Below are 57671 nucleotides of genomic sequence, written 5' to 3' on the forward strand. Positions count from 1 at the left end.
TGGGTGCCAGGACCACGGCAGCCATTGCCACCTGCACGGCCGTTGCGGTGATCGCGGGGAGGGCAAGCCGCCTGGCGATGATCGTGTAGAAACCCCAGACGGTGATGGCTGCCACGATCAGCAGCTCTCCGGTGTTGATGGAAAAGGTCAGCAGGCGGGACAGGTCGCCGCCTGTCAAAACCATCAGCACGCCGGCCAGGCCCAGTGCGATGCCCAGCCAGCTCACCGGGCGCGGCCGGTCCTTGAGCAGGACCACGGCAAGCACCATGATCAGGGCCGGATTGGCGGCCGTCACCAGGGAAGCGTTCAGGGCCGACGTGTGCTGCAGTGCGCTGTACAGCAGCAGGGTGTAGCCGCTCATGCCCAGGGCGCTCAGCAGCAGCAGTACCGGCCACCGGCGCAGCACGGCGCGCCAGTCCGGCCGGTCAACGGCCTGCGCCAGCAGGAGCAGCGGCACCGCGGCCAGGGCCCAACGCCAGAAGGTCAGCTGCAACGGCTCCATGGTCTGCATCGCGGCTTGGCCCACCACGAAGTTTCCGGCCCAGAACAGGTTCGCAAGGATCAGGTATACGGCGGCTCGCACCGCTTCAATGTACACGCCGCCGTGTACGCGGATGACGAAACGCTGGCACTCGCCTTGACCGAGTGCTAACCCGCACATAGAGTCTTCATTAGCACTCTCCCTAGGAGGGTGCTAACACATGAAGAGCTGCCAGCCAGGCTGCTGCCGGCACCGCGACGACGGTTTGCCAGCCAGGGCGGAAAGCTTTCCAGTCCACGAATTTGCTGACGAAAAGGAGAGGTCCGAGTGTCGGTCTCTATTAAGCCTCTTGAGGATCGTATTGTTGTCCGCCCGCTCGAAGCCGAGCAGACCACGGCTTCCGGCCTGGTCATCCCGGACTCCGCACAGGAGAAGCCGCAGGAAGGCGAAGTTGTTGCAGTTGGCCCCGGCCGCTTTGAGGATGGCAACCGCGTTCCTGTCGACGTAGCCGTTGGCGACGTCGTCATCTACTCCAAGTACGGCGGAACCGAAGTCAAGACCGGCGGCACCGAGTACCTCGTGCTGTCCGCCCGCGACGTCCTGGCGATCGTCGTAAAGTAACTCTCCGGATCCCCGTGCCGCTGGTCATGCTTACTGCTGGTCAGCTGCGCGGGGTTCTGTCTTGAAAGGACAAAACCATGGCAAAGCAGCTTGCGTTTAACGACGCTGCCCGCCGGTCTCTTGAAGCCGGCATCGACAAGCTCGCCAACACCGTCAAGGTGACGCTCGGCCCCCGCGGCCGCAACGTTGTCCTGGACAAGAAGTGGGGCGCGCCCACCATCACGAACGACGGCGTCACCATCGCCCGCGAAGTCGAGCTGGACGACCCGTACGAAAACCTTGGCGCACAGCTGGCCAAGGAAGTAGCCACCAAGACCAACGATGTTGCCGGCGACGGCACCACCACCGCCACGGTCCTGGCCCAGGCACTGGTCAAGGAAGGCCTGCGCAACGTAGCTGCCGGCGCTGCTCCCGGCCAGATCAAGCGCGGCATCGAGGTTTCCGTTGAAGCCGTCGCTGCACGCCTGCTGGAGAACGCCCGTCCCGTTGAAGGCACCCAGGTTGCCAGCGTGGCGGCCATCTCCGCGCAGAGCGAAGAGATCGGCGAGCTTCTGGCCGAGGCCTTCGGCAAGGTGGGCAAGGATGGTGTGATCACCATCGAGGAATCCTCCACCACGCAGACCGAACTGGTCCTCACCGAGGGCATGCAGTTCGACAAGGGCTACCTGTCCCCGTACTTCGTCACCGACGCGGAACGCCAGGAAGCAGTCCTCGAGGACGCCCTCATCCTGATCAACCAGGGCAAGATCTCCTCGGTGCAGGAATTCCTGCCGCTGCTGGAGAAGGCGCTGCAGAGCTCCAAGCCACTGTTCATCATCGCCGAGGACGTCGACGGCGAGGCCCTGTCCACGCTGATCGTCAACCGCATCCGCGGCACCCTCAACGTGGTGGCCGTCAAGGCTCCGGGCTTCGGCGACCGCCGCAAGGCCATGCTGCAGGACATCGCCACCCTCACCGGTGCGCAGGTTGTCTCTCCGGAACTGGGCCTGAGCCTGGACTCCGTTGGCCTTGAGGTGCTGGGTACCGCCCGCCGCATCACGGTCACCAAGGACAACACCACCATCGTGGACGGCGCCGGCGCTGCCGAGGACGTTGCTGCACGCGTTGCCCAGCTCCGTGCCGAGCTGACCCGCACCGACTCCGACTGGGACCGCGAAAAGCTCCAGGAGCGCCTGGCCAAGCTGGCCGGCGGCATCGGCGTCATCAAGGTGGGTGCCGCAACTGAGGTTGAGCTGAAGGAAAAGAAGCACCGCATCGAAGATGCTGTTTCCTCCACCCGCGCCGCCCTCGAAGAAGGCATCGTGGCCGGTGGCGGTTCCGCCCTGATCCACGCGCTGAAGGCCCTCGACGAGGACCCGGCCGTCAAGGCACTCGAAGGCGACGCCGCCGCTGCTGTGGGCATCGTCCGCCGCGCGCTGGTCCAGCCGCTGCGCTGGATTGCCCAGAACGCAGGCTTCGACGGCTACGTCATCACCGCCAAGGTTGCCGAACTCGAAACCAACAACGGCTTCAACGCCAAGTCGGGCGAGTACGAGGACCTGATCGCTGCCGGCGTCATCGACCCCGTCAAGGTCACCCGTGCAGCCCTCCGCAATGCAGCCTCCATCGCTGCCCTGGTTCTCACCACCGAGACCCTGGTTGTGGAAAAGCCCGCTGAGGAAGACGAGCACGCAGGCCACAGCCACTAGCCTTCACCGGCTGCCAAGGCACAAAAGACCGGTCCGGCATCTGCCGGGCCGGTTTTTTGTGCCCCTTTACTTCTTGACCGCGTAGCGCACGTGCGTGGCGAACGTCGAGCTCACCGTCTTGATGATGCCGAGGTTGATGTCCTGGCCGAAGCCGTCAAAAAGGCGCTTACCGGCACCGAGGATCACCGGCGCCGTCGAGAGCACAAGTTCGTCCACCCTCCCGGCGGCAAGGGCCTGCCGGATCACGTCCGCACCGCCGCCGATCGATACGTCTTTGTCCCCTGCCGCCTCAATCGCCCGCGCGAGGGCTTCATCGAGCCCGGACACGAAAGTGAACCCGGACGCCGCCGCCGGCTGGTCCTGTACCCGGTGGGTGAGCACAAACAGCGGCCCGCCGAACGGGTTGGTTCCTCCCCATGCCCCTGCAGCGTCATACATGCCCCGGCCGACGATGCCGGCACCCAGGCCGGCTTCCAGCTCGTCATAGAAATCCTTGTCGGGGCCCTGCATCGCGAAGTCATGTCCGCCGTCGTAGGTCCAGGGGCCGCCCATCACCCAGTAGTGCAGGCGTTCCCCGCCCTTGCCCAGGCCGTACCTGGGACCGTCGTCGGGGCCGGTGATGTAACCGTCAACCGACGTACTGATGGCTGCGATGACCTTGGCCATTACGCGCCCTGGGTGGCCGGCATGTCCTGCGTCCTGACGTCGCCCGCCCGCTCGTAGACCAGCGACACCGATCCCTTGGGGAAGGTGCGCGCCGGCTCGGCGAGGCGGAAGGAGGCGGGGATGGTCCCGCCGTCGAAGAGGCGCTTGCCCTGCCCCAAGGTGACCGGATAGAGCCAAAGGTGGAGGCGGTCGATCACGTTTTCTTTGAGCAGTGAACGGATGAGGACGCCGCTGCCGAACATGTGCACCTCGCCGTAATCCTCACGAAGCCGGCCCGCGGCCGCGGCATCAGCCAGCACAGTGGTGCCGGCCCACCCCGGAGCGGTCAGGCTGCTGGAAACGACGAACTTGGGCACCCGGTTGAACGTGGTGCCGACCATGTCGGACTGCTGCGGCCAATACCCCGCGAAAATGTCGTAGGTCTTCCGGCCCAGAAGCAGGGCGTCGATGCGGCCGATCTCCGCTCCGATGGCTGCGTCGGCCTCGTCATCGGACACCGGGGCCTGCCAGCCGCCGAAGCCAAAACCGCCTTCAGTGTCCTCTTCGCGGCCACCGGGCGCCTGGTAGACGCCGTCGAGCGTGATGAACAGGTTCGCGACGATGATTCCCATGCGTCCAGTCTGGAACTGCCTTCCGGAGCTGTCCATAGTGGACGGGATGGGCGTGGCAGACTGGTGCCATGCTGCTCGACGAGCTCGTGACAACCACGGACGCCGTCGCGTCCACCCGCTCCCGGCTCGCGAAGGTGGACCTCCTGGCCGGCCTCCTGCGCCGCCTCGAGCCCGCTGAAATCCCGGCTGCCGTGGGACTGCTCATCGCCAGGCCGCGGCAGGGCCGGGTAGGGATTGGCTGGCGCGGAATGACCGCGGCCATGGGGGAGCCGGCCGACGAGCCGGGTCTTACCGTCGCCGACGTGGATGCTGCATTGGACCGGCTGCTCGCCGCCGTAGGCGCCGGATCTGCGGCCGAGCGCGCCGCGACACTCCGCGAGCTGACCGCGGCAGCCACCAAACGCGAGCAGTCATTCATCGCCGAAGTGCTGCTCGGTGAACTGCGCACCGGTGCACTCGAGGGTGTGCTGACGGATGCCATCGCCCGCGCCGCCGACCGGCCGGTGGACTCCGTGCGCCGCGCGGCAATGCTCTCCGGCGACCTGGGCGCGACCGCCCTGCTGGCGCTCACGGGTACGGCAGCGGAACTCGAGGAGGTAGGCCTCGTCGTCGGACGTCCCGTACAGCCCATGCTCGCCGCCACCGCGGCCAGCGCCAGTGCGGCGCTGGAGGTCACCGGGGAAGCCTCCGTGGAATACAAGCTCGACGGCGCACGCATCCAGGTGCACCGCACCGGCGGCGAGGTACGCATCTTCACCCGTACCCTGGCCGACGTGACCCACCGGCTGCCCGAGGTGGTGGACGTGGTGCGCGGCCTGCCGGTGAGCGATGTCATCCTCGACGGCGAGACCCTCGCGCTCGATGAGGACGGCGGACCCCGGCCCTTCCAGGAGACCATGTCCCGGTTCGGGGCGGATGCGGTGCGCACCACATTGCTGCATCCGTGGTTCTTCGACGTACTGCACATCGACGGGCGGGACCTGCTGGAGGAACCGCTGTCCGAGCGCATCGGCGTGCTGGAGCGCATTGCCCCCGGGCACCGGATCCCGGGGGAGGTCACAGCGGATCCCGCCATTGCCGAAAGAGTGGCACGCGAGGCGCTCGCCGCGGGCCACGAGGGTGTGATGGTGAAGGCGGTCGGATCGGCCTACGCAGCCGGGCGGCGCGGTTCCAACTGGATCAAAGTGAAGCCGGTGCTCACCTACGATCTGGTGGTGCTCGCCTGTGAGTGGGGTTCGGGACGGCGCACGGGTCTGCTGTCGAACCTGCACCTCGGCGCCCTCGACCCTTCCGGCGAGTTCGGCGAGCCCGGCGGCTACGTCATGGTGGGCAAGACGTTCAAGGGGCTCACCGACGAGCTGCTGCGCTGGCAGACGGAGAGGTTCCAGGAGATCGAGGTGCGGCGAACGTCGAACACCGTATGGGTGGAGCCTGTCAGCGTGGTGGAAATCGCGATCGACGGCGTCCAGCGTTCCACGCGCTATCCGGGCGGCATCGCCCTCCGGTTCGCGCGCGTCAAACGCTACCGCGATGACAAGACGGTGGCGGAGGCTGACACCATCCAGACGTTGCGCGGGCTGCTGCGTTCGTAGCCCCTGAGGGCCGCTTGTGCCGGTTCCCCAGCGGGCGTAGCGTGGCGCTTAACCGGCTGGGCGGGCGTATCCAAAAGGAGGCCAGGTGTCAGCGGAAACGGGCATTGACAGGGGCCGGTCAGCGTTCCAGGAGCACCGCTGGACCGAGGCCTTCCAAAACTTCCGTGACGCGGACCAGCAGGGCGGACTGCCGGCGGCGGACCTTGAACGGCTGGCAACGGCGGAGATCCTGACAGGCAACACAAGCACCGGCCTGGACACCCTCACCCGTGCCCACGAGGAATACCTGATGGTTGGCGATGTGGTGGGTGCGGCACGGTGCGCCGCCTGGATGGTGCTGCACCTGGCGAACGCCGGAGAGGCTGCGCGTGCCGGGGGATGGCTGGCCCGTGGCCAGAAACTGTTGAGCGAACTCCCCGAACCCGACGCGGTGCAGGGCTTTATGCTCGTGCCCGTTGCACTGGGCAAACTCTACGGCGGGGATCCTCAGGCCGCCCTCGAGCTGTTCTCCCAGGCTGCGGACTTCGGCCGGCAATTCCGGAACAAGGACCTGTCAGCGCTTGCTTTGCTTGGATCAGGCCAGGCGACGCTGGCACTGGGCCGTGCCGAAGAAGGCCTTGGGATGTTCGACGAGGTCATGGTGGCCGTCACTGCCGGCGAACTGTCCGCGGTGCCGTCGGGCATTATCTACTGCGCAGTCATCGGCAACTGCCAGATCGCCTTCGACCTTGAGCGGGCCCTCGAATGGACCGCGGAGCTGGACCGCTGGTGCCGTGCCCGCCCCGACACCGTGGCCTTCAGCGGCCAATGCCAGGCACACCGCGCTGAGCTCTTCCGGCTGCACGGGGCGTGGACCGAAGCTTTGCAGGCCGCCGCCGTCGCCCAGGAGCGCTCCACCAGGGGTGATCCGTGGGCGCTCTACGGCGGCTATTACCAGCAGGCTGAAGTGCAGAGGCTGAGCGGCGACCTGGATGCCGCCGAAGCTTCCTACAGCCATGCTGCCCGCAGCGGTTACGAACCCCAGCCGGGCCTGGCACTCCTGCAGTTGGCACGCGGGGACGCGCAGCAGGCGCAGTCGATGATCCGGCGGGCGGCCGGGGTGGCGGACGCCGCCACCCGACGGCACCTGCTGCCGGCGCTCGTGCAGATCGAACTGGCAGTGCCTGACCTGCCCGCGGCCCGGCAGGGGGCCGACGATCTGATCACCTTTGCCCGGGAATGCCCTCGGCGCATGATCCGCGCGGTAGCGAAACAGGCCGACGGCGCCGTCCGGCTTGAGGAGGGGGACTTAACGGGGGCATCGCAGGCGCTGCGCCAGGCATGGCACCTGTGGGTGGGACTCGGTGTCCCCTTTGAGGCTGCCTGCTGCCGGGTCCTCATCGGGCGGGCCTGCCGGGGGCTCGGCGACGAGGCGTCTGCCCTGATGGAATTCGAGGCGGCGCACGTGGAATTGCTGGAGTTGGGGGCGGCTCCGGCCGCTGCGTGGGCTGCCACGCTCATGCGGAAGGACGACGGCGGGACTCCAGGGCCGCTGACGCCCAGGGAGGCGGAGGTGCTTCGGCACGTGGCGTCCGGCCAGGGTAACCGGGCCATCGCGGCAGACCTCTTCCTCAGCGAGAAAACCGTGGCCAGGCACATCAGCAACATCTTCCTGAAGCTTGGCCTCTCCTCAAGGGCCGCGGCCACGAGATACGCCTTTGAGCACGGACTCGCAGGCTGACGGGTTCTGCACATAATTACCCATCCGAACCAGGCCGGACACTTGCATAATCCGGCCGACGCGGACTGGAAGGCCCCGGCCATAGCCTCAAAACATGAACCTTCCAGTCCTTGCCGGCACCCTCTCCACGGTGCTGTTCGCCTTGGGAATGCTGCCCATGCTGGTGAAGGCCGCCCGCACCCGGGACCTCGCCTCCTACAGCCTCGGCAACCTGGTCCTGAGCAACGTTGCCAACGCCGTGCATTCCATCTACGTCTTCAACCTTCCGGCCGGTCCCATCTGGGTCCTCCACCTTGCCTACATCGTGGCATCCGCGCTGATGCTCGCGTGGTGGCTGCGGTACCGGGAGGCCGGGCATGAAGGACCAGGTGCGGACGCCGGACAGCTTGACGGTTCAGCTGCAGATATCCCCGCAATCCACGAAGGAGCACAGTCATGAACACCAACCAGACAGGAACGCTGGACACCATGATCATCGGCGGCGGCCAGGCCGGCCTCGCCATGGGCCACTACCTGAAGGAACAGAACCGGACATTCCTCATCCTGGACGCCAATCCGCGCACCGGCGACGCATGGCGGCAACGGTGGGATTCACTCCGGGTGTTCACCCCCGCCAAGTACGACGGCCTGCCAGGGGTCCCCTTCCCGGCGGATCCGTTGTCCTTTCCCACCAAGGACGAAGTGGCAGGGTACCTGGAAGGCTATGCGGAACGGTTCGCGCTGCCTGTCATCCGGGGCGTCCGCGTCGAGCGGCTGTGGCGGGAGGCGGACTGTTTCGTCGCCGCCTCCAACGGCCACCGCTGGGAGGCCCACAACGTGGTCGTAGCCACCGGCTGCAGCCAGGCGCCCAAGGTCCCCGGCTTTGCCGCTGACCTGGACGCTTCCATCGTGCAGCTGCACTCGAGCCAGTACCGGAATGCCGGGCAACTGCAGGCGGGCCCGGTGCTGGTGGTGGGACTGGGGAACTCCGGGGCAGAAATCGCCCTCGAGGTAAGCCGCACCCATCCGACGCGGGTGGCCGGCAAGCCCGGGGGAGAGCTCCCGGTAAAGCACGGCCCGACGGCGGCACGCTACTTCCTGCCGATGGTGCGGTTCCTGGGGCTCCACGTCCTGACCCTCAGCACACCCCTCGGCCGCAAGGCTGCGCCCGCCTTCAAGGCGCACGCCACGCCGCTGATCAGGACCAAGTCCAAGGACCTGGCCGCGGCCGGCGTCCAGTTCGTGCCGCGGGTGGCCGGAGTGCAGGACGGGATGCCCGTCCTGGCGGACGGGACCCGCGTGGAAGTGTCCAACGTGGTGTGGTGCACCGGTTACCGGGAGGACTTCAGCTGGATCGATCCGGGAATGCTCGACGGCGGCGCGCTGCCCCCGCAGCACCGCGGCGTCGCCCTGCGGACGCCGGGCCTGTTCTTCCTCGGACAGGAATTCCAGTACGCGGCGGCGTCCGCCACCCTTCCCGGCACAGCCCGTGACGCGCGCCACCTGGCGCGCAGAATCCCGCGGCCCCCGATGGCAGCCCGCGAAAGTGCCCGCGCAGGAGAAAAGGCAGCGTGACGGGTCTCTCATGATTGGCCATCCGGCGTCGCAGGCCCGTAGGCTTGATGTTTTTGCCAGCCGGTTTTGAGGGGTCATTTGTGTTGATTGCGCGAACAGAGGCTGCACCGGGCCGTCCGGCGGACACTGCCGGCTCCCGCCGGAAACCCACGTTCCGTCCCGAAGTCCAGGGCCTCCGCGCGCTCGCAGTACTGATGGTGGTGGCCTACCACGTGTGGCTTGGCCGGGTGTCGGGCGGAGTGGACATCTTCCTCCTGATCTCGGCCTTCCTGCTCACGCTGTCCTTCGTCCGGAAGGTCGAAGCCGGCACCCCGCTCAACCTCCTGCGGCACTGGCTGCACCTGTTCAAGCGGCTGCTGCCGGCCGCCGTCGTTGTCATCCTCGGCGTCCTGGCCGGGACGTGGCTCATCATTCCGCAAAGCCGCTGGCCGCAGGTGCTGGACCAGGCATGGGCCTCGCTGCTGTACAGCCAGAACTGGCTGCTCGCCAACACCGCTGTGGACTACTACGCGCAGGACCATGCCGGCGCCAGCCCGCTGCAGCACTTCTGGTCCCTGTCCATCCAGGGCCAGGTCTTCATCCTGTGGCCGCTGGTCTTCGCCGGCGCCGCGGTCCTGCTGGCGCTGCTGCACCGCATGCCTGCCTTCAGCGTACTGACCTACCGGGGATTGCTGGCGCTCGCCTTCGGCGCGGTCTTCGCGGTCTCGCTGGCATACTCCGTGGAACAGACGGCCACCAACCAGGCATACGCCTACTTCGATACCCGGGCCAGGCTCTGGGAATTCGCCCTGGGATCCCTGCTCGCCCTTGCACTGCCGTACCTCAAACCCGGCCGGGCCCTGCGCGTGGCCCTGGGCTGGGCGGGCCTGGCGGCCATGGTCTCCTGCGGCCTGCTGCTGACGGTGGACCGGTCTTTCCCCGGCTTCGTGGCGCTGTGGCCAACCCTGGCGGCGGCCGCCATCATCGTGGCGGGACAGACCGGCAGCCGGTTTGGCGTGGACCGCTTCCTGGGCAGCAAGCCGGCCGTGGCCCTGGGCGACAACTCCTATGCGCTGTACCTCTGGCACTGGCCGGTCCTGGTGCTGGCGCTCGCCGCCACCGGGGTCGAGGCGCCTAACCTTGTCCAGGGCCTGGCCATCGTCGGGGCCTCCATCGTGCTTGCCGTCCTCACCACGCGCTTCGTGGAAAAGCCGCTGCGCGACTGGCACTGGCCCAAACTGCGGGCGTGGCGCACCGCCGTCGTCATTGTTGCCTGCGGTGCCGTCCTTGCCGGACCCGTGGCCGTATGGCAGACGACGCTCACGGCAGAGGAAGCAGCGACGGCGGCGCAGCCGCGCGAGCTCACGCCCGGGGCCGCGGCACTCAGCCCGGAAAACGCCGCCCTGCCCGCGCCCGGCGCGAAGATCATTCCGGGCCCGTCCGCGCTGGACAACGACTGGGCCGGCATCCACGCCCCCTGCGCGGGCGCAAACGCCACCGCCGACCCCATCCTGGAAGGGTGCCGGCAGGCGGTCCCTGATGAAGGTGCCACCAAGCGGATTGTGGTGCTCGGTGATTCCCATTCCCAGCAGTACCTGGGCGCGCTGGCACCCATCGCGGAAGCCCGGGGCTGGGAACTGGTCACCCTGCTGATGCCGGCCTGCCGGTTCGGGGCCGAGTCGGAGACCAGGAATGCCGAATGCAACGCCTACAACCGCGCCAGCGCCGCCTACGTGCTGGAACACCGGCCGGATGCGGTCTTCACCGTGGCCTCGCTGACCCACGAAGAGGCGCCGTTCGAAACCGAAGTTCCCGGCTACCTGGACGGCGTCCGCCCGTTCACCGAGGCAGGCATCGAGGTGGTGGGCATCCGGGACAACCCGCGCTTCACGTTCAACATGCCCGAGTGCGTCCAGCGGAACGGTGCCGACGCGCCCGAATGCAACCCGGCCCTGAGCGAGTCGCTCGTGGAGCCTTCGCCCCTGGAAAGCTACCGGGGCAAACTCGACGGCCTGCACCTCATGGACCTCAGCGACTTCATCTGCGCCCGTGGAGTCTGCCCGGCCGTGGTGGGAAACGTCTACGTCTATAAGGACGACAACCACCTGACCCGGACCTACGTGGAGAGCATGATCCCCATGTTCGAGCAGCGGCTGCTGGCCGCCACGGGCTGGAGCTGAGCCGCCGCCAGCCGGGCCTGCACACCTCGGGGCCGTGCGGTTGCTCACATTGCAGCCGTGGAATAGGGGGATCGGCGCGGAGGTTCTAATATTTACTCAACACTTTCTGCCCCGGAATGCCGTTCATCGCGGTGTCCCCATCTTCTGCACAGGCCAGTTCCGTAATGACGGGCTGGTCATCGGCTGCAACCCCTGCCCGCCCCAGCAACCAAGGTAAGAGGCGCACTCATGACCGAGCCCGAACACAACCCCTTTGGCTTCATCGGCCTGACCTACGATGACGTCCTGCTCCTGCCGGGCCACACGGACGTCATCCCGTCCGAGGCCGACACCTCCTCGCGGATTTCCAAGCGGATCACCGTGCAGACCCCGCTGCTGTCCGCCGCCATGGACACCGTGACCGAGTCGCGGATGGCCATCGCCATGGCACGCCAGGGCGGCCTGGGCGTGGTGCACCGCAACCTGTCCATCGCCGACCAGGCGGATCAGGTGGACCGCGTCAAGCGCAGCGAGTCGGGCATGATCACCAACCCGCTGACCATCCGTCCCGAAGCAACGCTGCTGGAGCTGGACAACCTGTGCGCCCAGTACCGGGTATCCGGCCTGCCCGTGGTGGACGAGGAAAACCGCCTCCTCGGCATCGTCACCAACCGCGACACCCGCTTTGTCCCGGAGTCCGATTTCCCGCTGCGGCTGGTCAGCGACGTAATGACCAAAATGCCGCTGGTCACCGGGCACGTGGGCATCAGCCGCGAGGAAGCCTCGCACAAGCTGGCCACGAACAAGATTGAGAAGCTTCCCCTCGTTGATGAGCAGGGCCGGCTCAAGGGCCTGATCACCACCAAGGACTTCACCAAGGCCGAGCAGTACCCGCTGGCCACCAAGGATGACGAGGGCCGGCTCCGTGTGGGTGCCGCCATCGGCTTCTTCGGGGACGGCTGGGAGCGCGCCATGGCACTTGTTGATGCTGGCGTCGACGCCCTCTTTGTTGACACTGCAAACGGCCACTCCCAGGGCGTGCTGGACATGATCCGCCGCCTCAAGTCCGATCCCGTTGCGGCCCATGTGGACATCATCGGTGGACAGGCAGCCACCCGTGAAGGCGCCCAGGCCCTGATCGACGCCGGCGCCGACGGCATCAAGGTGGGCGTGGGCCCGGGCTCCATCTGCACCACCCGCGTGGTGGCCGGCGTGGGCGTCCCGCAGATCACCGCCATCTACGAATCCGCCAAGGCAGCCATCCCTGCCGGGGTTCCCCTGATCGCCGACGGCGGCCTGCAGTACTCGGGCGACATCGGCAAGGCGCTGGTTGCCGGCGCCGACACCGTGATGCTTGGTTCACTCCTGGCCGGCTGCGACGAGTCGCCGGGCGAGCTGATCTTCGTCAACGGCAAGCAGTTCAAGTCCTACCGCGGCATGGGCTCCCTCGGTGCCATGCAGTCCCGCGGCAAGAACACCTCCTACTCCAAGGACCGCTACTTCCAGGCGGACGTGTCCGGTGACGACAAACTGATCCCGGAAGGCATCGAAGGGCGCGTGGCGTACCGCGGTCCGCTGGCGTCGGTGGCCTACCAGCTGGTGGGCGGTCTCCGCCAGACCATGTTCTATACCGGCGCTCCCACCATCAGCGAGCTCAAGGCCCGGGGCAAGTTCGTCCGGATCACCCCGGCCGGGCTCAAGGAATCGCACCCGCACGATATCCAGATGACGGTCGAGGCGCCGAACTACGGTTCGCGCTAATCCCCGGCGCCTCCCTGACCTTGCTTCGCTGCGGCCAGGGAACCCGGGCGCCGTGGGCCCGGCCGGTGGTTGAGCTTGTCGAAACCCATTTCGGCAAGCTCAACCGCAGGCGTCTGCCGCAACTAGGCTGAAGCCATGCCCCCATCACGCCATCCGGCGGAACTGACCCCCAAGCGGGAACCCTCACGCCGCCTTGCCCTGCGGCCCTATGCCCGCGCGGTCGCACAGGTCCTCCGGGTCAGCTTCCGCGCGTCACCGGGCGCGGTGGTCATGAAGGTGCTCGGCTCGCTGATCTCGGCCGTGCTTCCGCTGGTCACCACCTACTTTGCGGCCCTCACCACCACGGCACTCGCGGCCGCCTACTCAGGGGACGCCGGTGCAGGGCAGCTGGCCATCGTGTACGTCATCATCACCGCCGCGCTTGGCCTCTTCTGGGGTGCCTTCACCAGCGTTGACCGCTACATACAGCAACTGATGAGCTTCAAGGTGGGCGCCATCGTCGGGGACCAGATGTACGAACGGTTCCTCGCCCTGGAGTTCTGGCGGTACGACGACAAAGAAACCGTGGACCTCTACGACCGCGCCAAGCGGTTCTCCGACTCCTACGCGCGGGTCCTGGACCGGATCGCGGCGATCTTCACCCAACTCGTTTCGGTGATCCTGGCCGTCGGCGCCCTGCTCCTGGTCAGCTGGTGGATCGCGGTGATTGTGCTGGTGGCCATCGTGCCCAGCGTGTACCTGCAGTTCAAGCTGTCACGGGAGCAAATAGCGCACTGGAACACGCAGGTGGACTCCCGGCGGCAGCGGCGGATGATCGAACAAAACCTCCTCCGGCCGCAGCACATTGCCGAGATGCGGCTCTACGGCATCGTCGGCTTCCTGATGGACCTCCGCTCGCGGCTGCGGGACGCGGACGAGCGCCGCCGTCTTGATTTCCAGCGGCGGTACATCCCCAAACAGCTGGCCGCCGACGCCCTGCAGTACGGCGCCGAGGTGGTTTCGCTGATCTGGGTGGTGGGGCAGATCATTGCCCGTGCCCAGCCCGTGGGGCAGTTCCTCTACGTGCAGCAGATCGTCAGCCGGGCCCTGTCCACCGCCAACAACCTGGTGTCCTCGCTCAGTTCGATCGACGAGGATCTGGCGAACCTCAAGGACTACGAGCTGTTCATGGCCCTGCCGGTCCATTCCGAGCACGCACCTCCGCTGCTGGGACCGCCGAAAGAGGTGGAGCTGAAGGACATCCGCTTCACCTACACGGGCAGTGACATCGAGGTGATCCGCGGGATCAGCATGACCATCCGCGAAGGCCAGCACATCGCCATCGTGGGGGAGAACGGTGCCGGAAAATCCACCCTGATCCGCATCCTCGCCGGCCTCTACCGGCCGGACTCAGGGCAGGTCATGCTCGACGGCGTGGACCTCGCCGCCGTCGACGTCACCTCCTGGCACCGCCACCTGGCGGTGCTGAGCCAAGAGTTCCTCAAGTACGAGTTCGCCACGGCCGCGGAGAACATCTACTTTGGCGACGTCGACGCACCCAGGGACGACGCACGGATCCGAAAGGCAGCCGGTGACGCCGAAGCACTGGACTTCATCAACAAGCTGCCGAACGGGCTGGAGAACCACGTCAGCAACTGGATGGAGGACCCGCGGGGCCGGAAGGGCAGCGGACTGTCCGGCGGCCAGTGGCAGCGCCTGGCCATGGCCCGCAACTTCTACCGGGATGCCTCGTTCATGGTGATGGACGAACCAACATCGGCCATCGACGCCCTGGCCGAACACCGCATCTTCACCCGGCTCTTCGCGGACCGCGGCAGCACCATCATTGCCATCAGCCACCGCCTGGCTACCATCGAGAAAGCGGACATCGTCTACATGCTCGAAGACGGCAGGATCGTGGAGCAGGGCACGCACCGGGAGCTGGTGGCGCTCCGCGGCCGCTACTTCCGGATGTTCGAATCCCAGCTCAGCGTAGAGGAAGCCGAAGGCGTCTGATCCAGCAGCCCAGTGTTCTAGCCTCGACTCAGCCAGTCGGCACAGAGTTGGCCGCTGTTGACCATGAGCCACCGCGTATAGTCGGTGGGGACTTGTCCCCTCAGGGCCGCCCGTCGAGAACGGTGGTGCGCACCCGCGCCAGGCTGGGACGCGGCGGGACACTGCTGAACCCAAACGTCACCGCCGGCCGGATGGGCGCCAGGGTCCCGGCGTCGGCCCCTTCCCAGGTCACGACGGCGGAGGTGACGTGGTGCAGGTCGCTTACCCCGTAATACTCGCGCCTGCCATTGCCGGCGGTGCCGAACGTGCGGGCACCCGGGGCGGCTAAAGCCGCCAGCGGGCTGACGCTGCTCAGCCACCGCGGATGCACAGCGAGGCGCCGCGGGACTGCCCGCAGCGCGGTTCCCAGCAATGTTCTGCCTCCTACTTCCGCGCGGATCGCCAGGGGACCTGCGTCCACAGTGAGCCGATGACGGTCCAGCTCGGCTGACACGTCCAGAACCTGGACTTCGTCGAAGCTATAGGTGGTCGAAATGAAGTCAGCCGTTTCCCCGGTGGGCGCCAACAGCAGCCGGTGCCCGGAAGGCTGCTGGAGCATGACGTCCGCGAAGGCTCCGAAAGGGGAGTGCTGCCAGATCCCTGCTACGGCCCGGAGACCGGAGGCGGTGCCGATGCCGGCAATGTGCCCGTCAAAAATCCAGCGGTTAACCATGTTTCAGAGCGGACCGTAGCCGGCATTGCCGTAGGGATCGCGCCACACGGCCAGGTCCTGTTCCACAGCGCTGCGCAGTTCCGGGTTCGATTGGACCCGCTGCCGGAAGGACTGCCGTGCCCGCCCCAACACCACGGAGGGGACGAGGATGCAGGCCACCAGGAGGCCCACGATCAGCAGGAAGGTGCCGGCCAGTACCAGCACAGTGCCGTCTCCCCTGTCAGCGGCCGCCGGCAGGGGCGTCAAGAGGATCCCGCCAATGATGGCCGACAGTACTGACACCATGACGATGCTGCCCCGGGCTGATCCAGGTCCGCGGGTAATGAGGCTCTTATCGGTATTGGGCAGCGTTGTGCGTACCCGCTTCCAGAAGAACAGGCCGAGCGCCGCCAGGGCTGCACCCACGGGGCCGAGGACAGCAAGGGCGGCAGGATTACCTGACGTAGCTGAGTAGAACGCGCCGGCCAAGGCAAGGACAGGTCCGCCGGCGATCGCGCTGCTCCACGCTGCCGCCAGCGTGCCCTGGGCGTCGGCCAGTTGCCGTAAACGCGACGGGGCGTTAGGTGGGCTCACCCGGGCCAGGTCGGGGGAGAGCCAGTACTCGAGGGGATGGGCGGGCCGGGCGTGGTAAAGGGGTTGACTTGTCATGGCGGCTGAAGGCCAGCTCCTTGCTATAGGCGTTGACCTCAGGTTACTGAGTCCTGCGGACAGCTGCCATGGTCCCGGAACAGCAGGACGGCTGGGATAACCTAGAGCAGTGACTTACGAGATCGAGATCGGCCGTGGCAAGCGTGGGCGTCGTGCCTACTCCCTGGATGACATTGCAATCGTCCCTAACCGTCGTACCCGCGACCCCAAGGACGTCTCCGTCTCCTGGCAGATCGATGCCTACCAGTTCAGCATGCCCGTCATCGCAGCGCCGATGGATTCCGCCATGTCCCCGGCCACTGCAATTGCCCTGGGCAAGCTGGGCGGCCTGGGCGTCCTGGACCTCGAAGGCCTCTGGACCCGCTACGAGGACCCGCAGCCCATTTTGGACGAGATCGGCGCGCTGCAGGACGAGACCAATAGCCCTGCCGTCACCGGACGGATGCAGGAACTGTACAAGGCACCCATCCAGCCTGAACTGATCACTTCACGCCTCGCCGAGATGCGCGAAGCCGGCGTCACCGTTGCCGGCTCCCTCACCCCGCAGCGCACCCAGGAGCACTACAAGACGGTCCTCGCCGCCGGCGTCGACATCTTTGTCATCCGCGGCACCACCGTGTCCGCCGAGCACGTGTCCAAGGACCACGCGCCCCTGAACCTCAAGCAGTTCATCTACGAGCTGGATGTTCCGGTGATCGTGGGCGGCGCCGCCGGCTACACGCCCGCGCTCCACCTCATGCGCACCGGTGCAGCCGGCGTGCTGGTCGGCTTCGGCGGCGGCGCCACCACCACCACTCGCCGCGCGCTGGGCATCCACTCGCCGATGGCGTCCGCCATTTCCGACGTTGCAGCCGCCCGCCGCGACTACATGGACGAATCCGGCGGCCGGTACGTGCACGTCATCGCCGACGGCGGCATGGGCACCTCCGGCGACATCGTCAAGGCGATCGCGATGGGCGCCGACGCCGTCATGCTGGGCAGCGCGCTGGCGCGCGCCGAAGAGGCCCCCGGCAAGGGCTGGCACTGGGGCCAGGAAGCCCACCACCTGGAACTTCCCCGCGGCGACCGCGCCAACGTCGGGACCGTCGGACCGCTGGAGGAAGTCCTCTTCGGCCCGGGCCACCACACCAACGGAACGTCCAACCTCATCGGCGCGCTCCGCCGCTCCATGGCGACCACCGGCTACTCGGACCTGAAGGAATTCCAGCGGGTCGACGTTGTCGTTTCCCCTTACTCAGGGAACTGATGCCTGCGGCTGGCCAGGGGCTGCACATGCCCCTGGCCAGCCTGCCCAAGCGTGCTGCAAGCAAGTACTGTGGTTTTACGACCGGCACAAGTGGCACTGGAGGCGTTCAATGAAGACTGTTCCTGCAAACGGAGGAGCCCTCGGCCCGGCAGCCCGGGAAGCATCCATCCAGCGGCTCCGGGACACCTCCCAGCCTGGCCAGGAACTGGACATCCTCATTGTCGGCGGCGGCATCGTCGGCACGGGAGTGGCCCTCGACGCCGTGACCCGCGGGTTGAGCGTCGGCATTGTTGAAGCGAGCGACTGGGCAGCCGGCACGTCCTCGCGGTCTTCCAAACTCATCCACGGCGGGCTGCGCTACCTCGAAATGCTCGACTTCGGGCTGGTCAAGGAAGCCCTGCAGGAACGCGGGCTGCTGCTCTCCGAGCTTGCGCCCCACCTCGCCCGCCCGGTGCCCTTCCTATACCCGCTGACCAAGCCCTTCATCGAGCGGCCCTACGTGGGCGCGGGCATCGCGCTGTACGACGCCATGTCGATTTCCAGCGGCCACAGCCGCGGCGTTCCCTTCCACAAACACCTCACGCGGCGCGGCACCCTGCGGGCCGCCCCGAGCCTGAAAAACGATGCCTTCGTGGGGTCCATCCGGTACTACGACGGCCAGGTGGATGACGCCAAGTACGTTGCCAACCTCATCCGGACTGCTGCCTACTACGGTGCACACGCCGTGAACCAGATGGCCGTGGTGGACTTCCTGCGCGAGGGCGAACGGGTGGTGGGGGCCAAGGTGGTCAACCGCGAGGACGGAACGGAGTTCAACATCCGCGCCAAGCAGGTCATCAACGCCACCGGGGTCTGGACGGATGAGACCCAGGCGATGGTGACGGATCGCGGCCAGCTGAAGGTCCGGGCATCCAAGGGCATCCACCTGGTGGTGCCGCGGGACCGGTTCCAGTCCACCGTGGGGCTGATCCTGCGGACCGAGAAGTCCGTGCTGTTCGTCATCCCCTGGGGCCGGCACTGGATCATCGGAACAACCGACACCGACTGGAACCTGGACAAAGCCCACCCCGCGGCGTCCAGCAAGGACATCGACTACATCCTTGAGCACGTCAACCAGGTCCTCAAGAGGCCGCTCACCCGGGAGGACGTGGAGGGCGTGTATGCCGGGCTGCGGCCCCTGCTCGCCGGCGAAAACGACTCCACCGCCAAGCTTTCCCGCGAACACGTGGTGGCCCACCCCGTCCCCGGCCTCGTGGTGGTGGCCGGCGGAAAGTGGACCACCTACCGGGTCATGGCCAAGGACGCCGTGGACGAGGCAACCCGCACCATGGACGAACGGGTTCCGCCCAGCTGCACGGAAACCATCCCGCTGCTCGGTGCCGAGGGCTTCAGGGCCGCCTGGAACCGGCGCAACCGCACCGCCGAGGAATCCGGTGTGCACGTGGCCCGGATCGAACACCTGCTCAACCGGTACGGGTCCATGACGCCCGAGGTGCTGGCCATCATCGAACAGGACCCGTCCCTGGCAGAACCGATCCCGGGCGCGGACGACTATCTCCAGGCCGAGGCCGTCTACGCCGCCACCCATGAGGGTGCCCGCCACGTCCATGACGTCCTGACCAGGAGGACCAGGATCTCCATCGAGGCCTGGGACCGGGGTGTGTCCGCCGTTCCGGTTGTCGCTAAACTGATGGGTGACGTCCTTGGCTGGAGCGACGCACAGCGTGAAAATGAGGTCCGGCACTACATTGCGCGTGTAGAGGCCGAACGCCTCAGCCAGCAACAGCCGGACGACGAATCCGCAGACGCCGCCCGCCTGGGCGTGGAAGACATCGTGCCCTTGCGCTGAGGGGCTGATAGCCCAGCACTGCTGACCGAAGGGATACGCCTTGGCGGAACCACTTGACCCGTATGATGCCGACCTCACCACCCCCGAGATGGTGATCCTGGAACTGGAGGCATCCGATAAGGCCGACGCCGCCACGCAGCTGGCAGAGCGGCTGTTCGCCGCCGGGCGCGTCTCGGACCTGGAGGGGTTCCTCAAACACGTCAACGCCCGGGAACACCAGCTGGCCACCGGACTGCCGGGCGGCATAGGGCTGCCGCATGCCCGCAGCGAGTTCGTCTCCCGCACGTCAATCGCCGTAGGAATCGCCAAGTACGGCCACGCGCTGGACTTCGGGGCGGCGGACGGGCCTGCCACCGTGATCCTGCTCATCGCCACCCCGGCCAGTTCGTTCTCCGACCATCTTGAGGTCCTGGCCACCCTTGCCCGGTCGCTGTCCAAGGAATCGTTCCGCGAGTCACTGCGCCGCGCCTACGACGCCGAGGTCATCGCCGAACTCATCAATTCCAGCCTGGTGTTCTTCGACCACTGAGCCGGTACCGGGCCGGCCAAGGGTACCTTCCAGGGCCGGCGTTTAGTTGTTCTACAGAAGTACGAAGTACGGTTAAGACGTGTGGAAAACTGCCCTTAAGCCCCGATGGATCGCAGGCTTCGTCTTCGCGATCGCCATTTCCGGGGTCTTCGTGCTGCTCAGCCAGTGGCAGTTCGGGCGCTCCACATCGCCCGAGGTGCCGGTCAACCCTGCCACCGAGCAGGTCCAGCCGCTGACGGACACCCTGCAGCCGGGCGAATTCTTCCACGGAACCGACGCCGACCAGATGGTCAGCGCCCAGGGCACCTATGACCCGGACAAGCAGGTCCTGGTCCCGGGACGGCTGCACGGCGGAAAAACCGGCTACTGGGTGGTCTCCGCCTTCGCCGTCGACGGAGCCCCGCCACTGAGCGGCGCCGCCGCCTCGCCCCGGACGTGGATCCCCGTGGCCCGCGGCTGGGTGGCGGAACCCGGTGACGCGGCAGCACCGCCGTCGGGCCTTATCGAACTGACCGGACGGCTCCTGCCATCCGAAGCCCCGCTCCCAGGGGAGGCACCCGCACCCGGAGAGGCCACCGCCGTCTCGGTGGCGGAACTGATCAACTACTGGGAAGTCAGCAGCTACCCGGGCTTCGTAGCCGCCACCGCCGAGGTGGCCGGGGGAGCGGACGTCAGCCCCGCCGCTGTGCCGGGCGACCTGCTGCCACTGAACATCGGCCCCCAGCCCCCAGCACAGCAGATCAACTGGCTCAACCTCTTCTACTCCCTGGAGTGGGTAGTGTTCGCCGGCTTCGCCCTCTTCATCTGGTGGCGGCTGGTCAAGGACGACTACCACCGGGACCTCGAGGACATCCTCGACGAAGAGCACGACGCCATCTCCCCAGAGCAGCCCCAGCACCCTGAACAGAACCAGCAAAAGGTACAGCCATGATCGATCCAAAACCGGCCACCCCCACGCAGGCCACCGGAAAAACGGCCGGCAAGAAGCGCCGCTTCGGCGGTACCGAGGCCCAGATCCGCTCAGCCCTGAAGTTCTACAAGGTCCTGGCCTACCTCACCGGTGCCATGCTGCTGCTGCTCTGCGCCGAGCTGATCGCCCGCTACGGGTTCGGGCAGTACCTGTTCGCGGGCGGCACCAACGCGGTCACCGGCCAGCCCTTCGGCTTCGGTTTTGCAGACGCTGAACCCCACGGCGTGCTGGGCGGGGTCAACCTGTCCGTCGCAGTCCTCATCGTGCACGGCTGGATGTACGTGGTGTACCTGATCTCCAACTTCCGGCTCTGGGCCCTCATGCGCTGGCCGTTCCTGAAGCTGATCCTGCTGGCGCTGGGCGGCGTGGTACCGTTCCTGTCCTTCATCGTGGAGAAGAAGTTCCATGCCGAGGTGGAGGCCGAGCTCGCGGCCAACCCGCAGGCGCCGCAACGCTACTGAGCCGCGGTCCCGCCTCCGGGCGCCTTTCCGGCGTCGCCAACGTTTGGTGCGTCACAGCGCGGCCTCTCGAGGTGCGCCGGTGCAACGGCGCAAAGTAGGCTATTACGGTGACTACTCCCACTGCATCCCAGACTTCCCAGAAGCCGGTGCTGGTTGTTGACTACGGTGCCCAGTACGCGCAGCTGATTGCCCGCCGCGTCCGGGAAGCAAATGTGTATTCGGAAGTGGTTCCGCATACCTATTCCACCGAGCAGCTCCTCGCCAAGAACCCCGCCGCCATCATCCTGTCCGGCGGCCCGTCCAGCGTTTACGCCGACGGCGCTCCGAGCGTGGGTGCCGACCTTTTTGAAGCCGGCGTTCCCGTCTTCGGCATCTGCTACGGCTTCCAGGCCATGGCCAACGCCCTCGGCGGCAAGGTGGACAAGACCGGGCTGCGGGAGTACGGCTCCACGGAAACCACCATCCTGGGCGAGGGACGTTCCGTCCTTGAGGGCATGCCCCAGCACCAGAACACATGGATGAGCCACGGCGACTCCGTCCACGAGGCGCCGGACGGCTTTGAGGTCCTGGCGACGACGGCGGGCGCCGAAGTGGCCGCCTTCGCCAACGAGGAAAAGGGCCTGTTCGGCGTGCAGTGGCACCCGGAGGTCAAGCACTCCGCCTATGGCCAGCAGGTCCTTGAGAACTTCCTTTTCAAGGGCGCCAAAATTGAACCCAACTGGACCACCGGCAACATCCTCGAGGAGCAGGTGGAGCGGATCCGGAAGCAGATTGGCGACGCCCGCGTCATCTGCGGCCTTTCCGGCGGCGTGGATTCCGCCGTCGCAGCAGCCCTGGTGCAGCGTGCCGTTGGTGACCAGCTCACCTGTGTCTTTGTGGACCACGGCCTGCTGCGTGAAGGCGAAGCGGAGCAGGTGGAGCGCGACTTTGTTGCCGCCACCGGCGTGAAGCTGTACGTCGCGAACGAGCAGGAACGCTTCCTGTCCGCCCTCGCCGGTGTCAGCGACCCGGAAACCAAGCGCAAGATCATCGGCCGCGAGTTCATTCGCGCGTTCGAGGAGGCGGAACTGGCCATCATCGCCGAGGCCGCCGCGCACGGCGAGAAGATCAAGTTCCTGGTCCAGGGCACCCTGTACCCGGACGTCGTCGAATCCGGCGGCGGCGAAGGTGCAGCCAACATCAAGAGCCACCACAACGTGGGCGGCCTTCCCGAGGACCTCCAGTTCGAACTCGTGGAACCCCTGCGCGCCCTCTTCAAGGACGAGGTCCGCGCCGTCGGTGCCCAGCTCGGCCTGCCGCAGGAAATCGTCGGACGCCAGCCCTTCCCCGGCCCCGGCCTGGGAATCCGCATCGTCGGTGAAGTCACCAAGGAGCGGCTGGACCTGCTGCGCAAGGCGGACGCCATCGCGCGCGCCGAACTGACCGCCGCCGGGCTGGACAACGAAGTGTGGCAGATGCCCGTGGTCCTGCTGGCGGATGTCCGCAGCGTCGGCGTCATGGGCGACGGCCGCACCTACGGCCACCCCATCGTCCTCCGCCCGGTCTCCTCCGAGGACGCCATGACGGCGGACTGGTCACGCCTTCCCTACGAGCTCCTGGCCAGGATCTCGAACCGGATCACCAACGAGGTGGAAGGCGTCAACCGCGTGGTGCTCGATGTCACCAGCAAGCCGCCGGGAACCATCGAGTGGGAATAGCATTCTGAGTGGCCGGCCTCCGTCAAAGGAGGCCGGCCACTGCTGTTCCGGGGTGAAATCTCCCGCAAATTAGGGCACTGCAGTGTTGCGGTCTCTCAGTCCGGGCGTGGAAGCGGCTACGCTCGAACCTATGCCGGTATGGTCCAGGGCGTCACGTGCAAACGCAGAAAAGAAGGCAGTAGTGTCAGTTGGTCAAGGCCACCCGGAAGGCTCGGAAGAGCTTCGCAAATGGCTGTCCGGGCTTAAACCCGTCACCGGGGCAGACACGATGCTGCGCTTTACCAAAACCCCCGAAGGCTCCATCGACCTGACCCACGCCCACCCCTCAGGCCTGGCGCAGCTCATGGCCGGGCGCCGTACCCGGCTGTCCACCCTCATCCGGGACCGGCAGCAATACGTGGTGGCTGCCAGGGCCTCGCGCAACATCAGGTCCAAGATCTTCGAACTCGCCAACGACCGCGGGATCGACGCCGGCTACCTCTCCGCCGGCACCGTGGTGTGGACATCCGCCGTCGGAGGCAAGCCCCAGCGCGTCTCGGCGCCGGTGATGCTGACCGCCATCTCCCTGACCGTCCGGCCGGGGGAGGACGACTACGAACTCCAGCTGACCGAACAGGCCCACATCAACCCGGCCCTGGTGCGGCACCTCAAAAACGTGCATGGCATCGTTTTTGACGTCAACGCCGTCACCCGCCTTGCCTACAGCACCGCCCGCTTCGATCCGCAGCCCGTGCTGGACCGGCTGGGCACCCTGATCAGGCCCATCCACGGAGCCGAGGCGCAGCACAACCTGCTGGTTTCCACCTTCGCTGACCTTTCGGGAAACCTGGACGATCCCTGGATCAATGACACCAACCCGCTCGTGTCCGCCCTGGCCACCGCCGCGGGCGGCGAAGTGGTGGACGTTGAGGAACCGGACCCTTCCCGTTTCCCGCCGCTGGACAGCAGGCATCCCGAGGACGAACTCCTCCTGCTGGACGCAGACACGGACCAGCAGTACGTCATCGACGCCGCCCGCGCCGGCGACTCCCTGGTGGTGAGCAGCCCCCCGGGAACAGGACAGACGCAGACCGCCATCAACACCATCGGTGCCCTGGTGGATGAGGGCAAGACCGTCCTGGTGGTGGGCGACCGCCGCGCCAGCCTGAACGAGGTCTCCGGCCAGCTGGAGTCCCTCGGCCTCGAGTCCATCCTGTTCCAGCTGTCCGGGAACGTCACGGCCCAGCAGCTGAAGGCCCAGCTGGTGCGGGCCATCGTCCGCAACGAGAAGTCCCTGGAACCCCAGCTTGGGAACCTGCACACCACCCTGACCGAACACCGCCACGCCCTGATGGACCATGTGGCATCGCTGCACAACGTCCGCCAGCGCTGGGGGTGCTCGCCCTACCAGGCCATGCAGTCCCTGGCCGAGCTCACGTCCATCCATCCGGCCCCCGCCACCACCGTGCGGCTGAAGCGGAGCGTCCTGGACAACATCCGCGACCGCGACGAGCTCGCCGGCAGGCTCCGCCGGGCGGCAGAGCTGGGCAGCTTCAGCAAAGCCTCCACCACCAGCCCGTGGCACGGCGCCCGGCTCCTCACCCGCAAGGAAACCGAGGAAGCCCAGGATCTTGTCCGCGCCGTGGAGAAGAGCCTGCCCCTCCTGCGGGACCGCATGAACGCCGTCGCCGAGCACGCGGAAATCCGGCTGGGTGCTTCCTTCGCCGAGTGGGGCGAACAGCTCGAGCTGCTGGTGGCCGTCCGCGGGAGCCTGGACAAGTTCACTCCGGACATCTTCGACAGGCCTGTCACTGACCTGATCTCCGCTACCGCTCCGTCCGCATGGCGGCGGGAACGCGGCATCGAGATGACGTCCATGCAGCGGTCGCGCCTGCGCAGGGTGGCCAAGGAATACGTCCGGCCGGGTGTCCACATCGCCGACCTTCACAGCTCGCTGGTGCTGGTGCAGGAGCAGCGGGCACTGTGGGCCGGCTATGCCACCACCCAGAGGCATCCTGCTGTTCCCTCGGGGCTCGCCGAAATGAACGCGATGTACCGGGAACTGGACCGCCAGCTCACCCAGCTGGGGGAGGCCCTGAAGCACACGGAAGCGGGCGGCGCACTGTCCCGCGTCCGCTATGAAGAGCTCATGGAGCGCCTCGAGCGCCTGGTGGCGGACAGCGACACGCTCAAGACCCTGCCGGAACGCACGCTCCTGGTGGAGAACATGCGCGAGCACGGGCTGGGGGAGCTCCTGGCCGACCTCGCCGAACGGGAAGTTCCCGCGGGTTCCGTGGCAGCGGAGCTGGAACTGGCCTGGTGGCAGTCGGCCCTCGAAGCGATGATCAGCGGCGACGACTACCTGGCGATGTCCGACGGCGATGCCCTCCGGCAACTGGAAGCCGAGTACCGGTTGGCCGACAACGCGCACATTGCCAGCGGCGCCGCACGTCTTCGCTGGGACCTCGCAGAGCGGTGGCGGGCAGCCATCGCGGACCAGCCCCGCCAGGCCGACCTCCTGCGCAGCCTGCTCAAGGACGGCCGGGTGTCCCTGCCGGCACTGACGGCACAGGCGCCTGACCTGATTGGGACCCTGGTTCCCGTCTGGTCCGTGAGTCCCTACCTGATGACCGGCCTGCTTCCGGCCGAACAGCATTTTGACGCGGTGGTCATCCTCGACGCGGAAGCCACCTCGCTGCAGGCCGTCCTGCCGTCCATCGCCCGCGCCCGCCAGGTGATCGCCTTCGGCGACTCCCGGATTGCCAGCCCCCGGACCTTCACCGTGGGCGTGGAACGCCTGGCCCCGGGGGAGTCGGCGCACCACCGCGTTGAGAGCGCGTTTACTGCCCTGTCGGCCGTGCTGCCGGTGTGGCGGCTGAACTTCGTCTACCGCGCGGTGGACGAGGACCTGGTCCTGCAGCTGAGCAAGAACTTTTACGACGGCGGCCTGCGCCGGTTGCCGGAGGGCCAGTCCGCCACAGGGCTGGACCGGTCCCTGCTGGTGGAATACCTGCCGGACGGAACAGGGCTGCCCAGTGCAGACCACGAAGGCGTCGAGTCCGTAGTGGCAGAAGTCAACCGGGTGGTGGAGCTGGTCTTTGAGCACGCACGGCTGCGCCCGCGTACCTCCCTCGCCGTGGTCACTGCCAGCCTGCGGCACGCCGCCCGGATCGGTGAGTCCATCCGCCTCCAGCTGCCTAACCATCCGGGCCTCGCCGGATTCTTCGGCGCCGGCCCCGAGTCCTTCCGGGTGGTCGACCTGGAACGCGCGCAGGGCCTGGTGCGGGACCACGTCATTTTCTCGCCGGGCTTCGGCCGGACCCCGCACGGGCGTGCCCTTCACAGCTTCGGGCCGCTCTCGGCCGAGGGGGGCCGCGAAAAGTTTGCCCTGGCCATGACCCGCGCCCGGCGCTCCATGCATGTCCTGACGTGCTTCCGCCCCGAAGACCTGGACCACACCCGGCTGACGCACGGAGCCGTGGACCTGTACGCACTCCTGGACCGGGAGATTTCGGGCAACACCGATCTCGGCACTCCCGCGTCGCGCGCCGCCGCCAGCGAGCAGGCCCTTGGCGCAGACCCGCTGGTTGCGGACCTGGGGGACCGCCTGCGTGCACGCGGTGCACGGGTGTGGCATCAGTACGACGGCGCCATTGATGTGGTGGCAGCCGCTGATCCACTCAACACCATGGGCCAGGACGACGCCGACCTCCCGTGGCCTGTGGCCATTGAGTCCGACGGCACCGAACAGTACCGCACCATGAGTGTCCGGGAGCGAAGCCGGCTGCGGCCGCAGCTGCTGGAGCGCCTGGGCTGGCGGTACATGCCGCTGTGGACCATTGAGGTGTTCACCGATCCGTCAGCCTGCGCTGACCGGATCGCAGGGTACCTGGGCCTGGAAAAGATGGCGCTTCCGGCGCGGCCGGCGTCTGTCGGTTTCCTTGACGACGACGTTGATCAGGCGCTCAATGATATTGACGCCGCTCAGCCCGCCCCGGTTTCCTACGTAAGGCATTCCACCCGCCCGGCTTCAGGACGCCGGGCCGGCGACATGGCCGACGCCCAGGTTGGGCAGCCTGCCGGCGGGCACGCCGGGGTTGAGCCCGTAGAGGGTGAGCCGGTGCAGGGTGAAACGGACAGCAGCAAGGAGGCGGGCCACATGGCCAGCGAAGAGAAGAACAACAGCGCTGCCGACGGCGGGCCGGCATCGGCTGACACCGCGGCTGCTCCGGCTCCCGCGCCCGTGCCGGGTGATACCGAAGGGATCCTGCCCAGGACGGCGTCGGAAGACGATCCCCGCGCCTGGGGCGACCGCGAGGATGACCACGACGCCTGGCTGAAGGAACAGAAACCGCCGCACTGGGGCTGACGCCAACTGGGCTGACGGAACAGAAGCACAACGACACGCGCCGTCGAGAGATGCGCCGACGCCCGCAGGGTTCCCTGGCCGTGGAGCCGGACGGCCTTGCGAGGCTAGGGGTGCGGCCGGTCAGGGAGGTCCCACCAGGACGAAAAACAGTTTGCCTTGGGTTGACGCTCCGGCGAGCCGGGCTGCCTGTGCCGCATCGGCGGCCACCACAATCAGCCCTTCGGTCTCCTGGGTTCCGAGCCACTGCCCGCCCTGGCCGCCCTTTGTGGACGTCCACAGCACTGGCACACCGGTTGCAAGGACCTCCGACGGTTCCTGCTGGTCGAAGCCGTTGGCTGCTGTCAGTACCACGTTGACCAGCTGGCCCGGGGACACCAGCTGGATGGACGAGGGGTCGGCCATCCTCAAGGGAACGGCAGCTGAACCTGGCGCGCTGCCCGTCAGCAGGCCGGGACCCACCAGCTGGGCGTCCGTCAGCAACTGGCCCTTGCGCAGCGGAGCTGCCAGTTGTTTCCCGGCCGCCTCGGCCTGGTCGCGGAGGAACCCGTCCGCCAGCATGCCCGGAGGCACCTGTACTTGGGCAAGGTCTGCCGCCGCCATGGCCGACCCGGCCGGCAGGTCCCGGGCGGCAGCCAGTGCGCTCACGGTGTAAACCGGTGCCGGAGTCAGCTGATGGACCGTGAGTGCTGCCGCCGCGCACAGAAGCAGTGCGACGGCAAGGCGCCGGTTGCGGCTCAGCCATCCCGCGAATCTCGCAGCCGGGCGGCTGGTCCCGGAACGGCGGGAAGGACGGGGCCTCCGGTTGCGGTGGAGGAACCCGGGAGTGTCCCGGCGGGCGCGAAGCGGGTGTGCAGGCATGACCCCACGCTAAGGGCGTTGCAAAAGCAAACGACAGCGGCCCCGCGCCTATGTGGACAACGTCCGAAGGGGACGTCCAGTCACAAGGCGCGGGGCCGCCGTCGAAATGGCGGACGCTGAATCAGCTGGCGGCAGCCGCCGGAACGGAGGCCGCGGCGGCAGCTGCGGGAGCGGGTGCGGTGGACGCAGGCGCCGCGGGAGCTGCAGACACGGTGCTGCCTTTGGAGTCGCGGGAGTCGGTGCGGTAGAAGCCCGAGCCCTTGAACACGACGCCCACGCTGTTGAACTTCTTGCGCAGGGTGCCCTCGCACTCGGGGCAGGACGTCAATGAGCTGTCCGAGAAAGACTGGACAATATCGAAGGCATGGCCGCAATCCTTGCAGGCGTAAGCATATGTTGGCACTGGTGCTCCTCCTCTTGGGCAAACGAGAGGTCCCGTGCTGCCACCTGGTAATCCATTAGCAGTCGCAGGGCCTGAGTGCTAATTCTATCATCCTCCGGCGCCCCCGCCACCTGGGCTCAAACTCCGCTGGCGAGCGACCTGAGCCCGGACGGTGCCAGGACGGCGGGTACGGGACGGTCGAACTCTTCAGCGGGAATGTGCCCGGCCGGAAGCAGTTCATCGTCGTAGATAACAGCGGCCAGCGGAATTTCCTTCCCGGCGGTCGCAAGATGACCAAGAAATTTGTCATAGTAGCCGCCGCCCTGGCCCACCCTGTTGCCCTCAAGATCCACTGCGGTTGCTGGGATGAACAGGGCAGTCGCTTCGCCCGCCACATCGGGTCCATGCCGGGGCCCGGCAGGTTCCAGGATGGGCGCATACTTGCTGCGCTCGAACCCGGCCTCCGGACTCCAGAAAACCCAGCTGAGTTCCCTGCCGGGTTCGCAGACGGGAAGCAGGACCTGGTGGCCGTTGCCGTGGAGGGCGGTGATCAGGGGAAGGGTGGGCGGTTCCACACCGATGCCCAGGTACACGCAGAACGTGGCCGGCTTCCCGCCGGAGAGGGATTCCGCCCACGCCGCACCGTGGACGGCGAGGGCGGCCCCGGCGGCCTCCAGATCGGCGGGAGTCAGTGTTGCCCTGCGCCGCCGGTGCGCTGTGCGGATGCCGTCCTTGGCGGCAGCGTCGAAGGCGTGCCTCGTGTTCGTCTTTTCAGGCATGGTGCATGTCCTCCGATTGCCCGCCGTTTGGCGGTTTCCGTGGCGCCCCCAGGGAGGTGGCGGCCGGTCCTTAGATTACTGAATGCTTGACGCTGACGTTAGATTAGTCCGGTGAGTACCAGTAACCCGAGAGTTCGCAAAGCCGTCATCCCCGCTGCCGGGCTGGGTACCAGGTTCCTTCCTGCCACCAAGGCCATGCCCAAGGAAATGCTTCCCGTGGTGGACAAGCCTGCCATCCAATACGTGGTTGAGGAAGCCGTCCACGTGGGTCTCAACGATGTCCTGATGATCACGGGACGGAACAAGCGGGCGCTGGAGGACCACTTTGACCGCGTCCCGGCGCTGGAGTCCACGCTGGCGGACAAGGGTGACACCGAAAAGCTCGCGTCCATCCAGGCGGCCAGCAACCTCGGTGACATCCACTATGTGCGCCAGGGGGACCCCAACGGCCTGGGCCATGCAGTGCTTCGCGCCAAGCAGCACGTTGGCGACGAGGCATTCGCCGTCCTTTTGGGCGACGACCTCATCGATGCCCGGGACGAACTGCTCAGCACCATGATCGACGTGCAGGCCAAAACCGGGGGCTCCGTCGTCGCGCTTATCGAAGTGGAACCCTCACAGATCAGCGCCTACGGCTGCGCGGATATCCAGGAGATCGACGGCGAAGGGTACGTGCGCATCAACCGGCTGGTGGAGAAGCCCACCGCCGACGAAGCACCGTCCAACCTGGCCGTGATTGGCCGTTACGTGCTGCACCAGGCCGTCTTCGGTGTCCTTGAGCGCACCGGTCCGGGGCGTGGCGGCGAGATCCAGCTGACCGACGCCCTGCAGGAACTGGCCACCGGTGACGGCGAAGGCCACGGCGTCTACGGCGTGGTGTTCCGCGGGCGCCGCTACGATACAGGCGACAAGCTGAGCTACCTCAAGGCGTGCGTCCAGCTCGCCATCGACAGCGACGATCTGGGTCCCGGCCTGCGGGAGTGGCTGCCGGGCTTCACCAGCGGCCTTTCCAAGTAGCACCATGCGCCTTGGCCCTGTCTGGCCCGTGACCCTGGAATGCGGCGACCTGGTCCTGCGCCCCATCAGGTACCGGGACAAAAAAGAGTGGACTGAAGTCCGTTCCCGCAACACCGAGTGGCTGGCACCGTGGGAAGCGTCCAATCCTGACCCGCGCGGAGGCCTGCCGGACTACCGGCAGATGGTGCGCTCCCTGAATGCGCAGGCGGCCCAGGCCACTGCGCTGCCGTTCGTCATTACCGAGCGCGTGCCCGGCAGCAGGAATCCGGCCATCATCGGCCAGCTGACCGTCTCGTCCATCGTGTGGGGATCAGCCATGATGGCGACGCTGGGGTACTGGGTGGACCAGGCGAAAGCCGGGCGGGGCATCGCCCCAACTGCGGTGGCGCTCGTCACCGACCATTGTTTCCAGACGCTGGGGCTGCACCGAATGGAAATCAATATCCGGCCGGAAAACGGGCCCAGCCTGCGGGTGGTGGAGAAACTGGGTTTCCGGGACGAGGGGTACCGTCCCCGCTACCTGCACATCAACGGCGACTGGGCTGACCACCGGTCCTTCGCACTGACGTCCGAGGAAGTCCCGGACGGCCTGCTGCGCCCTTGGCTGGCGTCCCGCCCGTCATAAATCCACTCATTTGCGAGCCGGGCCGCGACACACCGAAGCTAATGCCGCGCCATACCATGTGATGCTCATACGGTTTTGAGTGTGGACTTCCCCCTTAGCAGCTCAGTGATCCTTGTGGTTGCCGTCGTGCTCTGGATTGTGTGGGTTGCCCCGTACGTCCTCCGGAACCGCCGGCACCAGTTCCAGCCCGCCGGTGACTTTCCGGCAGACGCACCAGCCGATGAAAGACCTGAACCACCAGCCGGTTTGGTACTGAAAATCGCCGCCCAGCAGGAGAAAGCAATGGAAACCAGGAAGAGCGCCGGACCGGCTTCCAATGCTGGCGGCCCCGCACCTGCGGGCCGTTTCCGGATCCGCTACGGCCGTACGGCCCTGGCTCTCGTCGGGTTTCTGTCCCTGCTGACGGCGTTTGTCTCCGGGGTGCTGTTGCCCTTCGGGCTCGGCTCGCCCGTCCTCCCGCTGACCTGCGCAGCGCTGACCGCGGCATCTGTCGCCATTCTGCGCTGGCTGGCTATCCGGGACCGCAAGGCGAAAGTCGATGCGGCCTTTCGTTCGGCAATGAGTGCACCGGCACGGCGCCCTGATGCCACCGAGCACATCCCGCCCAAGCCTGAAGCTGCTCCTGCCCGCCCGGAAAGCCCCCTTTTTGACGCCGAGGCGCACCAGCCCAAGGCCCAGCAGCTGACAGCACAGGAACTTCGCGCGGCGGCACTGGCTGTAGCCGTGGCTGCAGGTGATGCCAGTGCGGCAGCAGCGGCGTCGAAAACTCCTTCCAGTACTCCCTGGGAGCCCGTTGAGGTTCCCAAGCCCGTATACGTGGAAGCTGCCAAGGCCGAGCGCCCGGAGCCCGAACCGCTTGAGCTGCCGGCGGCCCCGAAGGCCGTGGGCAAGCCCTCCCTGAAACAGGGTGCGGCAGCCGCTCAGCCTGCTGCCCCGGCGGGAGCAGAGGACCAGCAGCTCACCAAGGCGCAGAGCGCCCTCAGCAACCTCGACGACGTCCTGCAGCGCCGCCGCGCCTAGGAAGCACGTGCCGCGGGCCCCGATGCAAATGCCCGACGCCGGTAGTCACCTTGGATGCGTATCCGTTGGCGCGCCGGTTGGCATTGAGCGGGGAAAATTTGTAGCCTAGGGTCACCGGTTCCGCACTCGCACCGCGAGGGCGGCCAGTTCCGGGGCTATAGCTCAGTTGGTAGAGCGCTTCGTTCGCATCGAAGAGGTCAGGAGTTCGAATCTCCTTAGCTCCACACAATGCACGGTCTCCACACAAAGCACGGTCCAGGCCACGGGCGCCGCATCCGTGAAGGAACATGACGATTAACTTCTCAGCTGCCAGGTCCATAGCCGTTCTTACCAGCCTTCTCCTTGCAGGCACTCTCGCCGGCTGTGATGCTGCAGCCCAGGCATCGCCGTCGTCATCCAACCCTGAAGAAGCCGCTGCCGCGCTTGCCCGGCTGGAAACCATTCCGGTCAAGGGCCGGGCACCGAAGACCGGCTACAGCCGCGACGAGTTCGGGCCCGCATGGGCGGATGTGGACCGCAACGGCTGCGATACCCGCAACGACATCCTCGCCCGCGACCTGGAGGGTGAGACGTTCAAGCCCGGCACCCGGAATTGTGTGGTGGCCACCGGCACGCTGGCCGACAAGTACACCGGCACCACCATCAGTTTTGTCCGCGGCCAGGACACCAGCACGGCGGTCCAGATCGACCACATCGTTGCCCTCTCCGATGCCTGGCAGAAGGGTGCCCGGCAACTCAGCGACGAAGAGCGGCGCCAACTCGCCAATGACCCCTTGAACCTGATGGCCGCGGACGGGCCCACTAACAGTGCCAAGGGTGACAAGGACGCCGCCACGTGGCTCCCGCCGAACAAGGCGTTCCGCTGCGAGTATGTTGCCCGGCAGACCTCCGTGAAGGCGAAGTACCGGCTGTGGGTGACCCCGGCGGAGCGCGACGCCATTGCCGGGATCCTGGCCGGCTGCGTTTAGGGGCCGGTTACAGCCAGCCCTTCTTTTTGAAGATCGCGTACATGGCCAAGGCCGTCGCCGCCATGAGGCCGATGGCCATCGGGTAGCCCAGGTCCCAGTGCAGCTCTGGCATATGGTCGAAGTTCATGCCGTAGATGCCGGCCACGAACGACGGCGCAAACAGGATTGCAGCCCAGGAGGAAATCTTCTTCACCTGCTCGTTCTGCTCCGCGCTGGCCTCGTTCTGCCGGTTCGCCGTCAGGGTTCCGTCCAGGGTCAGGGCGTTCTGCAGGAGGTCCCGGAAGGAGTCTGCCCGGGAAATCACCCGTTCCACGTGGTCCTCCACGTCCCGGAGGCTGTGCTGGAGCTCGGTCTCAACACCGTACTTCGCGAAGCCCCGCTTCAGCTGGTGCATCATGTCCGGCAGCGGGTGGATGGCACGCTGGAACTGGATCACTTCACGGGCCAGTTCGTAGATCCGCCGCGACACCGTTGTGTCACCGCTGAAGAGCTGGTCCTCGATCTCGTCAATGTCGTTTTCAAGCCCGGCCACCACGGGAGCGTAGTCGTCCACCACCCTGTCCAGGAGGGCATACAGCACTGCCTCCGGGCCATGCCGCAGAAGATCCGGCCGTGCCTCCAGGCGTTTCCGGACACGGGCCACGCCGGCCATTTCCGCATGCCGCACCGTGACCACAAAGTTTTTTCCGGTGAAGATATGGAGTTCCCCAAATTCCACCGTCTCGCTTGCATCCAGGTACCGGGCGGGCCGCAGGACGGTAAACAGGTTGTCCTCGTAGCGCTCCATCTTGGGGCGCTGGTGTGCGGAGATGGCGTCCTCCACCGCAAGGGAGTGCAGCCCGAACTCAGCGGCCACTGCCGCCATCTCCTCGGCGGTAGGGCGGTACAGTCCTATCCAGGCCATACCGCCGTGGTGCGCCAGGGTCTCGAACGTCTGCTCCAGGTTTTCGGGTTCGGCATGGCGCACGCCGTCCACGTAAACAGCGTTGTCGATGATGGTCATGGGCGGGTGCCTCCTGTCTGCATAGGCCGCATGCTCAGGACATGGCTCCGATAATGGCCCCTGAGACTGTCATGGCTACCAGGTCATGGCCGGAGTCGATCAGCGTCACGGCGGCCGGGCGCCCGGCGAAACCATTGTGGATGACGTGGCCGCCCGCCCTGAAAACAAGCCCCACAACCAGGGCGAACCAGGCGCCGGCCAGGGCGTTGTCCAGCCCCAGCTTGCTGATCAGGACGGCAAGGAGGATGGCAGTCAGCGCCGCGGCCACCATCATGGGGAGCCAGATCCCGGCCCCGCCGCTGATGTTTTTCAGGTCGTCCTCGGTCTTGCCGATGGCGGCCATCCACCGGTTGCCCAGCACCGCCGGCATGTACCAGACGAAGCCGATGGCCATCGTTGCCGCGAAGGCAAGCAGCACCGCAAGCCAGTTGATCTGTGAAACGTAAGAGAGCCAATCCATTCTCGAAATCCTAGCCGTCCGGCCGCCGCCGCCCGGGATGCGGAGCGTCGGCGGGATGGAGTGGTCAGCTGCCCGCAGCCTTGGCGAGGCCGCTGATCAAGGGCTCGGTCCGGTAGGGGATGTGCGTGTGCAGTGCCAGGACAGTTTCAGTCCGGATGACGCCCTTGATCCGCAGGACCTGCCGCAGGGACGCCTGCAGGTTGTGCGTATCCGTGGCCACCACCCGGCACCAGACGTCGCCGCGGCCCGATATCTCGTGGACCTCCAGGACCTGGGGGATCAGCCGCAGCGCCGCCACCACGCCGTCCAGCTCGCGGTGGGAAACTTCGATGGTAACGAAGGCCACCACGTCATAGCCCACAGCCTCCAGGTCAACTTCCCGCCCGCCCGGGCGCAGCACTCCGGCTCGGATGAGCCGCCGGACCCGGGACTGGGCGGTATTGCGGGCAACGCCCACCGAGTCGCTCAGCTCGCCCACCTGGATCCGGGGATCGCGGATCAGCGCCAGGAGGATCTTCAGGTCGGTAGGGTCCAGCTTGTCCAAATGGTCACTCTCCATCATCGGCGGGTGCAGGTTTTGACGATCCTGCTCAATTCTTCCATGTATTTCCGCTCAAACGAGCAGTAGTGCTCCATTCTGGAGCCATCACCTATTCACGCCGCGCCGGGCTCCCACAAGGACCACCCGCCGCGGCAAAACCGGAAGGCGGCATCATGACGGTCTTCAGCGAACTCCGTATGCGCCCCGCTCCGTCCGCAGCTGCGGGATGGGATGCCTCCACCACGGCACGGCTGGTGATGGCGGGCGCCGTCATTTTTGTCCTTCTGGTGGGAGCCAACCTTGCCACCCCGCTTTATCCACTCCTGCAGGCCGGGTTGGGGCTCTCCGCCCTGGACGTGACAGCTGCTTTTGCCAGCTACGTCCTTGCCCTCGTGGCCACGCTGATGCTGGCCGGGCACTGGTCGGACCACATCGGACGCCGCGCTGCACTCCTTCTCGCCGTGCTCACCGGTTTGGCGGGCGGCTGGGTCTTCGCAGGGGCGGGGTCGCTGGCAGGGCTGTGTGCCGGGCGCGCGCTGCAAGGGGTGGCTGTTGCGCTGGCCACGGGTGCGAGCGCGGCGGCCCTGCGTGAACTGCTGCCGTCCCGCCCGGAATGGGCGTCCCGCTTCACCCTGCTGGCCTCGGCCGGTGGAGTAGCTGCCGGCCCGGTCATCGGCGGGCTGCTGTCCCTGCTGCCCGCGGCCACCACTGCTCCCTACGCCGTGTACTCCGTGGTGCTGGCCGCGCTTCTGGTGCCGCTGTACCTGATCCGGGCCCGTCCGGCCATCATGCTGCCCTCGCCGTCCAGGCCACTGCAGGCACTGGCACCGCGGCGGCCCTCCGTGTCGCAGAACGCACGGGCAGCATTTTGGTTGGCATCCGCCGTCGGCTTCCTCAGCTTTGCTGTCTTCGGGTTTTGCCTCTCGCTGGCTCCCGGTTACTTCGCACAGGTGCTGGGGACGGAATCCCGGCCCCTTATTGGATTGCTCGCAGGCCTCCCACTGGGAACGTCAGCCCTCAGCCAGCTGCTGGCTGTCCGCGGCCGTTACGTCGTTCCTGCCGGACTGGCCGTTCTTGGCGGATCAGTCTTCCTGCTCGGGGCCGCCGGCGCGTGGCACAGCCCTGTGATGCTGGTGCTTGCGGCGGCAACGGCCGGTGCCGGCCAGGGTTTGGCATTCCGCACCGTCTTCAATGAGGTGGCTGCCCGGGTGGAGCCTGCCCGCCACGCCCAGATTGTCAGCACGGTGTACGTCATCACCTACCTCGGCAGTGCCGTCCCGGTCCTGGGGCTCGGCTGGGCAACAGGGGTATTCGGCCAGGCTGCTGCCGTGGGCGGTTTCGTCGCAGTGTGCGGTACGGCGGCGCTTGCCCTGTCCGTCGTGACACTGGCGCACACGGTGCGCCGCCACCCCGGAAGGGGCTAGCCGAGCTTTCCACTACTCCGGAAGTGGCCCGTGGTTGCCCTGGATGTGCTCAAAGACGAGCGTGGTTTCGGTATGCCCCACTACGGGGTCCGTTGCCAGGTTGTCCAGCACCCAGTCCCGCAGGTCCTCCGTGCTTCCGACGGCAATGTGCAGCAGGTAATCCACGGAGCCGGAGGTGTGGAAAGTGGACAACACGGCGGGCAGGTGCGGCACCCGGGCGGTGAAACGGTCAATCTGGTCCCGGTCGTGGGCCCGAAGCCGCACGGCAACCAGCGCCTGCACCGACCTGCCGATGGCCGAGAGGCTGAGCTTGGCCTCGTAGCCCTGCACGATGCCCCGCTCCGAGAGGGCGCGCGTCCGCATCAGGGCCGTGGAGGGGGCTATGCCCACCAGTTCGGCCAACTGCTTGTTGGAGATCCTCGCGTCCTCCACGAGGGCAGCCAGCAGGCGCTCGTCGATGGCGTCCAGCGGCTCCAGGTGGACTCCCGGCCTGGTGTTCCTGGGATTCGTGCTCACTGCGGTTCCTTCCAAGGGTGGTGCGTTCATCCTAGACCGCCGATACCGCGCTTTCACGCCCGAATGAGCGCGCACGGCCGAATTTCAGGAACATTGGCACTCCTTCAGGAGCAGATAATTCGCTCAGGCTGGAAGGCGGCACATCCTGCGGCGGGTCAGGCGGAGGGCCGTTCCGTCCGGGAATGGACGACGGCGGCAGCGGCCGCCGTGAGGCAGGCGAGGACCATAACGGTCACCGCCAGGGCATTCCATCCCCAGGACTGGAATACCAGGCCGCCGGCCCAGCCGATGACGCTGGACCCCAGGTAGTAGGCGAGGTTGTACAGCGATGCGGCCTGGGCGCGTCCGGTGCTGGCGATGGCTCCCGTCCAGCCCGCCCCGATGCTGTGCGCGGCAAAGAATCCGCCGGTGAACACCACCAGGCCTGCCAGGATCAGGGCGAGGGACGGCGCCAGCGTCAAGGCAAGTCCCGCCGTCGACAGGCCCAGACCGGCGAGCAGGATGTTCCGCCGTCCGAAGCGCACCGTCAGCCCTGCGGCCCAACGCGAGGAGACGGTGCCGGACAGGTAGGCCAGGAAGATGAGGCTGATCAGGGTGGCGGGAAGGCTGAAGGGCTCACCGGACAGCCGGAAGCCCAGGTAGTTGTAAACGGCAACGAAGCCGCCCATCATGAGGAAGGCCTGGACGTACAGTGCCAGCAGCCGGATGTTCCGCAGGTGCCCGCCCAGGGTGCGCAGTGCGCCGCCCAGGCCGGCTGCCCGTGTGGAGACGAAGCCCTGGGCCCGGGGCACCAGCACCAGGAAGGCGACGGCGGCAAGCGTTGCCAGGACGGATACGGCCAGGGCCGCTGCCCGCCAGCCCCACAACTCTCCGGCCGGCCCGGCCACCAGGCGGCCGGCAAGGCCGCCCAGCGTGGTGCCCGCCACGTAGCTTCCCGCCGCCAGCGCCGCGTGCGCCTTGGTCACCTCTTCATTGAGATAGGCGATGGCGATGGCGGGAATCCCGCCCAGGGCCATGCCTTCCAGGAGGCGCAGGGCCAGCAGCATGCCGAAGCTGTCCGCCAGCGGCACCAGCAGGCCAAGCACGGTGGCGATGGAGATGCCCCAGGTCATGGCCTTGACGCGGCCGATCCGGTCGGCGAGGAAGGACCAGGGGATCACCGTGACGGCAAGGCCCACGGTCGCCAGGGAAATCGTGAGGGCGGCCTCGGCCGCGGAAATCCGGAGATCCGCTGCCAGCAGGGGCAGGACCGCCTGCGTGGAGTACAGCTGGGCAAAGGTCGCCACGCCGGCAAAGGACAGGCCCGCGAGGATCCGGCCGTAGGCCCGTGATCCCTTGGCATGCCCGTCCCAGCGCGGCTCCGTACCGCTGCCGGTCAGGCTGGCATTGTGTGGCATTCCGCCAGCGTAGCCCTTGCCCAATACATACCTCCAATGCATGTTTTGTGCAAAACTGATAGCAAAATCGGATACTTCCCCAACTGGGTAGCGGCAACTGTCGTTTTCGGTGCCCAACACGACAGTTAGCGCTACCTAGTTTGGGGGGAGTCGGGGAAAGGGAGGCCAAGCCATGGAAGCAGACCACAAGCAACTCATGCAGCTCTTGCCCCTCCTTCCCGTGCTGGCCGAGCTGGGGCGCACGGAGCACGTAACGGAAACGGCGGAACTGCTGGGAGTACCCCAGTCCACGGTGAGCAGGGCACTCGCGCGGGCCAGCGCCGTCGTCGGCACCGAACTCCTGGTGAGGGACGGCAGGGGCGTCCGGCTGACTCCCGCTGCCCGTACCCTGCTGCCGTACATCGAGCAGGCCCTGGCGGAGTTCCAGGCCGGGCTGGACCTGGTCCGCAACGAATCGGAGGTGGTCCGGGGCAGGATCTCAGTCTCCTTCCAGCACACGTTTGGCGAGGCAACCCTTCCGCTGCTGATCAGTGTGTTCCGCAGCCGCCACCCGGGCGCCGTCTTCACCCTGAGCCAGGGCTCCCGGAACGCCTGCCTGGAGGAACTGGCAACCGGTGGGGCGGACCTGGCACTGACCGCCCCGGTGGCGCCGGCCGGCAGGAACCTGCAGTCCTCCCCGCTGTACCGCGAGCCGTTGCGCCTGGTGGTCCATCACAGTCACCCCCTTGCTGGACGGACGACGGCGGGGCTGGCCGACATCAGGACAGAGCCTTTTGTGGCGCTCGGGCCCGGGTACGGCATGCGATCGCTGACCGACGCGCTGTTCCGCGAAGCGGGATACAGGCCCCGCATCGCCTTCGAAAGCCAGGACTCCCACACCATCCGCGGGCTGGTGTCCGCGGGGCTGGGCGTCAGCATCCTGCCGCCCGGGGGCGACGCGCCGGGCCGGACCGTCAGCCCGGAGACGGGAAACCTGGGCTGGGTGGAAGTTCCCCTTGATTCAGCCCTGGCCTTCCGCGAGGTGGGCATCAGCTGGCGGCGCAGGAAGCCCGATGCCGAACCGGTCCAGGTCAGGCTCTTCCGGGAGATGGTGGTTGCCGAGGGCCCGCAGCTGCTGGCCGGGCTGGCCAGGCAGCGGACCGGCTGACGGGCAGGGCAAGAGGACGCGATTCCCGGCGGCGGCGGTCCAGCCCCGGAGGACCGGCCCCTTCGCGGCCAGTACCCTTGTGACGTGACCAACACCGAAAACCCCACCGCACGTCCCGCCGAACCATCCACAGCACGTCCGCCCGCCCGTGTCATTATTGGGCTGGACATCGGCGGCACCAAGACCCACGGCATCCGGTTCGAGGACGGGATCGCCGTTGCCGATGAATCCGCAGGCAGCTCCAACGTGCAGAACGTCACCCGCGACGAGGCCGCGCGCAACATCGCCGACCTCTTCGCCCGGATCGGCGGTGGCAGCGTGTCCCAGGTGTATGCAGGATCCGGCGGGATCGACACGGATGAGGACGCCGCAGCCCTTGCCTCGCTGATCCAGCCGCATGTTCCCGGCGCCCGGGTGACCGTGGTGCATGATTCGCGCCTGCTGCTCGCTGCCGGGCACGCAAGCACCGGGGTGGCGGTGATCGCCGGCACCGGCTCCGCCGCCTGGGGCAGGAACTCCGACGGCGATGAGGCCCGGGCGGGCGGCTGGGGCTACCTGCTCGGGGACGAAGGCAGCGGCTACTGGCTGGGCCGCGAAGCGGTGCGCTACAGCCTCCGGCAGATGAACCAGGGCCAGCCGGCCGACCAGCTCACCTCCGCGCTGTTGCAATCCTGCGGTGTGGACCACCCCAACAAGCTCATTGCCCTGTTCCATTCCCCGGACACCGGCCGCCGCTTCTGGGCCCAGCAGGCCCGGCATGTGGTGGAAGCCGCAGCCGGTGGACACCCCGCGAGCCAGGCAATGCTCGACCAGGCCGGCCGGGACCTGGCAGGCCTGGCGCTCCAGGTCCTGGACCAACTGCGGATCGCCGGCCCCGTCATCCTGGGCGGCGGCCTGGGAATGAACGTGGCACCCCTCCAGGAGTCCTTCCGCCGGCACCTCGAAAGCGCCGGCGTAACGGACGTCCGGGTGCTGGACCAGGAACCGGTCTTCGGCGTGCTGCAGCTGGTGGCGGAGCCGGCCTGACTGTTTGCTGCACCGGCCGGCACTGGCCGCGCTGTTTAGACCCGCTGTTTAGACAGAGCGTTTCCGGGGAGTCAGCCGGACACCGGGAAGCGGGGGAGCGGGGATGCGTCCGGCTTCGGCGCCGGCGTCAGGACCGTGGCCCGCTACCAGGCCGTAGCGGGCGGCAGCCGCCTCCGCGTCCGGCACGCCGTCCTGGGCTTCCCAGGCATCCCGGGCCTGTTCCACTTCCTCGTGCGTGCGGCCCACGAAGTTCCACCACATCAACAGCTCCTCCTCGAACGGCTCGCCGCCGATAAGCAGGAAGCGCGTACCGGGCAGGGCCTCGACCTGGAGTTCCTGCCGGCCGGTGCCCAGATAGCCGAGCGGGCCCGGGGCAAGTTCCTGGCCGTCCAGCGCCAGGCCGCCGTCAAGCACCAGGATGCCGTGTTCAAAGTCCGGGTTCAGCGGCAGCAGCGCCGCCCCCTCACAGGAAACGTCCGCTCCCACAATGGGCGAGTACATGGTGGCCGGGGAGGCGACTCCCGCGAGCTCACCCACCATCACGGTGGCGGTATAGCCTTTCCCTCTGGCCTGGGGCAGTGCCCGGTGCTGTTCGAAGGCCGGCCGGCGGTGCCGTTCCCCATCCGGAAGCGCCACCCACAACTGGAGGCCCCGCTGCACAGGCAGTTCCTCCCCGGCAGGCGGAAGCACCGCGAACTCCGAGTGCGACACGCCGTGACCCGCCGTCATGATGTTCAGTTCCCCCGGACGGACCACCACATCGCTGCCCACGCTGTCCCGGTGGCGGATGTGGCCGGCCAAAGGCCAGGTCACCGTCTGCAGGCCGATATGCGGGTGCGGCAGGACAGACATGGCCGTCCGGTCCGGCCCGAAGCTGTCCAGGAAGCACCACGCCCCGATGGTGGGCAGGCCGCGCTGCGGCAGCGTCCGCTGGACATTCATGGCACGCACACCACCCAGCGGCACTTCCCGTTCCGGCCACAACTGCAGGCACGGCCCCGGGCTTCCCTCGGCGCTCGCCGGCGGACAGACTTCCTGCTGGGGTGATATCTCCAAGTTGGTCACGCTCCCACTTTAGGCCGGTATGCCCCCGACGGCTCAGTGCTTCCCTGCCCTGCCGGTCCCGCATCCCCGGACGGCGTCCCATCCGGGCCGCCCGCGGCTCCGAATGGTCACAGTAGGGATTCCTTTGCCCGGAATTGGTGCCGCTGCTGGTGATGGCGGCCCAGGATTGGGCTACCGTAACTATCAGCGTGCTGATGACAATGTGGCGGTGCTTCCCGCGCCGTCCGAGCAGAACAGGTAAGTCCGCACCATGGACCAGGCGATGATCGAGTTTCAGAGCGTGACCAAGCAGTACCAGGGCGGGCAGCCGGCCGTGGATGACCTCTCCATGTCCATTGGGAAGGGCTCCATCACGGTCTTTGTAGGGCCCTCCGGCTGCGGCAAGACAACCTCGCTACGCATGATCAACCGGATGGTTGAACCCACGTCCGGCACCATCGCTGTTGGCGGCAAGGACGTCACCTCGGTGCCGGCAGCAGAGCTGCGGAGGTCCATGGGATATGTGATGCAGTCCGCCGGATTGCTGCCGCACCGCTCGGTGGTGGACAACATCGCCACCGTCCCGCGCCTGAACGGCGTATCAAAGTCCGATGCCCGCAGACGGGCCGAGGAACTCCTGGATGTGGTGGGGCTGGCCCGCCATCTGGGCAAGCGGTACCCCGCACAACTTTCCGGCGGACAGCAGCAGCGTGTGGGCGTCGCGCGCGCCCTCGCCGCGGATCCACCCGTCCTCCTCATGGACGAGCCCTTCAGTGCTGTGGACCCTGTGGTCCGCGACGAACTCCAGCAGGAACTGCTGCGGCTGCAGAAGGACCTCGCCAAGACCATCGTCTTCGTTACCCATGACATCGATGAGGCCACCGTCCTGGGGGACAAAGTGGCTGTCTTCGCAGTCGGCGGACGGCTCGCCCAGTACGCCACGCCGGAGGAGATCCTGCGTGCCCCGGCCAACGACTTCGTGGCCTCCTTCGTGGGGCGCGACCGCGGTTTCCGCCACCTCGGCTTCACCCCGTCCGACGGCGTTACGCTCCACCCGGTGCCGACCATCGTCCGCGGTCCCTCCAGCCACGAATCCGACCCCGCAGCCGCCGGCGGCTGGCAGCTTGTGGTGGATGCGGACATGCGCCCCCTGGGCTGGGCGACACCGGGCACCGACGCCGGCTTGATCCCCGGCGGCTCGCTGTTCCGGCCGGGCGAGAGCCTGCGCCGGGCGCTGGATGCAGCCCTGTCGTCGCCGTCGGGCCTTGGCGTGGCAGTGGATTCCGAGGGCAAAGTCCTGGGCGTGGTCCGCGGCGGCGAAGTCCTGGCCCTAATTGAAGAGGCACGCCAGATACGGCAGGCTGCACTCTGATGGAGTGGTTCCTGGCGAACAGCGGCATGGTCCTGGAACGCGCGGGCCAGCACATGCTGCTCGCCCTTGTCCCCATGGTTTTGGGACTGCTGATCTCCATCCCGTTGGCGCAGCTGGCCCGGCAGAACCGCACGCTCCGCTCGGTGGTGCTGACGGCCTCCTCGCTCCTGTACACCATCCCGTCCCTGGCGTTGTTCATCATCCTGCCCACCATCCTCGGCACCCGGATCCTGGACCCGCTGAACGTGGTGGTGGCACTGACCATCTACGCCGTCGCACTGCTGGTCCGTGCAGCCCTGGACGCCTTCGACTCAGTAAGTGAGGATGTCAGCCAGGCTGCGGTCGCCATGGGGTACAGGCCGCTGGCACGGTTCCTGCAGGTGGATCTGCCGCTGTCTCTCCCGGTCCTGTTTGCCGGCCTTCGGGTGGTGTCCGTCAGCAACATCTCCCTGGTCAGCGTGGCAGCCCTGCTGGGCATCGGAAACCTGGGGATGCTCTTTACGTCCGGCCTGCAGCGGGATTTTGTTACCGAAATTGTGGTGGGGATCATCGCCATCCTGGTCCTGGCACTGCTGATGGACGCCCTCCTGGTCCTCCTGGAGCGGATCCTCACGCCGTGGGAGAGCGCCGGGAAGCGGCGCACACCGCAACTGGCCGGCGGAAACGCACCAGGGGAAGCTTCCGCCGCCCGTCGTCTTTCCGCACCGAAAACGGGAGGCGGCAACGCATGAGCGTCTTCACCGACACCTTCGCATGGCTCGCCGACCCGGAGAACTGGACCGGCAGCGCCGGCATTCCCGCCCGGCTCGCGGAGCACCTGCAGTACACCGGCCTGGTCATGCTCATTGCCGCCGCAATCGCCGTCCCCATTGGCCTGTACGTCGGCCACACTGGCCGGGGGAGGGTGGCCATCGTTGCACTCGCAGGGGCCCTGCGCGCCCTGCCCACCCTCGGGTTGCTGACGCTCTTCGTCCTGCTTGCCGGCATCGGCCTGATGCCCCCGGTCTGGGCACTGGTCATCCTCACCGTACCGCCGCTCCTCGCGGGCACCTACGCCGGAATTTCGAGCGTGGACCGCAACGTGGTGGACGCTGCCCGGGCCATGGGAATGACCGAACTCCAGGTCCTGTTCCGCGCTGAGTTGCCCAACGCGCTGACCGTGATGTTCGGCGGCTTCCGCACCGGCGTGCTGCAGGTCATCGCCACCGTCTCCGTCGTTGCCTACATCAACCTGGGCGGCCTTGGCCGCTACCTCTTCGACGGCCTTGTCCTCAGCGACTTCCCGCAGATGCTGGGAGGTTCCCTGCTGATCGCAGCCCTGGCCATCGCCGTCGACCTCGTGCTGTCCCTCTTCCAGAGGCTCTTCCTCGCATCGGGAGCCTCGAAGCAGTCACGCCGCAGCCAGCAGGCTGCGGTCGATCTCACAGACCCCGTAATCGCGGAGGCTGTTGTACAAGGAGGTAAGTCATGAATGAAAGCCGTCCCCAACTCTTCGGCAGGCGGGCCCTGGGCGGGCTGGCCGCCGGGCTCGGCGTGGCACTGGCGCTGTCCGCCTGCGGTGGTTCCGATCCCCTGAGCAATCCGCCGGCCACCAGCGCAGGCGGCTCGGGCGAGGCAACGTCCCTCGTGGTGGGCTCGGCGGACTTCCCGGAAAGCCAGATCGTCGCCGAACTGTACGCCGGGGCGCTGAACGCGGCAGGACTCACGGCCACCACCAAGCCGAATATCGGCTCCCGTGAGGTGTACTTCAAGGCTGTCCAGGACGGTTCGGTGGATGTGGTTCCGGACTACACCGGAAACCTGCTGCTCCACGTGGACAAGGAAGCCACCGAGGAATCGGCGGACGACATCGCCGGTGCGCTGCCGGACAAGCTGCCCGACGGACTTGCGGTTGCGGAAGCTTCCAAGGCGGAGAACAAGGACGCCATGGTTGTCACCAAGGCAACGGCGGAGAAGTACCAGCTGAAGTCCATCGAGGACCTGGCCAAGGTCTGCAGTGAGATTGTGGTGGGTGCTCCGGCAACGTTTGCTGAACGTGCCTATGGGCTGCCCGGCCTGAAGGAGAACTACAACTGCGAGCCCAAGAAGCTGGAGCCCTTCAGCGACGGCGGCGGTCCGGTGACCCTTAAGGCGCTGCTGGAAGACCAGGTTCAGGTGGCGGACATCTACACCACCACCCCGTCCATCGCGGACAACGACCTGGTGGTCCTGGAGGATCCCAAGAACAACTTCATCGCCCAGCAGGTGATCCCGCTGTACAACGAGGCCAAGATGACGGACAAGGCGAAGGAAGCCCTGAACTCGGTGTCCAGGATCCTCACCACAGAGGACCTGATCAACCTCAACCGTGCGGTCAGCGGCAGCCAGAAGCAGGGTGCCAAGGAAGCAGCCGAAGCCTGGCTGAAGGAAAAGGGCATTCTGAAGTAGAACGCCCGTCACGGCGCTGTATTTAGGTGATGACGACGGCGGCTGCCGGACTTCGAAAAGTCCGGCAGCCGCCGTCGTGCGTGTGTGGGCGAGGTCTCACGGGTGACACATCCTTCCTGTGGCATATTTGAGGGATGGCAGAATTCAGGCAGTCCACGAAGCTCAACAACGTCCTTTACGACATTCGTGGACCGATCCTCCAGGCGGCCCAGCAGATGGAGGCAGAGGGGCACCGGATCCTCAAACTGAACATCGGCAACCCGGCGCCGTTTGGGTTCGAAGCGCCCGACGCCATCCTGGTGGACATGATCCGCCACCTGCCCCACGCCCAGGGCTACAGCGATTCGCGGGGCATCTTTTCCGCCCGGACTGCCGTCTCGCAGTACTACCAGACCCGCGGCATCCAGAACATCCACGTGGACGACATCTACCTGGGGAACGGCGTCAGTGAACTCATCACGATGTCCCTGATGGCCCTGCTTGACGACGGCGACGAAGTCCTGATCCCCACCCCCGACTACCCGCTGTGGACCGCCTCGGTGGCGTTGGCCAGCGGAAAGCCGGTGCACTACCTCTGCGACGAGGACTCCGGCTGGCAGCCCGACCTGGAAGACCTCGAAGCCAAGATCACGCCGCGGACCAAGGGCATCGTGGTGATCAACCCGAACAACCCCACCGGCGCCGTGTACCCCGAAGAGACGCTGAAGCGCATCGTGGCCCTTGCCGAGAAACATGGCCTGGTGCTCTTCGCTGACGAGATCTACGAAAAGATCCTCTACGAGGATGCGGTCCACGTGAACCTGGCCAAACTGACCGGTGACCACGTCCTCTGCCTGACCTTCAGCGGACTGTCGAAGGCATACCGGGTGTGCGGTTACCGCGCCGGATGGATGGCCATCTCGGGACCCAAGAAGGATGCGGCCGACTACCTGGAGGGCATCAGCCTGCTGGCCAACATGCGACTGTGCGCCAACGTGCCGGCCCAGCACGCCATCCAGACCGCCCTGGGCGGGTACCAGAGCATCAACGACCTGATCCTGCCCGGCGGCCGCCTCCTGGAACAGCGCAACAAGGCCTACGACATGCTGAACGCCATCCCCGGTGTCAGCACCCAGCAGGCACGCGGCGCCCTGTACCTCTTCCCGAAGCTTGACCCTGAGGTCTACCACATCCGCGATGACGAGAAATTTGTCCTGGACCTCCTCAGGGAGCAGAAAATCCTGGTATCCCACGGCCGGGCCTTCAACTGGGTCCGTCCGGACCACTTCCGCATGGTCACGCTGCCCAACGTCAAGGACATCGAAGAGGCAGTGGGCCGGATGGGGGACTTCCTGAGCAGGTACCAGGGGAACTAGCCTGTGCTCACGGGCGCTTGAGCCCCGTGGCACTTCGCGGAAAGGAATTCCCATGGCCGGCGTCATTCGCTTCGATCAGCATCCTTCTGAAACCCTTCGGGTAGGGGACGGGTTCTCCTTGTCCGGCGTCGATCCGGATTCCACTCCCGGCTACACCGGCTCCAAGGAGGACGGCAGGCTGCTGCTGGCCGACATGGACGACGAGCTCACCGAACTGCAGGAAAAGCTGTTCGCCGAGTCCCGTTTTGGCGGCCGCAAGCGGATCCTGCTGATCCTCCAGGCCATGGATACCGCCGGCAAGGGCGGGATCGTCAAGCACGTCATGGCCGCCATGGATCCGCAGGGCGTCCAGTTCAAGGCCTTTAAGGCGCCCACGGACGAGGAGAAGTCCTATGACTTTCTCTGGCGGATCGAGAAGGAAGTGCCGGCGGCCGGCATGGTGGGGGTCTTCGACCGTTCCCACTATGAGGACGTCCTGATCCACCGGGTGCACGGTTGGGCCAGCCCCGACGAGATCAAGCGCCGCTACGTGGCCATCAACGAATTCGAGACGCGCCTCACCGACTCGGGGACCAAAGTGGTGAAGGTGATGCTCTACATCAGCGGCGAGGAGCAGAAGGCCAGGCTGCTGGCCCGGCTGGACAACCCCGCCAAGCACTGGAAGTACAACCGGGGCGACCTCGACGAGCGCGCCTTCTGGGAGGACTACATGAATGCCTACCAGGACGCCATTGACGAGACCAGCACCAGGGATGCGCCATGGCACGTGGTTCCGGCCAACAAGAAGTGGTACGCCCGGATCGCCGTGCAGCAGCTGCTGCTGGGTGCCCTTGCCGAACTGAACCTGGAATGGCCCAAGGCCGAGTTTGACGTCTCCACCGAGCGGGAGCTGATTCTCCGGTCCTGAGCCCCTGCCGGCTGGTTACGGGAACCGGGCTGGTTCCGCGTTACCCGGCATGGCTTCCGTTTACAGCGGCTGGTCGCGGGCGGCGGCCAGCCGCTTCCGTGCCCCCTCGAGCCACTCCTCGCAGCGTGCGGCCAGGGCTTCACCGCGTTCCCACAGCGCCAGCGACTCTTCGAGGCTGGCACCTCCGGCCTCGAGCCTGCCCACGACGGCGATGAGCTGCTCACGGGCCTCCTCGTAGCTCAGGCCTGCGGTGCCGGCGTCCGGCTTTTGCTCACTCATGCGGTTCTCCCGTTGTTCGGATTGTCCTGGCCAGAATCAGTGGATGCGCCTGCGCCCGTGGAGGTTGCACCGAAGCGGCCCTCCGCCACCCTGATGGACAGCGGCGAACCGGCCGGTGCATCAGCCGGGCGGCGGACCACTGCGTGCCCGGCGACCGCTGCCGGTCCTGCCTGCTGCCCGGCGAGTTCGACGACGGCGTACCCCCGGTCCAGCGTCTTCTGCGGCGACAGCGCGCGCACCTGTGCCTTGAGGTGTTCCAGCTGATCGGCGGCGCGTACCACCGTGGAGTTCACGGCAGCGGAAGACCGCCTCAGCAGCCGCTCAATTTCCTCACTGCGGACGGTTACCAGTGCCTCCGGTGACGCCAGGACCGGCCGGGAATGAAGCGACGCGAGCCGGTCCGTTTCACGGTCCACCATGCGCTCCATGCAGCGCCTCAGCTGTTCCCGCGCCTGCCGCACGCCCGCCAGTTCCTCGGAAACTTCCGGAACAATCCGCTTCGCGGCGTCGGTGGGGGTGGACGCCCGCAAGTCTGCAACGTCGTCCAGCAGCGGCCGGTCGGCTTCGTGCCCGATGGCACTCACCACAGGGGTGGCTGCTGCCGCCACAGCACGGACCAGCTCTTCGCTGTTGAAGGGCAACAGGTCCTCAAGTGCGCCTCCGCCGCGGGCGATGACAATGACGTCCACCACGGGATGAGCGTCGAGCTCCCGCAGGGCACGGACAATCTGGGACACGGCAGTGTTTCCCTGGACCGCCACTTCACGGATTTCGAACTCCACCGCAGGCCAACGCAGGGCAGCGTTCCGCAGGACGTCCTTCTTGGCGTCGGAATCCCGGCCGGTAATAAGGCCGATGCGGTGTGGCAACAGGGGGAGTGGCTTCTTGCGGGAATCGGCGAAAATTCCCTCCGCGGACAAGGCCTGCCGGAGCCTCTCAATCCGGGCCAGGAGGTCACCCAGGCCCACCGGCCGGATGTCCCTGACCAGCATGTTCAACCGTCCGGTCTTAATCCAGAACTCGGGCTTCAACAGGGCCACCACGCGTGATCCGCGTTCCAGGGGCAGATTCTGGCGCTCCAGTACTTTGGTCCAGACCGAAGCCGGCAGGGACACTTCGGCATCAACATCCCGCAGCGTCAGGTAGGCGTTGGTACCGCGGCGGTTCAGTTCAATGACCTGGCCTTCCACCCACGCCGAGGGTGTCCTGTCGATGTGGGCCTTGAGCTTTTGCGAGAGCAACTGAAGCGGCCACGGGTTGTCCGGGGTAGTTTCAGCAGCGGTGGCGGGCAGTGTGGAGGGCGCGGTGCCGGGAAGGGAAGCCTGGTCAGACATGCAAACGCCCTTGCGGGGCTGGAGCTGCGGGCATGGGGTCCTTCGTCTGTTGTGCGGCGGTTATTCAACCTTATCCATAAGCTGTAGCACGCGGGACTGACAGCGCCCGGCCAGGATCCTTGCCTAGGATGGATCTACCGCCATCAACCCGAAGGATCTGCTGTGCGCACTTTCGTTTCCGCCGTCGCCACCGTGCTGGGTGTCCTGCTGGCCGCCGTTGCTGTTCCGGCCATCTGGCTTGACCGCAGCATCGTCCAGGAGGACGGCTTTGTAGGGCTGGCGGCGCCCCTGGGAAGAAACGCCGAATTCCAGCAGCAGCTGGCCGCTGCGGCCGTGGGAACCATCGACACCAGCGCAGTTCCGGGCTTCCTGTCCGATCTGGTCCAGCCAGTGCTGGAGGATGCGGCCACGTCGCTGTCCGGGCTCCAGGGATACCCCGCCGCCTGGGAGGAAACACTGCGCAAAAGCCACCGCCTCAGCTTCCCGCCGGCCGCGGCGGAGCCTGACCCCTCCGGTTCCGTCTCCTCGCTGACTCTTGACGTGGCCCCGCTGGTGGCGCTGGGTGCCGGGGAAATTTCCCGGGCAACCGGCCTTCCACTCGATCCGCCGGGGGAAACGCTGATCAACGTTGGCCAGCCCGAACAACGGGAGTGGACCGAGCGGCTGGCCACTTATGCCCCCATGGGCTACATGCTCGCCGTCGGTTCAGGCATCGCCTTCCTCCTGGCCCTCGTGGCGGCACGACGGCGTTGGACCGTGCTGGTGGGCGCCGGAATTGGCGGGCTGCTGCTTGCGGGTCTCTGGGCGGTGGGCGCGCAGGTGGGTGCGGCCCAGGCGCTGGCCGCGGACACCGGAAATGAGGTTGCCAACATGTTCCGGGATGAGTTCGTGGCCGCAGCCAACGCTGACTTCGCGGCATGGACGGCGGGCGCAGCCATCACCGGCGGGCTGCTGCTGCTCCTGGGCATTGTGGCCGGAATCTCATCGCGAAGGCGGCCGCGGGCAACCCGGTAGCATGGAGAAATGACCTCCTCAGCTGTTTCCCTTTCGATGCCCACCATCCCGCGTAGGCGCCGCTCCCCTGAGGAAGTAGCAGCGGCAGCCCCCGTCGCAGGAACCAAGAGAGTGCTGCTGGCCGCTCCGCGCGGCTATTGCGCCGGTGTTGACCGCGCGGTGATCGCCGTTGAGAAGGCGCTGGAACACTATGGTCCTCCGGTGTACGTGCGGAAGCAGATTGTGCACAACGTCCACGTGGTCACGTCCCTGGAGGAAAAAGGCGCAATCTTCGTGGACGAGACCGACGAAGTGCCCGAGGGTGCCCTGGTCATTTTTTCCGCCCACGGCGTTTCTCCAGCCGTGGTGGAATCAGCCGAGGAACGGGGACTGCGCACCATCGATGCCACCTGCCCGCTGGTGACCAAGGTTCACAAGGAGGCAGTCCGGTTCGCCAAGGACGACTTCGACATCCTCCTCATCGGCCACGACGGCCATGAAGAAGTCGAAGGGACAGCAGGCGAAGCGCCGGAGCACATCCAGATCATCAACGGCCCCCACGAGGTGGACAAGGTCACGGTCCGCGATCCCGAAAAGGTCATCTGGCTTTCGCAGACCACCCTGAGTGTTGACGAGACCATGGAGACCGTACGGCTGCTCAAGGAGCGGTTCCCTACCCTCCAGGATCCCCCCAGCGACGACATCTGCTACGCCACCACCAACCGGCAGGTGGCCATCAAGAAGATCTCGCCGCAGGCGGACCTGGTAATCGTGGTTGGCTCGGCGAACTCGTCCAACTCCGTCAGGCTCGTGGAGGTGGCCCTTGAATACGGGGCCAAGGCTTCCTACCGGGTGGACTTCGCCAACGAGGTGGACGAAGCCTGGTTCGAAGGCGTGGCCACCGTGGGCGTGACGTCCGGGGCATCAGTGCCGGAGGTGCTGGTACAGGACGTGCTGCGGCTGCTGGCCGACTACGGTTACGGCACCGTCGAGGAAGTGGTCACAGCGGAGGAAGACCTTCTCTTCTCGCTGCCCAAGGAGCTCCGCGCGACCCTGAAGCAGGCCGGTGACGTCAGCCGCGCGCTCGGCGGGCGCAGGCCGCGCAGCTGACGCCGTCCGCCGCCGGGTTTACTCCGGCAGCGGTGCCCCCGTCCTGGATGTATCGTCCTAGGCGGCTGCCTCGTCGTGCTGGAGTTCCGGGGCCGCGAGAGCACGTGGCGTGACCTCCACAGCCGGCGGGGCGGTCAAACCTGACTCTTCCAGTGTGTTCAGCTTCCGGGCCGTGGGCAGGACCCGTGCTTCCAGCGTGCCGACCATGGCGTTGTAGCGGTCCACCGAGGTTTTCAGCGATGATCCCAGCTTGGTGACGTTCTCGCCCAGTGTTCCCATGCGGTCGTAGAGCTGCCTCGCCAGGTCGAACAGTTCCCGGGCGCTGTCCGTCAGCACGTCCTGCCGCCACGTGAAGGCGACCGACTTCAGGACGGCCAGCAGGGTGCTGGGTGATGCCAGGACCACGTTCCTGGACAGGGCGTGGTCCAGGAGCTCCGCGTCTGCCGTCAGAGCCGCGGCCAGGATGGACTCGGCCGGGATGAAGCAGATCACCAGTTCGGGGGAGTTGCCGGGGATATCCCAGTACTTCTTGTTGCTGAGTGAGTCCACGTGGGCCCGGAGCGCCTTCGCGTGCGCTGCCAGCAGCGATTGCTGGTTTCGGCGGTCCATTGCGGTGGTCATGCCCTGCTGCCCGTGCCGGGCGTCGGCCGCTCCCAGTTCCTGGGCCTCCAGATAGGACGACAACGGAACTTTGGCATCAACCACCAGCTGCTTGTCGCCGGGGAGCTGGACCACAAGGTCGGGACGGACCGCGGAATCACCACCGGCGCTGTGGACCTGTTCCACGAAATCCACGTGCCGCAGCATCCCGGAGGCTTCCACCACGCGCCGCAGCTGCACCTCGCCCCACTGGCCGCGCGCACTGTTGGACCGCAGGGCCGATTCCAGTGCATGCGTGGACCTGATCAGCTGTTCGTCCGAGAGCCTGGCTTCCTGGAGCTGCTGCGCCAGCTGGCCATACTGCTCCACCCGGTCACGTTCCAGCAGCGCCACCTGCTGCTGCACCGCGGAGAGCTTTTCCGCGACCGGTGCAAGGGCGCGGAGCACGCTCCCGTCCTGCGTCCGTGCCTCGCCCAGCTCCCGGTTCTGTGCGGCCAAAAGCCGGCGCTCGGCGTCGGCAGCGGCGAACTGCGCGCTGACCTCGGACAGCCGGGATGAGACGGCGTCGAAATCCGCCTCAAGGGCATGCGAGTTCTTCCGCAGTGCAAAATAGGTGGCTGCAGCACCGGCCAAGGCACCCAGAAGCAGCATGAACAAGGCAAGAATCAACGCAAAAACATCCATGCCCTCACTGTTGCATGGGGCTCTGACAATCCGGGGCAATGACATCCGCCGGTACAGGCCGCGGGTGCCCTGCGGGTAGAATCAATGCTCGTGGCTCTTACTATTGGCATCGTCGGACTGCCCAACGTCGGCAAATCAACTCTCTTCAACGCGCTTACCCGCAACCAGGTCCTGGCCGCGAACTATCCGTTCGCCACCATCGAACCGAACGTGGGCGTCGTGAACCTGCCGGACCCGCGGCTGGACAAGCTGGCCGGCATCTTCGGATCGCAGCGCGTGCTGCCGGCCGCGGTCTCCTTCGTGGACATCGCCGGCATCGTCAAGGGCGCATCCGAAGGGGAAGGGCTGGGCAACCAGTTCCTGGCCAATATCCGCGAGGCCGAAGCCATCGCCGAAGTGGTGCGGGTGTTCGACGACCCCGATGTGATCCACGTTGACGGCAAGGTGGACCCCCGCTCGGACATGGAAACCATCAACACCGAGCTGATCCTCGCCGACCTGCAGACCATCGAGAAGGCTATTCCCCGGATCGAAAAAGAGGTCAAGATCAAGAAGCGGGAAGCCGCCGAGCTTGCCGCCATCAAGGATGCCCAGGCGGTGCTGGAACGCGGCGACACCATCTACTCGTCCATCAAGAGCGACAAGCTGGAGATGGAGCACCTCAAGGAGCTCAGCCTGCTCACGGCCAAGCCCTTCATCTACGTGTTCAACGCGGACGAAGGAATCCTGGGCAGCCCGGAAAAGCAGGAGGAACTGCGGGCCATGGTGGCCCCGGCTGACTGCATCTTCCTTGACGCCAAGCTCGAATCCGACCTCGTGGAACTGGACGAGGAAGAAGCCCGCGAAATGCTGGAGATGAACGGCCAGGACGAGTCAGGGCTGGACCAGCTGGCACGCGTCGGGTTCCACACCCTTGGGCTGCAGACATACCTCACCGCAGGGCCAAAGGAAGCACGCGCCTGGACCATCCACCAGGGCGACACGGCTCCCCAGGCCGCCGGCGTGATCCACTCCGATTTCCAGCGCGGCTTCATCAAGGCCGAGGTGGTGTCCTTCGAAGACCTCGTGGATGCAGGCTCCATGGCTGAAGCAAAGTCCCGCGGCAAGGTCCGGATCGAAGGCAAGGAATACGTCATGGCTGACGGCGACGTGGTGGAGTTCCGCTTTAACGTCTGAGCCGGTTCACCGTCGGACTGGGCGGACACCTTATCCTGACTATGGAGGGCGTGATCCTGGCGACTCCAGGTCCCCCTCCCGGAGGGAAAACACGAGGAGGCGGCATGCCGGTCAGGCGTCTGATGCACTACATCACCGCGGCGGTGGCGGCTGCGCTGGTTCTCTCCGGCTGCTCCGGAGCCGGCGGCAGTACGCCCGTTGTGGTGGGGGAGGCCAAGCGGGGCGGTGTCGCCACTGTTGCCGAGGTCAACGCGTTCTCGTCCTTCAACCCTTACAGCGCCGACGGCAACACGGACATCAACTCCAAGGTCGGTTACATCACCCACTCCGGGTTCTATTACCTGGATGACAGCGCCGCCGTGGTGCGCAACGACAAGTTCGGGCGGTTCGAGAAGGTCTCCGACGAGCCGTTGAAGGTGAGGTACACCGTTAATGAGGGCGTCAAATGGTCCGACGGTGAAGCGATCGACGCCGGGGACCTGCTCCTGAGCTGGGCGGCCGGTTCGGGTTACTTTGACGATGCCGATCCCATGACGGGAGCAGGAACCAGGTACTTCTCCGTCGCCTCGGACACCAGCGGCCTGGCAGGCACAGTCTTGCCCGAGCTCGGGGACGACCGGCGGTCCATCACCCTGGAGTACGCCACGCCGTACGCCGACTGGGAAGTCGCGTTCGACGTCGGGCTGCCGGCGCACGTCGTTGCCGCGAAGAGCGGGCTGAATGATGAAGAGGACCTGATTGACCTCATCCAGGACTCACCCCGGGGCGACCCCGAAAAGCCTGCCGTCAACGCTGAGCTGAAGAGGGTGGCCGATTTCTGGAACTCCGGCTTCGACACGAAGTCCCTTCCGGATGATCCGGCCCTTTACCTCTCCAGCGGCCCCTACATTGTGCGGGACATTGTTCCTGAGGTTTCCATGAGGCTCGTCCGCAACCGCGATTACGTCTGGGGAGCCGAACCCTGGCTCGATGAAATCACCATCCGTTTCACGGGTGCCCTCCCTGCTGCGGTTGACGCCCTCCGGAACGGTCAGGTGGACATCATCTCGCCGCAGCCGTCCGCCGGCACGGAGGATCTTTTCGCTGGCCTCGCCGAGCAGGGCAACACCCTGGAGCGGTACAACCAGTCCGGCTACGACCACCTGGACCTCAATTTCTCCGGCCCCTTTGCCCAGGAAGACGTCCGCGAGGCTTTCCTGAAGACAGTTCCACGCCAGGCGATCGTTGACGCCGTCGTGGGAGACCTGGTTCCCGACGCCAAACCGCTCGATTCCCACGTCTTCCTTCCGGCGCAGCCTAAATACCCGGACACGGTGAAGAACAACGGATCTTCCGACTTCCCTGAGGTGGACATCGAGGCTGCCAGGGCGCTCCTGGACGGCGACACCCCCACGGTCAGAATCCTGTACAACAGGGACAATCCCAACCGCGCTGAAGCCTTTGCCCTGATCAGGGACTCGGCGGCCCAGGCCGGGTTCCAAGTGGTCGACGGCGGGCAAAGCAGTGCTGACTGGGCAAAGTCCCTGGGCGGGTCAGGTCATGACGCTGCGCTGCTGGGCTGGATCGGAACCGGGGCCGGAGTCAGCCGGGTTCCCCAGATCTTCCGCACCGGCTCGGGCAGCAACTTCAACGGATTTTCCGACGCCGACGCGGACAAGGCCATGGAACAGTTGGCCCGGACCACGGACCTTGGCAAACAGGACGAACTACTTGCTGAGATCGACCGACGCATCTGGGAGAACGCCTACGGACTCCCGCTGTACCAAACCATTGGCACCACCGCATTCGGCCCCCGGATCACCGGAGTGAAATCGAGCTCCGGACCCCTTGGTGTCTGGTGGAACGTGTGGGAGTGGCGCCTGGCCTCCTAGTGGCTTGTGCTTCCAGCAGCACCCTGCAGGGGGCCTTGTGGGACTCGCCACGCCCGATTCGCCGTCGGAGCTACCGGCGAGTAGCATGTGACTTGCACAACTTCCGTTCACCGGCTATCACGTCGGAGTGACCCGGTCACGGTTTGGCAACGGAGTACCAGTATCTGGACTTCGTGCGGTTAGGCTACTCGTTATATGTAAGTTGCGTCACAGTAAAACGCTGTGCCGGGCTTACGGGGAAGCACAAGATTCCCCTCGATATCTCCCACAACTCATAGGAGGCGGAATGCGTTTCACGCGCACTTCCAAAGCACTGGGCATCGTGGCAATTGCCGCGCTGGCCCTGACCGGGTGCGGCGCTGGAGGCGGCACCACCGAAGGGGGCGGCGACACCGCCGGCGATCCCAACAAGGTCATCACCGCCTACAGCAACGAACCACAGAACCCGTTGCTGCCGGCCGCAACCAACGAAGTCTACGGCGGCCGGGTGGTGGAGCTGCTGTTTGAAGGACTTCGGACGTACGACGCCTCAGGCAAGCCGGTCGAAGCCCTGGCGGAATCCATTGAATCCGCGGACGCCCAGAACTGGACCATTAAGGTCAAGCAGGGCCAAAAGTTCACCAACGGCGAGGAAATCACTGCCAAGACTTTTGTTGATTCCTGGAACTTCGCCGCGAACTCGAAGAACCTGCAGATCAACAGCTTCTTCTTTGAGTCAATTGCCGGGTACGAGGAAGTTTCCGCCGTCACCGAGGAAACCAGTGCTGACGGCAAAAAGACCACCACTCCTGCACCCACGGCCGAAACCATGTCCGGCCTGGTTGCCACCGATGATTCCACCATCACGGTGAAGCTTGCGCAGCCGGAGGCTGACTGGTCGCTGCGCCTTGGCTACTCCGCCTTCTTCCCGCTTCCTTCCGCGGCACTGGTCGACCCGAAGGCCTTCGGCGAGAATCCGGTGGGCAACGGCCCGTACAAGATGGAAAAAGAGGGTGCCTGGGTCCACGACCAGTCCATCTCCCTGGTCAAGAACCCTGACTACACCGGTCCCCGCGAGGCGAAGAACGGTGGCGTGAACTTCAAGTTCTACACCGATCCGGGCCCGGCCTACACCGACCTGCAGTCCGACAACCTGGATGTCACGGATGTTCTCCCGTCCAACGCACTGAAGACCTACACCACGGACTTCCCGGACCGCAACGCCACCAAGGCGACTGCCACCAACTCCACCTTGAACATCCCGGGCTACAACCCGAACTTCCAGGGTGAAGCAGGCAAGCTCCGCCGCCAGGCACTCTCCTACGCCATCAACCGCGAAGAAATCTGCAAGGTGATCTTCAACGGAACCCGCACCCCGGCAAAGGCCTTCGTCCCGCCGGTTATCGAAGGGTTTGAAGAAGGGATCAAGGGCAGCGAAGTTCTTACGTTCGACGCCGCCAAGGCGAAGGACCTGTGGGAACAGGCTGAAAAGATCCAGCCGTACGACGACTCCAAGCCGCTCCAGATTGCCTCCAACACCGATGGTGGCAACAAGGAATGGATCGACGCCGTAGCCAACGGCTTCAAGAACAACCTCGGCATCGAGGCTGAAATCCAGCCCTTCGCCAAGTTCGCCGAAGTGCTGAACCTGCGCAAGTCCCAGGAGCTCCCGGGCCTGACCCGCGCCGGCTGGCAGGGTGACTACCCGTCGCTGTACAACTTCCTGGGACCGATCTGGGCCACGAACGCCTCTTCCAACTACGAGAAGTACACGAACCCTGAGTTCGACAAGCTCCTCCAGGAAGGCCTCGCCGCCAAGTCCACGGACGAGGCCAACGCGAAGTTCAACCAGGCACAGGAGATCCTCTTTGAGGACCTTCCGGGTCTGCCGCTCTGGGACCAGGCACGCGCCATTGTCTGGAGCAACAACGTTGTGAAGGCCGAGACCGGCTGGAACGGCGGCATCCGCTACTTCGACATCACGGCAAAGTAGTCCCAGATCTAACTTGCCGCCAGGCAGATGGGGGTCCGGTCACGGCCGGGCCCCCATTGGCTTGCAACGGCAGGAAGGCACCCATGAACCTGTTTAC

General features: G+C 66.4%; 51 protein-coding genes and 1 tRNA gene (1 of these 52 cut by a window edge). 35 read left to right on the top strand and 17 right to left on the bottom strand.

Annotated elements, in window-relative coordinates:
* Positions 1-583: the 5' portion of a DMT family transporter gene (locus AC5RWA_RS04085; RefSeq protein WP_494056645.1), read on the bottom strand. It extends 335 nt beyond the left edge of the window; only the first 583 of its 918 coding nucleotides appear in the window; the start codon lies at positions 581-583; its stop codon lies beyond the left edge, outside the window.
* Positions 584-808: 225 nt separating this feature from the next.
* On the opposite strand from AC5RWA_RS04085, the gene groES reads away from it, so the two are divergent.
* Both groES and groL read left to right on the top strand, forming a co-directional pair.
* Entirely contained in the window at positions 809-1102 is a 294-nt protein-coding gene (groES, locus tag AC5RWA_RS04090; RefSeq protein WP_003805290.1) for a co-chaperone GroES, read from the top strand.
* Between the two features lie 77 nt (positions 1103-1179).
* Entirely contained in the window at positions 1180-2790 is a 1611-nt protein-coding gene (gene groL / locus AC5RWA_RS04095; RefSeq protein ID WP_079597394.1) for a chaperonin GroEL, read from the top strand.
* Positions 2791-2856: 66 nt separating this feature from the next.
* Here groL and AC5RWA_RS04100 read toward each other — a convergent pair whose 3' ends face one another.
* Positions 2857-3456 (bottom strand): dihydrofolate reductase family protein, encoded by a 600-nt coding sequence (locus AC5RWA_RS04100; protein ID WP_494056646.1) that lies wholly within the window; start codon positions 3454-3456, stop codon positions 2857-2859.
* A complete protein-coding gene (locus AC5RWA_RS04105; RefSeq protein ID WP_494056647.1) occupies positions 3456-4067 on the bottom strand; it encodes a dihydrofolate reductase family protein in 612 nt (203 codons plus the stop codon). Before AC5RWA_RS04105 ends, AC5RWA_RS04100 begins: the two co-directional genes overlap by 1 nt.
* 68 nt (positions 4068-4135) lie before the next feature.
* Here AC5RWA_RS04105 and AC5RWA_RS04110 point away from each other — a divergent pair, with 68 nt between their 5' ends.
* From AC5RWA_RS04110 to AC5RWA_RS04140, 7 genes are all read left to right on the top strand, one after another.
* Positions 4136-5659, top strand: a complete 1524-nt coding sequence (locus tag AC5RWA_RS04110; protein WP_494056648.1) for an ATP-dependent DNA ligase — start codon at positions 4136-4138, stop codon at positions 5657-5659.
* An 85-nt stretch (positions 5660-5744) separates the two neighbouring features.
* Entirely contained in the window at positions 5745-7379 is a 1635-nt protein-coding gene (locus AC5RWA_RS04115) for a LuxR C-terminal-related transcriptional regulator (protein WP_494056649.1), read from the top strand.
* Between the two features lie 94 nt (positions 7380-7473).
* Positions 7474-7818: a hypothetical protein gene (locus tag AC5RWA_RS04120; RefSeq protein WP_079597389.1), complete on the top strand. Its 345-nt coding sequence runs from the start codon at positions 7474-7476 to the stop codon at positions 7816-7818.
* On the top strand, positions 7815-8933 hold the full coding sequence (locus AC5RWA_RS04125) for a flavin-containing monooxygenase (protein ID WP_494056650.1): 1119 nt from the start codon (positions 7815-7817) through the stop codon (positions 8931-8933). The genes AC5RWA_RS04120 and AC5RWA_RS04125 overlap by 4 nt, the downstream gene beginning before the upstream one ends.
* Positions 8934-9019: 86 nt before the next feature.
* Positions 9020-11092: an acyltransferase family protein gene (locus tag AC5RWA_RS04130; RefSeq protein WP_494056700.1), complete on the top strand. Its 2073-nt coding sequence runs from the start codon at positions 9020-9022 to the stop codon at positions 11090-11092.
* A gap of 228 nt (positions 11093-11320) precedes the next feature.
* Positions 11321-12832, top strand: a complete 1512-nt coding sequence (gene guaB, locus AC5RWA_RS04135) for an IMP dehydrogenase (protein ID WP_079597386.1) — start codon at positions 11321-11323, stop codon at positions 12830-12832.
* Positions 12833-12967: 135 nt separating this feature from the next.
* Complete coding sequence (locus AC5RWA_RS04140; RefSeq protein WP_494056651.1) at positions 12968-14827, top strand: ABC transporter ATP-binding protein; 1860 nt, start codon at positions 12968-12970, stop codon at positions 14825-14827.
* Positions 14828-14927: 100 nt separating this feature from the next.
* Here AC5RWA_RS04140 and AC5RWA_RS04145 read toward each other — a convergent pair whose 3' ends face one another.
* Both AC5RWA_RS04145 and AC5RWA_RS04150 read right to left on the bottom strand, forming a co-directional pair.
* Positions 14928-15539, bottom strand: a complete 612-nt coding sequence (locus AC5RWA_RS04145) for a hypothetical protein (protein WP_494056652.1) — start codon at positions 15537-15539, stop codon at positions 14928-14930.
* A gap of 3 nt (positions 15540-15542) precedes the next feature.
* Positions 15543-16187, bottom strand: coding sequence for a hypothetical protein (locus tag AC5RWA_RS04150; RefSeq protein ID WP_494056653.1), 645 nt, complete (start codon positions 16185-16187; stop codon positions 15543-15545).
* A gap of 109 nt (positions 16188-16296) precedes the next feature.
* Between AC5RWA_RS04150 and AC5RWA_RS04155 the strand changes: the two genes are divergently transcribed.
* From AC5RWA_RS04155 to AC5RWA_RS04185, 7 genes are all read left to right on the top strand, one after another.
* Entirely contained in the window at positions 16297-17433 is a 1137-nt protein-coding gene (locus AC5RWA_RS04155) for a GuaB3 family IMP dehydrogenase-related protein (protein ID WP_079597380.1), read from the top strand.
* Between the two features lie 109 nt (positions 17434-17542).
* Positions 17543-19282, top strand: coding sequence for a glycerol-3-phosphate dehydrogenase/oxidase (locus AC5RWA_RS04160; RefSeq protein WP_494056654.1), 1740 nt, complete (start codon positions 17543-17545; stop codon positions 19280-19282).
* A gap of 40 nt (positions 19283-19322) precedes the next feature.
* On the top strand, positions 19323-19811 hold the full coding sequence (locus AC5RWA_RS04165; RefSeq protein ID WP_079597378.1) for a PTS sugar transporter subunit IIA: 489 nt from the start codon (positions 19323-19325) through the stop codon (positions 19809-19811).
* Between the two features lie 79 nt (positions 19812-19890).
* Positions 19891-20742 carry an SURF1 family protein gene (locus tag AC5RWA_RS04170; protein ID WP_494056655.1) on the top strand — a complete coding sequence of 284 codons (852 nt, stop codon included), beginning with the start codon at positions 19891-19893 and terminating at the stop codon, positions 20740-20742.
* Positions 20739-21242 carry a DUF3817 domain-containing protein gene (locus AC5RWA_RS04175; protein ID WP_115525167.1) on the top strand — a complete coding sequence of 168 codons (504 nt, stop codon included), beginning with the start codon at positions 20739-20741 and terminating at the stop codon, positions 21240-21242. Before AC5RWA_RS04170 ends, AC5RWA_RS04175 begins: the two co-directional genes overlap by 4 nt.
* Before the next feature lie 107 nt (positions 21243-21349).
* On the top strand, positions 21350-22939 hold the full coding sequence (gene guaA, locus AC5RWA_RS04180; protein ID WP_079597375.1) for a glutamine-hydrolyzing GMP synthase: 1590 nt from the start codon (positions 21350-21352) through the stop codon (positions 22937-22939).
* A 130-nt stretch (positions 22940-23069) separates the two neighbouring features.
* Entirely contained in the window at positions 23070-27287 is a 4218-nt protein-coding gene (locus AC5RWA_RS04185; RefSeq protein ID WP_494056656.1) for an AAA family ATPase, read from the top strand.
* Between the two features lie 120 nt (positions 27288-27407).
* Here the strand turns inward: AC5RWA_RS04185 and AC5RWA_RS04190 are convergent, their stop codons facing one another.
* The 3 genes from AC5RWA_RS04190 to AC5RWA_RS04200 form a co-directional block, all read right to left on the bottom strand.
* Positions 27408-28145 (bottom strand): RcpC/CpaB family pilus assembly protein, encoded by a 738-nt coding sequence (locus tag AC5RWA_RS04190; RefSeq protein ID WP_494056657.1) that lies wholly within the window; start codon positions 28143-28145, stop codon positions 27408-27410.
* A 121-nt stretch (positions 28146-28266) separates the two neighbouring features.
* Positions 28267-28548 carry an FmdB family zinc ribbon protein gene (locus tag AC5RWA_RS04195; RefSeq protein WP_494056658.1) on the bottom strand — a complete coding sequence of 94 codons (282 nt, stop codon included), beginning with the start codon at positions 28546-28548 and terminating at the stop codon, positions 28267-28269.
* Positions 28549-28664: 116 nt separating this feature from the next.
* Positions 28665-29306: a 5-formyltetrahydrofolate cyclo-ligase gene (locus AC5RWA_RS04200; RefSeq protein WP_115525163.1), complete on the bottom strand. Its 642-nt coding sequence runs from the start codon at positions 29304-29306 to the stop codon at positions 28665-28667.
* A gap of 111 nt (positions 29307-29417) precedes the next feature.
* Between AC5RWA_RS04200 and galU the strand changes: the two genes are divergently transcribed.
* The 5 genes from galU (at position 29418) to AC5RWA_RS04225 (ending at position 32936) form a co-directional block, all read left to right on the top strand.
* Positions 29418-30323 carry a UTP--glucose-1-phosphate uridylyltransferase GalU gene (gene galU / locus AC5RWA_RS04205; RefSeq protein WP_079597370.1) on the top strand — a complete coding sequence of 302 codons (906 nt, stop codon included), beginning with the start codon at positions 29418-29420 and terminating at the stop codon, positions 30321-30323.
* A gap of 4 nt (positions 30324-30327) precedes the next feature.
* Positions 30328-30948, top strand: coding sequence for a GNAT family N-acetyltransferase (locus AC5RWA_RS04210; protein WP_494056659.1), 621 nt, complete (start codon positions 30328-30330; stop codon positions 30946-30948).
* Positions 30949-31029: 81 nt separating this feature from the next.
* Positions 31030-31968 (top strand): hypothetical protein, encoded by a 939-nt coding sequence (locus AC5RWA_RS04215; RefSeq protein WP_494056660.1) that lies wholly within the window; start codon positions 31030-31032, stop codon positions 31966-31968.
* 151 nt (positions 31969-32119) lie between these two features.
* Positions 32120-32192 (top strand) — tRNA-Ala (locus AC5RWA_RS04220).
* A 63-nt stretch (positions 32193-32255) separates the two neighbouring features.
* On the top strand, positions 32256-32936 hold the full coding sequence (locus AC5RWA_RS04225) for an HNH endonuclease family protein (protein ID WP_275724990.1): 681 nt from the start codon (positions 32256-32258) through the stop codon (positions 32934-32936).
* 7 nt (positions 32937-32943) lie between these two features.
* Here the strand turns inward: AC5RWA_RS04225 and corA are convergent, their stop codons facing one another.
* The 3 genes from corA to AC5RWA_RS04240 all read right to left on the bottom strand — a co-directional run bounded on the left by corA (position 32944) and on the right by AC5RWA_RS04240 (position 34961).
* On the bottom strand, positions 32944-33939 hold the full coding sequence (corA, locus tag AC5RWA_RS04230) for a magnesium/cobalt transporter CorA (RefSeq protein WP_079597366.1): 996 nt from the start codon (positions 33937-33939) through the stop codon (positions 32944-32946).
* Between the two features lie 34 nt (positions 33940-33973).
* On the bottom strand, positions 33974-34399 hold the full coding sequence (locus AC5RWA_RS04235; RefSeq protein ID WP_494056661.1) for a DUF1761 domain-containing protein: 426 nt from the start codon (positions 34397-34399) through the stop codon (positions 33974-33976).
* Between the two features lie 64 nt (positions 34400-34463).
* Entirely contained in the window at positions 34464-34961 is a 498-nt protein-coding gene (locus AC5RWA_RS04240; RefSeq protein ID WP_115525159.1) for an Lrp/AsnC family transcriptional regulator, read from the bottom strand.
* 152 nt (positions 34962-35113) lie between these two features.
* Here AC5RWA_RS04240 and AC5RWA_RS04245 point away from each other — a divergent pair, with 152 nt between their 5' ends.
* A complete protein-coding gene (locus AC5RWA_RS04245; protein WP_494056662.1) occupies positions 35114-36364 on the top strand; it encodes an MFS transporter in 1251 nt (416 codons plus the stop codon).
* A 12-nt stretch (positions 36365-36376) separates the two neighbouring features.
* On the opposite strand, the gene AC5RWA_RS04250 is transcribed toward AC5RWA_RS04245, so the two are convergent.
* Positions 36377-36880, bottom strand: coding sequence for an Lrp/AsnC family transcriptional regulator (locus tag AC5RWA_RS04250; RefSeq protein ID WP_494056663.1), 504 nt, complete (start codon positions 36878-36880; stop codon positions 36377-36379).
* A gap of 155 nt (positions 36881-37035) precedes the next feature.
* On the bottom strand, positions 37036-38277 hold the full coding sequence (locus tag AC5RWA_RS04255; RefSeq protein ID WP_079597361.1) for an MFS transporter: 1242 nt from the start codon (positions 38275-38277) through the stop codon (positions 37036-37038).
* A gap of 172 nt (positions 38278-38449) precedes the next feature.
* On the opposite strand from AC5RWA_RS04255, the gene AC5RWA_RS04260 reads away from it, so the two are divergent.
* Positions 38450-39424 carry a LysR family transcriptional regulator gene (locus tag AC5RWA_RS04260; protein ID WP_494056664.1) on the top strand — a complete coding sequence of 325 codons (975 nt, stop codon included), beginning with the start codon at positions 38450-38452 and terminating at the stop codon, positions 39422-39424.
* Between the two features lie 84 nt (positions 39425-39508).
* Positions 39509-40450 (top strand): N-acetylglucosamine kinase, encoded by a 942-nt coding sequence (locus AC5RWA_RS04265; protein WP_494056665.1) that lies wholly within the window; start codon positions 39509-39511, stop codon positions 40448-40450.
* A gap of 48 nt (positions 40451-40498) precedes the next feature.
* On the opposite strand, the gene AC5RWA_RS04270 is transcribed toward AC5RWA_RS04265, so the two are convergent.
* Positions 40499-41515 carry a pirin family protein gene (locus AC5RWA_RS04270; protein ID WP_079597358.1) on the bottom strand — a complete coding sequence of 339 codons (1017 nt, stop codon included), beginning with the start codon at positions 41513-41515 and terminating at the stop codon, positions 40499-40501.
* 250 nt (positions 41516-41765) lie between these two features.
* Between AC5RWA_RS04270 and AC5RWA_RS04275 the strand changes: the two genes are divergently transcribed.
* From AC5RWA_RS04275 to AC5RWA_RS04300, 6 genes are all read left to right on the top strand, one after another.
* Positions 41766-42866, top strand: a complete 1101-nt coding sequence (locus AC5RWA_RS04275; RefSeq protein ID WP_494056666.1) for an ABC transporter ATP-binding protein — start codon at positions 41766-41768, stop codon at positions 42864-42866.
* A complete protein-coding gene (locus tag AC5RWA_RS04280) occupies positions 42866-43597 on the top strand; it encodes an ABC transporter permease (RefSeq protein WP_115525153.1) in 732 nt (243 codons plus the stop codon). The genes AC5RWA_RS04275 and AC5RWA_RS04280 overlap by 1 nt, the downstream gene beginning before the upstream one ends.
* A complete protein-coding gene (locus tag AC5RWA_RS04285) occupies positions 43594-44337 on the top strand; it encodes an ABC transporter permease (RefSeq protein WP_115525152.1) in 744 nt (247 codons plus the stop codon). Before AC5RWA_RS04280 ends, AC5RWA_RS04285 begins: the two co-directional genes overlap by 4 nt.
* Positions 44334-45293, top strand: coding sequence for an ABC transporter substrate-binding protein (locus tag AC5RWA_RS04290; protein WP_275724975.1), 960 nt, complete (start codon positions 44334-44336; stop codon positions 45291-45293). Before AC5RWA_RS04285 ends, AC5RWA_RS04290 begins: the two co-directional genes overlap by 4 nt.
* Before the next feature lie 134 nt (positions 45294-45427).
* A complete protein-coding gene (locus tag AC5RWA_RS04295; RefSeq protein WP_079597353.1) occupies positions 45428-46648 on the top strand; it encodes a pyridoxal phosphate-dependent aminotransferase in 1221 nt (406 codons plus the stop codon).
* Positions 46649-46700: 52 nt separating this feature from the next.
* Positions 46701-47555, top strand: coding sequence for a polyphosphate kinase 2 family protein (locus AC5RWA_RS04300; RefSeq protein WP_494056667.1), 855 nt, complete (start codon positions 46701-46703; stop codon positions 47553-47555).
* A gap of 60 nt (positions 47556-47615) precedes the next feature.
* On the opposite strand, the gene AC5RWA_RS04305 is transcribed toward AC5RWA_RS04300, so the two are convergent.
* On the bottom strand, positions 47616-47834 hold the full coding sequence (locus AC5RWA_RS04305) for an exodeoxyribonuclease VII small subunit (protein ID WP_115525149.1): 219 nt from the start codon (positions 47832-47834) through the stop codon (positions 47616-47618).
* On the bottom strand, positions 47831-49168 hold the full coding sequence (gene xseA / locus AC5RWA_RS04310) for an exodeoxyribonuclease VII large subunit (protein WP_079597350.1): 1338 nt from the start codon (positions 49166-49168) through the stop codon (positions 47831-47833). The genes AC5RWA_RS04305 and xseA overlap by 4 nt, the downstream gene beginning before the upstream one ends.
* A gap of 162 nt (positions 49169-49330) precedes the next feature.
* Between xseA and AC5RWA_RS04315 the strand changes: the two genes are divergently transcribed.
* Both AC5RWA_RS04315 and AC5RWA_RS04320 read left to right on the top strand, forming a co-directional pair.
* Positions 49331-50182, top strand: coding sequence for a hypothetical protein (locus AC5RWA_RS04315; RefSeq protein WP_494056668.1), 852 nt, complete (start codon positions 49331-49333; stop codon positions 50180-50182).
* Positions 50183-50191: 9 nt separating this feature from the next.
* A complete protein-coding gene (locus AC5RWA_RS04320) occupies positions 50192-51271 on the top strand; it encodes a 4-hydroxy-3-methylbut-2-enyl diphosphate reductase (protein WP_079597348.1) in 1080 nt (359 codons plus the stop codon).
* Positions 51272-51328: 57 nt separating this feature from the next.
* On the opposite strand, the gene AC5RWA_RS04325 is transcribed toward AC5RWA_RS04320, so the two are convergent.
* Positions 51329-52555: a DNA recombination protein RmuC gene (locus AC5RWA_RS04325; RefSeq protein ID WP_494056669.1), complete on the bottom strand. Its 1227-nt coding sequence runs from the start codon at positions 52553-52555 to the stop codon at positions 51329-51331.
* Between the two features lie 90 nt (positions 52556-52645).
* Here AC5RWA_RS04325 and ychF point away from each other — a divergent pair, with 90 nt between their 5' ends.
* The 3 genes from ychF (at position 52646) to AC5RWA_RS04340 (ending at position 57574) form a co-directional block, all read left to right on the top strand.
* Entirely contained in the window at positions 52646-53731 is a 1086-nt protein-coding gene (ychF, locus tag AC5RWA_RS04330) for a redox-regulated ATPase YchF (RefSeq protein ID WP_494056670.1), read from the top strand.
* A 104-nt stretch (positions 53732-53835) separates the two neighbouring features.
* A complete protein-coding gene (locus AC5RWA_RS04335; RefSeq protein WP_494056671.1) occupies positions 53836-55602 on the top strand; it encodes an ABC transporter family substrate-binding protein in 1767 nt (588 codons plus the stop codon).
* A 286-nt stretch (positions 55603-55888) separates the two neighbouring features.
* Complete coding sequence (locus AC5RWA_RS04340; RefSeq protein ID WP_494056672.1) at positions 55889-57574, top strand: peptide ABC transporter substrate-binding protein; 1686 nt, start codon at positions 55889-55891, stop codon at positions 57572-57574.
* Positions 57575-57671: the final 97 nt, after the last annotated feature.

The sequence above is a fragment of the Arthrobacter sp. 210 2 genome (genome assembly GCF_059093025.1).

What these genes read in the sequence shown, in the direction of transcription:
- AC5RWA_RS04145 (WP_494056652.1), bottom strand. Translation starts at nt 15,539, where the DNA reads ATGGTTAACCGCTGGATTTTTGACGGGCACATTGCCGGCATCGGCACC.
- xseA (WP_079597350.1), bottom strand. Translation starts at nt 49,168, where the DNA reads ATGTCTGACCAGGCTTCCCTTCCCGGCACCGCGCCCTCCACACTGCCC.
- AC5RWA_RS04225 (WP_275724990.1), top strand. Translation starts at nt 32,256, where the DNA reads ATGACGATTAACTTCTCAGCTGCCAGGTCCATAGCCGTTCTTACCAGC.
- AC5RWA_RS04305 (WP_115525149.1), bottom strand. Translation starts at nt 47,834, where the DNA reads ATGAGTGAGCAAAAGCCGGACGCCGGCACCGCAGGCCTGAGCTACGAG.
- AC5RWA_RS04105 (WP_494056647.1), bottom strand. Translation starts at nt 4,067, where the DNA reads ATGGGAATCATCGTCGCGAACCTGTTCATCACGCTCGACGGCGTCTAC.
- corA (WP_079597366.1), bottom strand. Translation starts at nt 33,939, where the DNA reads ATGACCATCATCGACAACGCTGTTTACGTGGACGGCGTGCGCCATGCC.
- AC5RWA_RS04210 (WP_494056659.1), top strand. Translation starts at nt 30,328, where the DNA reads ATGCGCCTTGGCCCTGTCTGGCCCGTGACCCTGGAATGCGGCGACCTG.
- AC5RWA_RS04125 (WP_494056650.1), top strand. Translation starts at nt 7,815, where the DNA reads ATGAACACCAACCAGACAGGAACGCTGGACACCATGATCATCGGCGGC.
- AC5RWA_RS04200 (WP_115525163.1), bottom strand. Translation starts at nt 29,306, where the DNA reads ATGCCTGAAAAGACGAACACGAGGCACGCCTTCGACGCTGCCGCCAAG.
- groL (WP_079597394.1), top strand. Translation starts at nt 1,180, where the DNA reads ATGGCAAAGCAGCTTGCGTTTAACGACGCTGCCCGCCGGTCTCTTGAA.
- AC5RWA_RS04335 (WP_494056671.1), top strand. Translation starts at nt 53,836, where the DNA reads ATGCCGGTCAGGCGTCTGATGCACTACATCACCGCGGCGGTGGCGGCT.
- AC5RWA_RS04100 (WP_494056646.1), bottom strand. Translation starts at nt 3,456, where the DNA reads ATGGCCAAGGTCATCGCAGCCATCAGTACGTCGGTTGACGGTTACATC.
- AC5RWA_RS04320 (WP_079597348.1), top strand. Translation starts at nt 50,192, where the DNA reads ATGACCTCCTCAGCTGTTTCCCTTTCGATGCCCACCATCCCGCGTAGG.
- AC5RWA_RS04275 (WP_494056666.1), top strand. Translation starts at nt 41,766, where the DNA reads ATGGACCAGGCGATGATCGAGTTTCAGAGCGTGACCAAGCAGTACCAG.
- AC5RWA_RS04140 (WP_494056651.1), top strand. Translation starts at nt 12,968, where the DNA reads ATGCCCCCATCACGCCATCCGGCGGAACTGACCCCCAAGCGGGAACCC.
- AC5RWA_RS04175 (WP_115525167.1), top strand. Translation starts at nt 20,739, where the DNA reads ATGATCGATCCAAAACCGGCCACCCCCACGCAGGCCACCGGAAAAACG.
- AC5RWA_RS04160 (WP_494056654.1), top strand. Translation starts at nt 17,543, where the DNA reads ATGAAGACTGTTCCTGCAAACGGAGGAGCCCTCGGCCCGGCAGCCCGG.
- AC5RWA_RS04255 (WP_079597361.1), bottom strand. Translation starts at nt 38,277, where the DNA reads ATGCCACACAATGCCAGCCTGACCGGCAGCGGTACGGAGCCGCGCTGG.
- AC5RWA_RS04185 (WP_494056656.1), top strand. Translation starts at nt 23,070, where the DNA reads ATGCCGGTATGGTCCAGGGCGTCACGTGCAAACGCAGAAAAGAAGGCA.
- AC5RWA_RS04300 (WP_494056667.1), top strand. Translation starts at nt 46,701, where the DNA reads ATGGCCGGCGTCATTCGCTTCGATCAGCATCCTTCTGAAACCCTTCGG.
- AC5RWA_RS04190 (WP_494056657.1), bottom strand. Translation starts at nt 28,145, where the DNA reads ATGCCTGCACACCCGCTTCGCGCCCGCCGGGACACTCCCGGGTTCCTC.
- AC5RWA_RS04260 (WP_494056664.1), top strand. Translation starts at nt 38,450, where the DNA reads ATGGAAGCAGACCACAAGCAACTCATGCAGCTCTTGCCCCTCCTTCCC.
- AC5RWA_RS04240 (WP_115525159.1), bottom strand. Translation starts at nt 34,961, where the DNA reads ATGATGGAGAGTGACCATTTGGACAAGCTGGACCCTACCGACCTGAAG.
- AC5RWA_RS04290 (WP_275724975.1), top strand. Translation starts at nt 44,334, where the DNA reads ATGAATGAAAGCCGTCCCCAACTCTTCGGCAGGCGGGCCCTGGGCGGG.
- AC5RWA_RS04325 (WP_494056669.1), bottom strand. Translation starts at nt 52,555, where the DNA reads ATGGATGTTTTTGCGTTGATTCTTGCCTTGTTCATGCTGCTTCTGGGT.
- AC5RWA_RS04245 (WP_494056662.1), top strand. Translation starts at nt 35,114, where the DNA reads ATGACGGTCTTCAGCGAACTCCGTATGCGCCCCGCTCCGTCCGCAGCT.
- AC5RWA_RS04235 (WP_494056661.1), bottom strand. Translation starts at nt 34,399, where the DNA reads ATGGATTGGCTCTCTTACGTTTCACAGATCAACTGGCTTGCGGTGCTG.
- AC5RWA_RS04150 (WP_494056653.1), bottom strand. Translation starts at nt 16,187, where the DNA reads ATGACAAGTCAACCCCTTTACCACGCCCGGCCCGCCCATCCCCTCGAG.
- AC5RWA_RS04285 (WP_115525152.1), top strand. Translation starts at nt 43,594, where the DNA reads ATGAGCGTCTTCACCGACACCTTCGCATGGCTCGCCGACCCGGAGAAC.
- AC5RWA_RS04120 (WP_079597389.1), top strand. Translation starts at nt 7,474, where the DNA reads ATGAACCTTCCAGTCCTTGCCGGCACCCTCTCCACGGTGCTGTTCGCC.
- AC5RWA_RS04340 (WP_494056672.1), top strand. Translation starts at nt 55,889, where the DNA reads ATGCGTTTCACGCGCACTTCCAAAGCACTGGGCATCGTGGCAATTGCC.
- AC5RWA_RS04295 (WP_079597353.1), top strand. Translation starts at nt 45,428, where the DNA reads ATGGCAGAATTCAGGCAGTCCACGAAGCTCAACAACGTCCTTTACGAC.
- AC5RWA_RS04280 (WP_115525153.1), top strand. Translation starts at nt 42,866, where the DNA reads ATGGAGTGGTTCCTGGCGAACAGCGGCATGGTCCTGGAACGCGCGGGC.
- AC5RWA_RS04110 (WP_494056648.1), top strand. Translation starts at nt 4,136, where the DNA reads ATGCTGCTCGACGAGCTCGTGACAACCACGGACGCCGTCGCGTCCACC.
- guaB (WP_079597386.1), top strand. Translation starts at nt 11,321, where the DNA reads ATGACCGAGCCCGAACACAACCCCTTTGGCTTCATCGGCCTGACCTAC.